The sequence below is a fragment of the Flavobacterium sp. ALJ2 genome (assembly GCF_015594725.1).
Taxonomy (GTDB): Bacteria; Bacteroidota; Bacteroidia; order Flavobacteriales; family Flavobacteriaceae; genus Flavobacterium.
This window is the reverse complement of sequence record NZ_JADNRC010000001.1, coordinates 1-57,671: the sequence shown is the minus strand read 5'-3', so window position 1 is coordinate 57,671 and position 57,671 is coordinate 1. Positions and strand designations below refer to the sequence as shown.

General features: G+C 30.8%; 61 protein-coding genes, 4 tRNA genes and 1 pseudogene (1 of these 66 running past the window's edge). 35 read left to right on the top strand and 31 right to left on the bottom strand.

Annotated features, from left to right (window positions below; all coding sequences use genetic code 11):
- The 16 genes from rplL to IUY40_RS00255 all read right to left on the bottom strand — a co-directional run.
- On the bottom strand, positions 1 to 93 hold the 5' portion of the coding sequence (gene rplL, locus IUY40_RS00330; RefSeq protein ID WP_035619173.1) for a 50S ribosomal protein L7/L12. It extends 279 nt beyond the left edge of the window; the window shows 93 of its 372 coding nt (coding positions 1-93); its start codon is at positions 91 to 93; its stop codon lies off the left edge, out of view.
- A gap of 90 nt (positions 94 to 183) precedes the next feature.
- On the bottom strand, positions 184 to 687 hold the full coding sequence (rplJ, locus tag IUY40_RS00325; RefSeq protein WP_195734904.1) for a 50S ribosomal protein L10: 504 nt from the start codon (positions 685 to 687) through the stop codon (positions 184 to 186).
- A gap of 22 nt (positions 688 to 709) precedes the next feature.
- Positions 710 to 1,399 (bottom strand): 50S ribosomal protein L1, encoded by a 690-nt coding sequence (gene rplA / locus IUY40_RS00320; RefSeq protein ID WP_039111376.1) that lies wholly within the window; start codon positions 1,397 to 1,399, stop codon positions 710 to 712.
- A gap of 13 nt (positions 1,400 to 1,412) precedes the next feature.
- A complete protein-coding gene (gene rplK / locus IUY40_RS00315) occupies positions 1,413 to 1,850 on the bottom strand; it encodes a 50S ribosomal protein L11 (RefSeq protein ID WP_035619182.1) in 438 nt (145 codons plus the stop codon).
- A gap of 67 nt (positions 1,851 to 1,917) precedes the next feature.
- The gene (gene nusG / locus IUY40_RS00310; RefSeq protein WP_195734903.1) at positions 1,918 to 2,469 is read right to left on the bottom strand and encodes a transcription termination/antitermination protein NusG; all 552 of its coding nucleotides are present in this window, start codon (positions 2,467 to 2,469) and stop codon (positions 1,918 to 1,920) included.
- Positions 2,470 to 2,479: 10 nt separating this feature from the next.
- On the bottom strand, positions 2,480 to 2,677 hold the full coding sequence (gene secE, locus IUY40_RS00305; protein ID WP_035619188.1) for a preprotein translocase subunit SecE: 198 nt from the start codon (positions 2,675 to 2,677) through the stop codon (positions 2,480 to 2,482).
- A gap of 18 nt (positions 2,678 to 2,695) precedes the next feature.
- A tRNA-Trp gene (locus IUY40_RS00300) sits at positions 2,696 to 2,766 on the bottom strand.
- A gap of 62 nt (positions 2,767 to 2,828) precedes the next feature.
- Positions 2,829 to 4,016: an elongation factor Tu gene (tuf, locus tag IUY40_RS00295; RefSeq protein WP_195734902.1), complete on the bottom strand. Its 1,188-nt coding sequence runs from the start codon at positions 4,014 to 4,016 to the stop codon at positions 2,829 to 2,831.
- A 55-nt stretch (positions 4,017 to 4,071) separates the two neighbouring features.
- Positions 4,072 to 4,143, bottom strand: a tRNA-Thr gene (locus IUY40_RS00290).
- A 63-nt stretch (positions 4,144 to 4,206) separates the two neighbouring features.
- Positions 4,207 to 4,287: transfer RNA gene (locus IUY40_RS00285), tRNA-Tyr, on the bottom strand.
- A 54-nt stretch (positions 4,288 to 4,341) separates the two neighbouring features.
- Positions 4,342 to 4,415: transfer RNA gene (locus tag IUY40_RS00280), tRNA-Thr, on the bottom strand.
- Between the two features lie 90 nt (positions 4,416 to 4,505).
- Entirely contained in the window at positions 4,506 to 4,808 is a 303-nt protein-coding gene (gene raiA / locus IUY40_RS00275; protein ID WP_195734901.1) for a ribosome-associated translation inhibitor RaiA, read from the bottom strand.
- A 31-nt stretch (positions 4,809 to 4,839) separates the two neighbouring features.
- The gene (locus IUY40_RS00270; protein ID WP_195734900.1) at positions 4,840 to 5,736 is read right to left on the bottom strand and encodes a tyrosine-type recombinase/integrase; all 897 of its coding nucleotides are present in this window, start codon (positions 5,734 to 5,736) and stop codon (positions 4,840 to 4,842) included.
- Between the two features lie 157 nt (positions 5,737 to 5,893).
- Positions 5,894 to 6,088, bottom strand: coding sequence for a 30S ribosomal protein S21 (gene rpsU / locus IUY40_RS00265; RefSeq protein WP_195734899.1), 195 nt, complete (start codon positions 6,086 to 6,088; stop codon positions 5,894 to 5,896).
- A gap of 294 nt (positions 6,089 to 6,382) precedes the next feature.
- Entirely contained in the window at positions 6,383 to 7,525 is a 1,143-nt protein-coding gene (locus IUY40_RS00260; RefSeq protein ID WP_195734898.1) for an acyl-CoA dehydrogenase family protein, read from the bottom strand.
- Between the two features lie 10 nt (positions 7,526 to 7,535).
- Positions 7,536 to 8,423 (bottom strand): helix-hairpin-helix domain-containing protein, encoded by an 888-nt coding sequence (locus tag IUY40_RS00255; protein ID WP_195734897.1) that lies wholly within the window; start codon positions 8,421 to 8,423, stop codon positions 7,536 to 7,538.
- Between the two features lie 238 nt (positions 8,424 to 8,661).
- Here IUY40_RS00255 and IUY40_RS00250 point away from each other — a divergent pair, with 238 nt between their 5' ends.
- Positions 8,662 to 10,113, top strand: a complete 1,452-nt coding sequence (locus IUY40_RS00250) for an amino acid permease (RefSeq protein WP_195734896.1) — start codon at positions 8,662 to 8,664, stop codon at positions 10,111 to 10,113.
- A 74-nt stretch (positions 10,114 to 10,187) separates the two neighbouring features.
- Here IUY40_RS00250 and IUY40_RS00245 read toward each other — a convergent pair whose 3' ends face one another.
- The 12 genes from IUY40_RS00245 to IUY40_RS00190 all read right to left on the bottom strand — a co-directional run bounded on the left by IUY40_RS00245 (position 10,188) and on the right by IUY40_RS00190 (position 35,001).
- Positions 10,188 to 10,415 (bottom strand): PspC domain-containing protein, encoded by a 228-nt coding sequence (locus IUY40_RS00245; RefSeq protein WP_129537458.1) that lies wholly within the window; start codon positions 10,413 to 10,415, stop codon positions 10,188 to 10,190.
- 343 nt (positions 10,416 to 10,758) lie between these two features.
- Entirely contained in the window at positions 10,759 to 11,898 is a 1,140-nt protein-coding gene (locus tag IUY40_RS00240) for a DUF2851 family protein (protein WP_317190883.1), read from the bottom strand.
- A 59-nt stretch (positions 11,899 to 11,957) separates the two neighbouring features.
- Entirely contained in the window at positions 11,958 to 12,440 is a 483-nt protein-coding gene (locus IUY40_RS00235; RefSeq protein ID WP_195734895.1) for a 3'-5' exonuclease, read from the bottom strand.
- 90 nt (positions 12,441 to 12,530) lie between these two features.
- Positions 12,531 to 13,892: a pyridoxal-phosphate dependent enzyme gene (locus IUY40_RS00230; RefSeq protein WP_195734894.1), complete on the bottom strand. Its 1,362-nt coding sequence runs from the start codon at positions 13,890 to 13,892 to the stop codon at positions 12,531 to 12,533.
- A 52-nt stretch (positions 13,893 to 13,944) separates the two neighbouring features.
- A complete protein-coding gene (locus IUY40_RS00225) occupies positions 13,945 to 15,909 on the bottom strand; it encodes a putative porin (RefSeq protein ID WP_195734893.1) in 1,965 nt (654 codons plus the stop codon).
- Positions 15,910 to 16,065: 156 nt separating this feature from the next.
- Positions 16,066 to 17,547: a RagB/SusD family nutrient uptake outer membrane protein gene (locus IUY40_RS00220; protein WP_195734892.1), complete on the bottom strand. Its 1,482-nt coding sequence runs from the start codon at positions 17,545 to 17,547 to the stop codon at positions 16,066 to 16,068.
- 15 nt (positions 17,548 to 17,562) lie between these two features.
- Positions 17,563 to 20,685, bottom strand: coding sequence for a TonB-dependent receptor (locus tag IUY40_RS00215; protein WP_195734891.1), 3,123 nt, complete (start codon positions 20,683 to 20,685; stop codon positions 17,563 to 17,565).
- Positions 20,686 to 22,110: 1,425 nt separating this feature from the next.
- Complete coding sequence (locus IUY40_RS00210; protein WP_195734890.1) at positions 22,111 to 23,547, bottom strand: SusD/RagB family nutrient-binding outer membrane lipoprotein; 1,437 nt, start codon at positions 23,545 to 23,547, stop codon at positions 22,111 to 22,113.
- A gap of 13 nt (positions 23,548 to 23,560) precedes the next feature.
- Positions 23,561 to 26,746: a SusC/RagA family TonB-linked outer membrane protein gene (locus tag IUY40_RS00205; RefSeq protein ID WP_195734889.1), complete on the bottom strand. Its 3,186-nt coding sequence runs from the start codon at positions 26,744 to 26,746 to the stop codon at positions 23,561 to 23,563.
- Positions 26,747 to 27,172: 426 nt separating this feature from the next.
- Positions 27,173 to 28,573 (bottom strand): RagB/SusD family nutrient uptake outer membrane protein, encoded by a 1,401-nt coding sequence (locus IUY40_RS00200; RefSeq protein WP_195734888.1) that lies wholly within the window; start codon positions 28,571 to 28,573, stop codon positions 27,173 to 27,175.
- A 4-nt stretch (positions 28,574 to 28,577) separates the two neighbouring features.
- The gene (locus IUY40_RS00195; RefSeq protein ID WP_195734887.1) at positions 28,578 to 31,709 is read right to left on the bottom strand and encodes a SusC/RagA family TonB-linked outer membrane protein; all 3,132 of its coding nucleotides are present in this window, start codon (positions 31,707 to 31,709) and stop codon (positions 28,578 to 28,580) included.
- A gap of 526 nt (positions 31,710 to 32,235) precedes the next feature.
- Positions 32,236 to 35,001 (bottom strand): prolyl oligopeptidase family serine peptidase, encoded by a 2,766-nt coding sequence (locus IUY40_RS00190; RefSeq protein ID WP_195734886.1) that lies wholly within the window; start codon positions 34,999 to 35,001, stop codon positions 32,236 to 32,238.
- A 213-nt stretch (positions 35,002 to 35,214) separates the two neighbouring features.
- On the opposite strand from IUY40_RS00190, the gene IUY40_RS00185 reads away from it, so the two are divergent.
- The 8 genes from IUY40_RS00185 (at position 35,215) to IUY40_RS00150 (ending at position 41,788) form a co-directional block, all read left to right on the top strand.
- Positions 35,215 to 36,045: a hypothetical protein gene (locus IUY40_RS00185; protein WP_195734885.1), complete on the top strand. Its 831-nt coding sequence runs from the start codon at positions 35,215 to 35,217 to the stop codon at positions 36,043 to 36,045.
- A gap of 343 nt (positions 36,046 to 36,388) precedes the next feature.
- Positions 36,389 to 37,690, top strand: coding sequence for an endonuclease V (locus IUY40_RS00180; RefSeq protein ID WP_195734884.1), 1,302 nt, complete (start codon positions 36,389 to 36,391; stop codon positions 37,688 to 37,690).
- A 74-nt stretch (positions 37,691 to 37,764) separates the two neighbouring features.
- Positions 37,765 to 37,962 (top strand): hypothetical protein, encoded by a 198-nt coding sequence (locus IUY40_RS00175; protein WP_195734883.1) that lies wholly within the window; start codon positions 37,765 to 37,767, stop codon positions 37,960 to 37,962.
- Between the two features lie 369 nt (positions 37,963 to 38,331).
- Positions 38,332 to 39,429: a PQQ-binding-like beta-propeller repeat protein gene (locus IUY40_RS00170; protein ID WP_195734882.1), complete on the top strand. Its 1,098-nt coding sequence runs from the start codon at positions 38,332 to 38,334 to the stop codon at positions 39,427 to 39,429.
- A 249-nt stretch (positions 39,430 to 39,678) separates the two neighbouring features.
- Positions 39,679 to 40,098 carry a hypothetical protein gene (locus IUY40_RS00165; protein WP_195734881.1) on the top strand — a complete coding sequence of 140 codons (420 nt, stop codon included), beginning with the start codon at positions 39,679 to 39,681 and terminating at the stop codon, positions 40,096 to 40,098.
- A gap of 2 nt (positions 40,099 to 40,100) precedes the next feature.
- Positions 40,101 to 40,643, top strand: coding sequence for a hypothetical protein (locus IUY40_RS00160; RefSeq protein ID WP_195734880.1), 543 nt, complete (start codon positions 40,101 to 40,103; stop codon positions 40,641 to 40,643).
- Positions 40,644 to 41,121: 478 nt separating this feature from the next.
- Positions 41,122 to 41,325, top strand: a complete 204-nt coding sequence (locus IUY40_RS00155) for a hypothetical protein (RefSeq protein ID WP_195734879.1) — start codon at positions 41,122 to 41,124, stop codon at positions 41,323 to 41,325.
- Positions 41,326 to 41,344: 19 nt separating this feature from the next.
- On the top strand, positions 41,345 to 41,788 hold the full coding sequence (locus tag IUY40_RS00150; RefSeq protein ID WP_195734878.1) for a hypothetical protein: 444 nt from the start codon (positions 41,345 to 41,347) through the stop codon (positions 41,786 to 41,788).
- Here IUY40_RS00150 and IUY40_RS00145 read toward each other — a convergent pair.
- Positions 41,780 to 42,196: a hypothetical protein gene (locus tag IUY40_RS00145; RefSeq protein ID WP_195734877.1), complete on the bottom strand. Its 417-nt coding sequence runs from the start codon at positions 42,194 to 42,196 to the stop codon at positions 41,780 to 41,782. The genes IUY40_RS00150 and IUY40_RS00145 overlap by 9 nt on opposite strands.
- 678 nt (positions 42,197 to 42,874) lie before the next feature.
- Here IUY40_RS00145 and IUY40_RS00140 point away from each other — a divergent pair.
- Both IUY40_RS00140 and nfi read left to right on the top strand, forming a co-directional pair.
- Positions 42,875 to 44,182 (top strand): endonuclease V, encoded by a 1,308-nt coding sequence (locus tag IUY40_RS00140; RefSeq protein WP_195734876.1) that lies wholly within the window; start codon positions 42,875 to 42,877, stop codon positions 44,180 to 44,182.
- A gap of 1 nt (position 44,183) precedes the next feature.
- Positions 44,184 to 44,864, top strand: coding sequence for a deoxyribonuclease V (gene nfi, locus IUY40_RS00135; protein ID WP_195734875.1), 681 nt, complete (start codon positions 44,184 to 44,186; stop codon positions 44,862 to 44,864).
- 98 nt (positions 44,865 to 44,962) lie between these two features.
- Here nfi and IUY40_RS00130 read toward each other — a convergent pair.
- A pseudogene (locus tag IUY40_RS00130) lies at positions 44,963 to 45,085 on the bottom strand (cystathionine beta-synthase); the annotation flags it as partial.
- 80 nt (positions 45,086 to 45,165) lie between these two features.
- Between IUY40_RS00130 and IUY40_RS00125 the strand changes: the two are divergent.
- The 19 genes from IUY40_RS00125 to IUY40_RS00035 all read left to right on the top strand — a co-directional run bounded on the left by IUY40_RS00125 (position 45,166) and on the right by IUY40_RS00035 (position 54,800).
- Positions 45,166 to 45,363 carry a hypothetical protein gene (locus IUY40_RS00125; RefSeq protein WP_195734874.1) on the top strand — a complete coding sequence of 66 codons (198 nt, stop codon included), beginning with the start codon at positions 45,166 to 45,168 and terminating at the stop codon, positions 45,361 to 45,363.
- Between the two features lie 101 nt (positions 45,364 to 45,464).
- Positions 45,465 to 45,848, top strand: a complete 384-nt coding sequence (locus tag IUY40_RS00120; protein ID WP_195734873.1) for a hypothetical protein — start codon at positions 45,465 to 45,467, stop codon at positions 45,846 to 45,848.
- Positions 45,849 to 45,852: 4 nt separating this feature from the next.
- Positions 45,853 to 46,281: a hypothetical protein gene (locus tag IUY40_RS00115; RefSeq protein WP_195734872.1), complete on the top strand. Its 429-nt coding sequence runs from the start codon at positions 45,853 to 45,855 to the stop codon at positions 46,279 to 46,281.
- Positions 46,282 to 46,465: 184 nt separating this feature from the next.
- Positions 46,466 to 46,678, top strand: coding sequence for a hypothetical protein (locus IUY40_RS00110; RefSeq protein ID WP_195734871.1), 213 nt, complete (start codon positions 46,466 to 46,468; stop codon positions 46,676 to 46,678).
- A gap of 20 nt (positions 46,679 to 46,698) precedes the next feature.
- Positions 46,699 to 47,085 (top strand): hypothetical protein, encoded by a 387-nt coding sequence (locus IUY40_RS00105; RefSeq protein ID WP_195734870.1) that lies wholly within the window; start codon positions 46,699 to 46,701, stop codon positions 47,083 to 47,085.
- Positions 47,086 to 47,150: 65 nt separating this feature from the next.
- Positions 47,151 to 47,942: a hypothetical protein gene (locus IUY40_RS00100; RefSeq protein ID WP_195734869.1), complete on the top strand. Its 792-nt coding sequence runs from the start codon at positions 47,151 to 47,153 to the stop codon at positions 47,940 to 47,942.
- A gap of 148 nt (positions 47,943 to 48,090) precedes the next feature.
- Positions 48,091 to 48,639, top strand: a complete 549-nt coding sequence (locus IUY40_RS00095) for a hypothetical protein (protein ID WP_195734868.1) — start codon at positions 48,091 to 48,093, stop codon at positions 48,637 to 48,639.
- A complete protein-coding gene (locus tag IUY40_RS00090) occupies positions 48,563 to 49,222 on the top strand; it encodes a hypothetical protein (protein ID WP_195734867.1) in 660 nt (219 codons plus the stop codon). The genes IUY40_RS00095 and IUY40_RS00090 overlap by 77 nt, the downstream gene beginning before the upstream one ends.
- A complete protein-coding gene (locus IUY40_RS00085) occupies positions 49,219 to 49,413 on the top strand; it encodes a hypothetical protein (RefSeq protein ID WP_195734866.1) in 195 nt (64 codons plus the stop codon). Before IUY40_RS00090 ends, IUY40_RS00085 begins: the two co-directional genes overlap by 4 nt.
- Before the next feature lie 11 nt (positions 49,414 to 49,424).
- The gene (locus tag IUY40_RS00080) at positions 49,425 to 50,036 is read left to right on the top strand and encodes a hypothetical protein (protein ID WP_195734865.1); all 612 of its coding nucleotides are present in this window, start codon (positions 49,425 to 49,427) and stop codon (positions 50,034 to 50,036) included.
- A gap of 186 nt (positions 50,037 to 50,222) precedes the next feature.
- Positions 50,223 to 50,975 (top strand): hypothetical protein, encoded by a 753-nt coding sequence (locus tag IUY40_RS00075; protein WP_229335181.1) that lies wholly within the window; start codon positions 50,223 to 50,225, stop codon positions 50,973 to 50,975.
- A gap of 1 nt (position 50,976) precedes the next feature.
- Positions 50,977 to 51,435: a SitI3 family protein gene (locus tag IUY40_RS00070; RefSeq protein WP_195734864.1), complete on the top strand. Its 459-nt coding sequence runs from the start codon at positions 50,977 to 50,979 to the stop codon at positions 51,433 to 51,435.
- Positions 51,436 to 51,533: 98 nt separating this feature from the next.
- Positions 51,534 to 52,049 carry a transposase gene (locus IUY40_RS00065; protein ID WP_195734863.1) on the top strand — a complete coding sequence of 172 codons (516 nt, stop codon included), beginning with the start codon at positions 51,534 to 51,536 and terminating at the stop codon, positions 52,047 to 52,049.
- Between the two features lie 186 nt (positions 52,050 to 52,235).
- Positions 52,236 to 52,520 (top strand): hypothetical protein, encoded by a 285-nt coding sequence (locus IUY40_RS00060; RefSeq protein WP_195734862.1) that lies wholly within the window; start codon positions 52,236 to 52,238, stop codon positions 52,518 to 52,520.
- Positions 52,521 to 52,526: 6 nt separating this feature from the next.
- Positions 52,527 to 52,949 carry a hypothetical protein gene (locus IUY40_RS00055; RefSeq protein ID WP_195734861.1) on the top strand — a complete coding sequence of 141 codons (423 nt, stop codon included), beginning with the start codon at positions 52,527 to 52,529 and terminating at the stop codon, positions 52,947 to 52,949.
- A gap of 7 nt (positions 52,950 to 52,956) precedes the next feature.
- Positions 52,957 to 53,262, top strand: coding sequence for a hypothetical protein (locus IUY40_RS00050; RefSeq protein WP_195734860.1), 306 nt, complete (start codon positions 52,957 to 52,959; stop codon positions 53,260 to 53,262).
- Positions 53,240 to 53,755, top strand: coding sequence for a hypothetical protein (locus IUY40_RS00045; protein ID WP_195734859.1), 516 nt, complete (start codon positions 53,240 to 53,242; stop codon positions 53,753 to 53,755). Before IUY40_RS00050 ends, IUY40_RS00045 begins: the two co-directional genes overlap by 23 nt.
- 306 nt (positions 53,756 to 54,061) lie before the next feature.
- Positions 54,062 to 54,577 (top strand): deaminase domain-containing protein, encoded by a 516-nt coding sequence (locus IUY40_RS19375; RefSeq protein ID WP_229335173.1) that lies wholly within the window; start codon positions 54,062 to 54,064, stop codon positions 54,575 to 54,577.
- Positions 54,578 to 54,581: 4 nt separating this feature from the next.
- Complete coding sequence (locus IUY40_RS00035) at positions 54,582 to 54,800, top strand: hypothetical protein (RefSeq protein WP_195734858.1); 219 nt, start codon at positions 54,582 to 54,584, stop codon at positions 54,798 to 54,800.
- On the opposite strand, the gene IUY40_RS00030 is transcribed toward IUY40_RS00035, so the two are convergent.
- Entirely contained in the window at positions 54,795 to 55,022 is a 228-nt protein-coding gene (locus IUY40_RS00030) for a hypothetical protein (RefSeq protein WP_195734857.1), read from the bottom strand. The two genes, IUY40_RS00035 and IUY40_RS00030, sit on opposite strands and share 6 nt — an antisense overlap.
- A gap of 252 nt (positions 55,023 to 55,274) precedes the next feature.
- Between IUY40_RS00030 and IUY40_RS00025 the strand changes: the two genes are divergently transcribed.
- From IUY40_RS00025 to IUY40_RS00005, 5 genes are all read left to right on the top strand, one after another.
- A complete protein-coding gene (locus IUY40_RS00025) occupies positions 55,275 to 55,472 on the top strand; it encodes a hypothetical protein (RefSeq protein WP_195734856.1) in 198 nt (65 codons plus the stop codon).
- Positions 55,462 to 56,229 (top strand): YwqJ-related putative deaminase, encoded by a 768-nt coding sequence (locus IUY40_RS00020; RefSeq protein WP_195734855.1) that lies wholly within the window; start codon positions 55,462 to 55,464, stop codon positions 56,227 to 56,229. The genes IUY40_RS00025 and IUY40_RS00020 overlap by 11 nt, the downstream gene beginning before the upstream one ends.
- Entirely contained in the window at positions 56,189 to 56,344 is a 156-nt protein-coding gene (locus tag IUY40_RS00015; RefSeq protein WP_195734854.1) for a hypothetical protein, read from the top strand. Before IUY40_RS00020 ends, IUY40_RS00015 begins: the two co-directional genes overlap by 41 nt.
- Positions 56,345 to 56,929 (top strand): SUKH-3 domain-containing protein, encoded by a 585-nt coding sequence (locus IUY40_RS00010; RefSeq protein ID WP_195734853.1) that lies wholly within the window; start codon positions 56,345 to 56,347, stop codon positions 56,927 to 56,929.
- A gap of 191 nt (positions 56,930 to 57,120) precedes the next feature.
- The gene (locus IUY40_RS00005; protein WP_195734852.1) at positions 57,121 to 57,648 is read left to right on the top strand and encodes a transposase; all 528 of its coding nucleotides are present in this window, start codon (positions 57,121 to 57,123) and stop codon (positions 57,646 to 57,648) included.
- The last annotated feature ends 23 nt before the right edge of the window (positions 57,649 to 57,671 follow it).

Here is a 57,671-nt window from a genome sequence, read left to right as displayed (position 1 = left end):
ACCGTACTCGTCTTTTAATATTGTTGCTAATTCGTTAACTTCTTTAACTGTTAGGTTAACTAATTGTTCTGCGAATTGTTTCAAATCTGCCATTTTTTCTATCGTTTAAAATGATTTGTAAAATATAATTATTTATTGTGCGCTAATTAAGCAGCAAGGAAATAAAATTCCCCGCATTTGTTATTATGCTTCTGTTTCTTCTTCGCTGTTTGCGAATTTGTTTTGTAAAGCAGAGATAACTCTTTGAGCCGGAGATTGAAGTAATCCAATAAGTTCTCCAAGAAGCTCTTCTTTAGATTTGATAGTTGCTAATGCCTCTAATTGATCATCTCCAATGTAAACTTCTGAATTAATATATGCCCCTTTTAAAACTGGTTTATCAGATTTCTTACGGAAATCTTTGATAATTTTTCCAGGTGCATTTGCAATATCTGAAATAAATATAGCACTATTACCTGTCAATACTGATGGTAAATCTCCATAGTCATTAGCAGAAGCTTCCATTGCTTTTGCAAGCAAAGTATTTTTAACAACCTCTAATTTAACACCTGCTTTAAAGCAAGCTCTTCTCAAGTTTGAAGTTGTTTCTGCGTTTAATCCAGAAATATCAGATACATAAATAATATTTGTACCAGCTAACTGTGCAGTTAAATCTTCAATCGCGATTGATTTTTCTTCTCTAGTCATACTAAAAATTATTAACTACCAATTATACTGCTTTTGGGTCCAATGCAATTGCAGGACTCATAGTGCTTGTAAGGTGAATACCTTTAATATAGGTACCTTTAGCAGCAGTTGGTTTAAGTTTGATTAATGTTTGAATAATTTCGTGTGCGTTATCATAAATTTGTTCAGCTCCAAAAGAAACTTTTCCAATTCCTGCGTGCACAATACCAGTTTTATCAACTTTAAAGTCAATTTTACCAGCTTTAACCTCTTGAACAGCTTTTGCAACATCCATAGTTACAGTACCTGTTTTAGGGTTTGGCATTAAACCTCTAGGTCCTAAAATACGACCTAATGGACCTAATTTACCCATTACAGCTGGCATAGTGATGATAACATCTACATCCGTCCAACCGTCTTTTATTTTTTGTAAATAATCATCAAGACCTACATAGTCTGCTCCTGCTGCTAAAGCTTCCGCTTCTTTGTCTGGAGTAACTAATGCTAATACTTTTACATCTTTTCCTGTTCCGTGTGGTAATGTTACTACACCTCTAACCATTTGATTCGCTTTTCTTGGATCTACACCCAAACGCACTGCGATATCAACAGACTCATCAAATTTTGCAGAAGCTATAACTTTGATTAATGCAGCTGCATCTTTCAAAGAGTATAGTTTGTTCTTTTCAATTTTTGAAGCAGCCTCTTTTTGCTTTTTTGTCAATTTTGCCATGTCTTTCTCTTAATTAAAAAGGAGAATCTCCTGATACAGTTATACCCATAGATCTAGCTGTTCCAGCGACCATACTCATTGCAGACTCCATAGTGAATGCATTTAAGTCTGGCATCTTGTCTTCAGCAATAGCTCTAATTTGTTCCCAAGTAACACTAGCTACTTTTTTACGATTAGGCTCTCCTGAACCAGATTTTAGCTTTGCAGCTTCCATTAACTGAACTGCTGCTGGAGGAGTTTTTACAACAAAATCAAATGATTTGTCTTTATACACAGTAATTTGTACTGGGCATATTTTGCCAGGTTTATCTTGTGTTCTAGCATTAAATTGCTTACAGAACTCCATGATATTAACCCCAGCAGCTCCTAAAGCAGGTCCAACCGGTGGCGACGGATTCGCAGCACCTCCCTTAACTTGTAGTTTAACTACCTTACTAATTTCTTTAGCCATTTTTTAAAAAATTTAACACTGCAATTATTGGAAGCAATTGTAGTGGTTATTATAGATGTAACAAAAATTATACTTTTTCTACTTGCATAAAACTTAACTCTAATGGTGTTTTTCTTCCAAAAATCTTAACCATTACTTCTAGTTTACGCTTTTCGTCATTGATTTTTTCAACCGTTCCATTGAATCCGTTGAAAGGTCCATCAATTACCTTAATAGTTTCTCCTAAGTTAAAAGGAATAGAACGTGTATCTGTATTTACAGCCAGTTCATCAACCTTACCTAACATTCTATTTACCTCAGATAATCTAAGCGGAACAGGCTCACCACCTTTAATTTCGCCTAAAAAACCAATTACACTAGTTATCGATTTAATAATATGAGGTATTTCACCAACTAAATTGGCTTCGATCATAACATACCCAGGGAAATATACTTTATCCTTAGCTATTTTTTTACCCTCTTTCACCGTTACCACTTTTTCTGTAGGAACTAAAACTTGGGAAACATAATCACCCATACCTAATCTGGCAATTTCAGTTTCGATGTAAGCTTTTACTTTATTCTCTTGTCCACTTACTGCTCGAACTACATACCACTTTTTCACATTATTATCTGCCATTACAAAAAAATTACGCTTTTATCCAATTAAAAAATCCAGCCAATGCTTTTGCAAAAAATTCATCTACTCCCCAAGTTGCCAAAGCGAATAATACTGAAAATACAGCTACTACAATTGTCAATCGTTGCACTTCTGCCCATGCTGGCCAAGTTACATTTGACTTCAATTCCTCGAATGCTTCTGATATGTAATTAACAACTTTTGTCATGAGATATATTTATTATTGCACGGGCGGAGGGATTCGAACCCCCATCAACGGTTTTGGAGACCGCTATTCTACCCTTGAACTACGCCCGTAATTAAAGCCAGTGACCTCAGTTAAGAAAGTCAACTGGCTTTTATAGTTTTATTTTATAGGATTATCCTACGATTTCAGTTACCTGACCTGCTCCAACTGTTCTACCACCTTCACGGATAGCGAAACGTAAACCTACGCTCATTGCGATTGGGCTTAATAAAGAAACATTAATAGTCAAGTTATCTCCTGGCATTACCATCTCTACTCCTTCTGGTAAAGTAATAACTCCTGTTACGTCAGTTGTACGTACGTAGAACTGTGGACGGTAGTTATTATGGAATGGAGTATGACGTCCACCTTCTTCTTTTTTCAAGATATAAACCTCTGCTTTAAAAGTAGCGTGTGGTTTTACTGATCCTGGCTTAATGATAACCATTCCTCTTTTGATAGATTCTTTATCAACACCTCTTAACAATAAACCTACGTTATCTCCAGCTTCTCCTCTATCAAGGATTTTACGGAACATCTCAACTCCTGTAATAGTAGAAGTTAATTTATCAGCTCCCATACCAATGATTTCAACAGCATCTCCTGTATTAGCAATACCAGTTTCGATACGACCTGTAGCAACAGTTCCACGTCCTGTAATTGTAAATACATCTTCAACTGGCATCAAGAATGGTTTAGCAACGTCACGTACTGGCTCTTCAATCCAAGCATCAACAGCTTCCATTAATTCAAGAATTTTAGGAACCCAAACAGGATCATTATTCAATCCTCCTAAAGCTGAACCTTGAATAACAGGACCATTATCTCCATCATATTCGTAGAAAGATAATAAATCTCTAATTTCCATTTCAACAAGCTCTAACAACTCAGCATCATCAACCATATCCACTTTGTTCATAAAAACAACGATTCTTGGAATACCAACCTGACGTCCTAAAAGGATATGCTCACGTGTTTGTGGCATTGGACCATCTGTAGCAGCAACTACTAAGATAGCTCCATCCATTTGAGCTGCTCCAGTAACCATGTTCTTTACGTAATCCGCGTGACCTGGACAGTCAACGTGAGCGTAATGACGATTAGCTGTTTCATACTCTACGTGTGAAGTATTAATTGTAATACCTCTTTCTTTCTCCTCTGGAGCGTTATCGATTTGATCAAACGATCTAGCTTGACAGTAACCTGCATCAGACAATACTTTAGTAATTGCTGCAGTTAATGTAGTTTTTCCGTGATCCACGTGTCCAATTGTACCTATGTTTAAGTGCGGTTTGGAACGATTAAAATTCTCCTTTGCCATTTTACTTAATTTTTAATCTTAGTTATATATTAATTTTCAATTTTCTACTTACTTGAGCCAATGTCGGGAATTGAACCCGAGACCTCTTCCTTACCAAGGAAGCACTCTACCCCTGAGCTACATCGGCAGAGAATTCTAAATTTCAGATTTTAAAAATCCAAAAAACATAATCTTAACTTCTTCTTTTTTGTGGGGAGAGCAGGATTCGAACCTGCGAAGTTCACACAGCAGATTTACAGTCTGCCCTCGTTGGCCGCTTGAGTATCTCCCCCTTTTTTTATCAATAATTACATGAACAATTTCAAATCGCATTTGAACTATCTTGAGCCGGCGGAGGGACTCGAACCCACGACCTGCTGATTACAAATCAGCTGCTCTAGCCAACTGAGCTACGCTGGCAATTTCAATAAAAAAAGTCCGCTATTTCTAACGGACTGCAAATGTAGCTATTTTATCTTTGAATCAAAACATTTTTTAAAAAAAATTACATTAAATATGCGTTCTTATCTTTTCTTTCCTCTTAACTAACAATCTCTCTATGGATTCTGCCGAAAGCTCAACAGCCTCTTCAAAGGTTTTGCACTGCTTTTTTACCAAGAAATCATCACCCGGGACGTTAATTTTTATCTCGGCAATTTTATTCTCCTTGTCACTAGTTTTTTCTACTTTCAAAAAAACATCTACCGATACCACCCTGTCATAATACTTTTCCAACTTATCCATTCTCTCTTGAACGAAATCTACCAATTTTCTGTCAACAGCAAAGTTAACTGCATTAATACTTACCTTCATAATAGTTATTTTAGAATTAAACATTTTAGAATTACTTTTTATTTCTAGGATGGGCATCAGCATACACTTTTTTAAGAGCCGCTAAACTACTATGCGTATATACCTGTGTAGATGCCAAACTTGAATGTCCTAATAATTCCTTTACTGAATTTAAATCAGCCCCGTTATTTAATAAATGAGTCGCAAATGTATGCCGGAGAACATGAGGACTTTTTTTTACCTTTTCAGAGACTTTACTAAAGTATGAATTTATTAATCGATACACAAAGGTTTCATTCAATTTTAACCCTTTTTTAGTAATAAAAAAATACTCCTTATCAACTATACCCTCAACACTTTCACGTTCTTTCATGTACAACGAAAACTGCTTAACAATAACTGGCAGAACAGGAATAATACGTTCTTTATTACGCTTCCCTAACACCTTAATCGTATTAGCAGACGAATCAACATTAATCCGAAGCAATCCTATCAATTCTGCCCTTCGAATTCCTGTTGTATAAAACAAATCAATTATCAATTTATCCCGAATTCCCTCAAATCCCTCTGAATCTCCTATCCGATCCATCAAATCTATCAATTCCTTTTCAGAAAACGGGATCTGCACTACCTTGGGGGTTTTTAACGCCCTATGCTTCTGCATCGGACTAACCTCTATTTGTTTAGTCTTTAATAAAAACCTATAAAATGCCTTTAAAGATGCCATTTTACGATTAACCGAAACGTTAGATATATTAGCATCCACTAGCGAAACCACCCATGATCTAATTTGGCTATAATTCACCTGATCAATATTTTCCTGATCAAAATGCAATTTGTTAAATGACTCAAAAGAAACAATGTCATTCATATAAGCACCCAGAGTATGCGAAGAATACTTTTTCTCCAACTGAAGATATTCCTGAAATGCCTGCTTATTTGTTTTCACTTTTACCCTCTATTTATTTCACTAAAGAACACCACCTCATCCCTTCTTTACGGTTCTACATCCCAAATCGTTTCGATTTTATAAAATAAAAAAACCGTTAGCATCAAAGTTATAAAATTTTGATGACTAACGGCATTTATTTGAATATAGATTTTATCTAACCCTCCAAGTTGTCTTTCATGTTTTGAATGTAAGCAGCTTTTTGAATTTTGATTCTATTTTTTACAGATGGCTTAATAAAAGCAGTACGTGCTCTTAACTGACGAACAGTTCCTGTTTTATCAAATTTTCTTTTATAGCGCTTTAATGCTCTATCGATATTTTCTCCGTCTTTAATTGGTATAATTAACATAATATTGACACCCCCTTTCGTTAAGTGTGCAAAAGTAAACATTTATTCCAATCACACACCATAAACTACAGATTATTTTTTCATTACACTTATGATAAGAATTCAATACCGGTGTCCTTAAGTCAATTCACTCATTAATACTTAAAGACTGCGTGAGGGATTGAAGCGAAAATCCTTATTGTTCTTTCTTTAAGAACAATAAGATTATAGCAGAAAGCCCGTCCACAAAAAAAGCAGCCACTCAACGCAAAACCTAGTGGCTGCTTTTTTTGTGGGCACGCCCTTATTATGCAACTAGTCTTTTAAGATGTTTCTTGAGATAACCACTTTCTGAATTTCTGTAGTTCCCTCACCTATAGTACACAACTTAGAATCTCGGTAGAACTTCTCTACCGGAAAATCTTTTGTATATCCGTATCCTCCATGAATTTGAACTGCTTCATTTGCTACTTTCACACATACCTCTGAGGCATACATTTTTGCCATTGCTCCCATTGTAGTTACTGGCTTATGCTGTTGCTTTAAAAATGCTGCCTTATGTAATAATAATTCCGAAGCCTCAATTTCTGTTGCCATATCTGCCAACTTAAACGAAATTCCTTGAAAACTACTAATTGGCTGTCCGAATTGATATCTTTCTTTTGAGTATTTTAATGCTGCTTCATAAGCTCCTTTAGCAATCCCAAGAGACAGCGCTCCTATTGAGATTCTCCCTCCGTCTAATATTTTCATAGATTGAATAAAACCCTCTCCTACATTTCCTAAACGATTTGCATCGGGAATTCGGCAGTTATCAAAAACCAATTCAGCTGTTTCACTCGCACGCATTCCTAATTTATTCTCTTTTTTCCCAGATGTAAATCCCGGCATTCCTTTTTCGAATACAAAAGCTGTCATCCCTCGTGAGTCTCCTTTTTCTCCTGTGCGTACAATTACCACAGCAATATCACCAGATTTAGCATGTGTAATAAAATTCTTCGCTCCATTTACAACCCAATGGTCTCCATCTTTTACTGCTGTTGTATTCATTCCTCCCGCATCGGATCCTGTATTATGTTCCGTTAACCCCCATGCACCAATATGCTCTGCTGTTGCTAGTTTAGGTAGCCATTTTTTCTTTTGCTCCTCGTTACCAAAAGTCAAAATATGATTTGTACATAATGAATTATGAGCAGCAACTGACAGCCCAATTGAAGGGTCAACTTTTGAAATTTCTTCAATAATTGTTATATATTCATGATAACCTAGTCCCGACCCCCCATATTCTTCTGGAACCAAAACCCCCATAAACCCCATTGCTCCTAATTCTTTGAATAACGGAATTGGAAATGTTTGTGCTTCATCCCACTCCATTATATAGGGACGGATATTTTTTTCAGCAAATTCTCTTATGGACTGAGCAATCATTGATTGCGTTTCGTTATAATCAAAATTCATTAGTATCTTTTTAGAACTCCAAATATAAACCAATTATTTTTGCTTTTTCAACAGGAAAGCCCTTAATTTTTATCAAATCCTCAATATTATTTATATTTCCGTTCATACTTCGATAGGTGACGATCTGTTTTGCCAATGTATGTCGAAAATACGGAAAGCTTGAAAGCTCTTTTAAAGAAGCATCATTTATAGCTATTTTTTTAAAAGAAGTAAGTTCTGAAATTTTAAAATGATTATTTAAGTTCAAAATAACTTCAGGCGAAAGCCCCCAAACATCTTTAAGTTGCTCCATCGAAACAAAATACCCTAAACGTTCTTTCTGCTTTAAAATCCGTAGAGAAAGAGCTTCCCCTATTCCCGAAACTTTAATTAAATCCTCTTGAGTGGCTTGATTGATATCGATTAATATATTTTTCTCTTTTTTAACGAATATCTTCTGATTTGAATAATTTTTATATTCCTTTTTATCTTTCTTATTAGCTGTCCAGTCAGGAAATTTAAAATACGGAGCAATACTACCTAACAAGGAGTCTGAAATCTTTGTTACTTCCTGAAACTCCTTCGGAGAGTTGACATATTTATTCTCTTTTCTAAAAACTAACAATCTATCAATTTCCTCTACTGTCATACCCAACTTATACCCTTTGTAATCTGTAATAAAATTAGGATTGAATAAATATTTTTTCTCTTCTTTACTATCGCTACCATTTTTAATTGAATCTATCTCGCTCTGTAAAGACATCCATCTTTCTTTGTCTGGAAAAAATTGTGATGACGAACTAAAATCAGCAAAAAAATAAACCAACTGTAAAACAATAATTATTATAAAAAGAAAAAAAATACCAATTCTTTGTTCTCTACTAAATTTAAAATAAGGAGCTATTTTTCTAAAATCCATCTTTGACTAAAACTTAATTTAATTTGAAATTGTAAATTAAGTCAAAAAAATGCAGTTTTAATAGGTTTTTACTTAAAAAAAACAATAAAAACAACTACTATTATCAAGTAAAAAAGCAAGACAAACCAATAATTATCCATAAAATTAATTATTTCACAACATAAAATGCACTAATTGTTTTTATTTTTTGTAAAAAACAATACATTTGGAGCTTAATAACAATTAACCAAAATAGTATATGTCAATTTGGAAAACTAAACCACTATCGGTATTGCTTAATGAAGCTTCCGAATCTGAAAGAGGCTTAAAAAGAACTTTATCTTCCCGCTCTTTAGTAGCTCTAGGAGTAGGCGCAATTATTGGAGCCGGATTATTTTCATTAACTGGAATTGCAGCAGCCGAGCATGCTGGACCAGCAGTTACATTGTCCTTTATTCTAGCTGCTATAGGGTGTGCTTTTGCGGGTCTTTGCTATGCAGAATTCGCTTCTATGATACCTGTAGCTGGTAGTGCTTATACATACTCCTATGCTACAATGGGTGAATTTATGGCTTGGATAATTGGATGGGATTTAGTTTTAGAATATGCATTAGGAGCCGCAACAGTAGGCGTAAGTTGGTCCCGTTATTTACTTGAATTGCTTAATAAATACAATATTCACCTTCCTCATAATTTAATTTGTTCTCCCTGGGAGACATTAAAATTAAGTGACGGAACTGTAATTGAAGGTGGTATTATCAACCTTCCAGCTATTATCATCGTTTCTTTACTTTCTTTATTATTAATAAGAGGAACTAGGGAATCTGCATCTATAAATAATTTTTTAGTTGTTCTAAAAGTTGCTGTTGTAATTGTTTTTATCGTATTAGGATGGGGCTTTATTGACACAGCAAACTATACTCCATACATTCCTAAAAACACAGGTGTTTTTGGCGAATTTGGCTGGTCTGGTATTGCTGCTGGAGCTGGAACTGTATTTTTTGCCTTCATTGGTTTTGATGCTGTTTCTACCGCTGCACAAGAAGCAAAAAACCCTCAAAAGGGAATGCCTATTGGAATTTTAGGTTCTTTGATAATCTGTACTATATTATACGTTTTATTTGCTCACGTAATGACTGGTCTTGTACCATATTATGAATTTGCTGGCGATGCTAAACCTGCTGCAACTGCCTTTGCCAAAACTGGATATACATTTTTACAAACTGGTTTAATTATAGCTATTCTAGCTGGGTACACATCTGTAATGCTAGTAATGCTAATGGGACAAAGCCGTGTATTTTATACTATGAGTAAAGACGGATTATTACCTAAATTTTTTAGCGAAATTCATTCTAAGTTTCGTACTCCTTGGAAAACTAATATTTTCTTTTTAGTTTTTGTGAGTCTATTTGCAGGGTTTGTTCCTGTAAGTGATTTAGGCCATATGGTTAGTATTGGTACCTTATTAGCGTTTGTATTAGTATGTATTGGTGTTATGGTAATGCGTAAAAAAATGCCAGATGCTCCAAGATCTTTCAGAACTCCATTAGTTCCTTTTGTTCCTATTGCTGGAATTATAATTTGCCTTGCATTAATGTACTCTCTACCAAATGAAAGCTGGATAAGATTAGTTATTTGGATGGCACTAGGTGTTGTTATTTACTTTACTTATGGAAAGAAAAATAGCAAATTAAACAATCCTGAAAAATAACATATCACAATATTAAGAAGGGATTATAAAGTATTAGTTACTTTATAATCCCTTTTTTTATGGAATGAAATGAGTTATAAATCAAAAACAGAAGTTCTTTTAGCACGAACTAAATCTTTTAGTCTAATCCAGAATGCCAATGTCAGATATACCCCAAACCATAGTCCAGCTGTAACAAAAGATATATATATAAAAAACAAACGAACACTTGTAACTCTCATTCCTAACCTATCGGCTAATCTGGAAGAAACATGAAAGCCGTATTTTTCAAAAAAGAATTTAAGTTTAATAATTGCTGACATACATTTAAGATGATAGATGATATGCAAAAATACAAAATTAACTAAGTAAGTCTAAAGTTTAAAAGTTATAAAGCCAAAAGAATTAGCAATAGCTAAAAATTAACATATTCTTCCTTGCTATCTAATTCCAATAGCTATTAGGATAAAATATGATGCTATACTGAACTGAGATTATTATTTAATTACTCCATTTTATAATTCTTGATTTCTCTATTAACTCTTTAGCAATTCCATTCCAACAACACAATCAAGACATCTATTTTTATTACAATATTCATTCTTTAGCTGTAATAAAGATTGCGTCTCTAATGCATTTTTCGCATTAATTTTGAACATCTTAAACTTATCGATAATAGAGTTTTTTTTCTGGTTTAATTTGATTTAAAAGTATTATTAAATCCTCTGAAATAGAATATCCTTGCTTTTTAGCATAGGCAAACTTTATTGGAATAATTGTATTTATGATAAGTAAATCAACAAAAGAATGAACTGTTTTCTTAGATTTAAAAGGACTTTCTTTGTCAAACTGGTAGTGATTTTGCCAATATGGAGCTACCGAAACCAATAGCAAATCATAAATTTCATGGACTGCCTTTAAATCTATTATCTTAGAAAACAAATTTTGATATTTATGATATAAATTAGCCAATTGAGAAAGACGAATTGTTGGGAAATTATCCGGCCGATGTTTAAAAAACTGCATTGGCTCTACATATGCTCTTTCTAATTGATATTTATTCAAAAGATAAAAATACCTAATTTTTAAATCTTTAAAGTAATTATCTTCTTTGTCTACATCTAATAGTCCTGCATTTCCAAAGAGTAATGCTTCAAGATTCTCAACTTCAAAACTTTCCTTCCTAATTATACTAAACGGGATGGATTGTGCTAATTGAAAAAAAGAATTTCCATTTGTATTTAAACCAAAATTTTTAGCTAGGAAACTAAATAAAACTGCTTCCCAATCGTTATTTGTCATTTCTAACAAATCATAAATAGGTTGTGATTTACGCTCAAATCGTTCAAAAAAAAGTCGTTCCTGCCAATTTATGAATAAAAACGGATCAACATCTTTGATTTCTTTTTCACAAAAAATCCAAGACTTAGGAGTAATTAAGGTTTTATAATTTTCAATAATTTCTTCTGAAACATAATCTTTTAAAATCAAAACAGGCACCTCTGAGTTATTTTGACTAAAAATTTCACAATCATGTTCCCAAACAACATGCAAAACTACACTCTCATAAGCTTTATCGTTTTCATGATTATGCAAATACCAATCTGAAGATTTTAAATGAATCTCTATGTTTCCAGCCCATTTTTGATTTCCGATTATTATTTGAGCATTAAAAAAATCTGGCCCTGCCAATTCTAAATACTGGCCTACGTTGATAATTATAAGCTCCTCATTATTAAAAGTTTTTAAATTTAAAGTATCAAACTTTTTATATTTCCATAGGTAATGCAAAAAATCTTCTTTCATTATTTAGTCATTTAAGAGATCACCTAAGGTAATTCAAAAAACTTATAAATGAAAGAAAATTACTTCAATAAGTACAATTTAGCACATGCCCTCGCATCTGATAATGCTTCGTGATGATTGAGCTGAATTCTCATTTCACGACAGCAATCACTTAATTTAGTAGGCTTTAAGCCTCTTGCTTTATATATCTTAACAGTACATTCCCAACGCAAAGCAATGTTTAAATCATCATAATTTAAACCATGTAGCGCCATCGATTTCATCAAAACATTGCGATCAAAACTCTCATTATGAGCAACAACGGTTCTGTTTTCTAGACGTTTTTTTATCTCTGGATATACTTGAGCAAAGGTTTTGGCATTTATCGTATCGCGGGGATAAATACCATGTACTCTAATTGTAAACGGTGAGTATTCATTATTAGGTGGCTTGATTAAAGTAACAAACTCATCTACAATTACACCATTCTCTACTGTAACAATACCTACTGAACATGGGTGGTGCCCTATGGCAGTTTCAAAATCTATAGCAGTAAAAGTCATTATCGATGTTTTTTACAAGCTAAAAATGCCACAAATTCAGCGAGAATTCTCGTTAGATTTGTGGCTATTTAAATTGTGTGAATTATTATTTTATTTTATCGAACCAATAATATCATATTTTGTTATTATATGATGGTTTCCATTTCCTAAATCTACTAAAACTGCATCATTTTCTTTTGTAAAAAGTTTTGAAACTTCCTCTATTGGTGTCCCTAATTTTACAATAGGAAAAGGCTTCCCCATTACTTCTTTAATTGGTTTTTCGGCTACATTCTTGTCTGCTACGTAACTTCTAAACAAATCTGTTTCATCAACTGAACCTACAAATCCAGTAATATCGACTACTGGAATTTGTGAGATCTTATATTTACGCATTCTTTCAATTGCATGCGAAACCAATTCTTCTGTTCGCACAACGATCAATTTTTTATCGATATGATCTTTTATAACATCTTCTGCTTTAGTGATGTTTTCTTCCAGAAAACCACGTTCACGCATCCAATCATCATTAAACATCTTACCTACGTAACGACTGCCTGAATCATGAAACAACACAACTACTACATCGTCTTTTGTGAAATGTTCTTTTAACTGCAATAATCCTTTTATACAAGCTCCTGCTGAGTTCCCTACAAAAATCCCTTCCTCGAGTGCAATTTTTCTGGTATAAACTGCAGCATCTTTATCTGTTACTTTTGTAAATCCATTTATCAGTGAGAAATCAACATTTTTTGGTAAAATATCTTCTCCAATTCCCTCAGTGATATAGGAGTAAATTTCATTTTCATCAAAAATACCTGTTTCATGGTATTTTTTAAAAACCGACCCATAGGTATCTATTCCCCAAATTTTAATATTCGGATTTTTTTCTTTTAAGTATTTTGCAACTCCTGATATAGTTCCTCCTGTACCTACCCCAACGACAAAGTGTGTTATTTTACCTTCTGTTTGTTCCCAAATTTCTGGCCCTGTTTGCTCATAATGCGCCAATGCATTTGATGGATTATCGTATTGGTTTACGTACCATGAATTTGGAGTCTCCTCAGCCAATCGTTTCGAAACTGAATAATAGGAACGAGGGTCTGTTGGCTCCACATCTGTTGGACAAACGACTACCTTTGCACCTACTGCGCGTAAGATATCCATTTTCTCCTTTGATTGCTTATCCGAAATTACACAAATAAGTTTGTATCCTTTTATAATAGCAACCAATGCTAATCCCATTCCGGTGTTTCCAGATGTCCCTTCGATAATAGTTCCTCCAGGCTTTAAACGCCCATCTGCTTCAGCATCTTCTACCATTTTTACTGCCATTCTATCCTTAACAGAATTTCCTGGATTAAATGTTTCAACTTTTGCCAAAACTAATGCGTCAATTTCGGCAACGATTTTGTTAAGTTTAACTAAAGGTGTATTGCCAATTGTTTCTAAAATATTTTTTGAGTACTTCATTGTATTAAGTTTGGAAATTATAAGGTCTGATTTCCATTATTATTAATTAATTTTATTGGAAGAAATTCCAAGTTAAGCCAAATCGAATGACAAAATCACGATAGGGATTGTTCGGTGCTGAATAGTAATTACTACCTGAAAACGACGAATTAAAATGCTCTGCTTTTAAAAATATTTTTGTTTGTCTGATTCTTGCATTTATAAAAAAATCAAAGTTCGGATAGTTTCCTATTTCTTTCTTATTTTGAACAAAAAACTCTCCAATTACGGGATTATAATCATTCCCATAATAACTAGTAAAATAATTAAATACAATTCCGGTTTGTAAAAAAAGTGCTTTTTTAAAGAAATAATTTGTGTAATACAATGTATTTCTTGTTACGATTTCTGGCACATTTAATACCGCATTTGCCTGATCTACTTTTTGATATAAAACTGTATTATCCAATGCAAAACGTCCAAACTTAAACTCCTTACTAGCTTTTACTTCTAAGTAGTTGATTGTACCATCGTATTGTGCTGGTTTTATAATTTGGGTACCTGCATTAGCTTGCGTAGTTGTTGATTGATCTTCAAAATACATATGATCATTCAATACAGAATACTGAAATGACATATTAACCCAAGGTGTCGTTGCGTTAGCGCTTAAAGAATTAATTTTTTCGTTCTTAAATTTATTCGACCAATTGTACTCTATATAACTACTCTGATATAAATTATAGTTATTATTTGGCAACTTATTTATGTTTTGATACTCAAATGAAAGTTTAATTTTATCACTAAAATCATGCTTAAGCTTTGCTTCTAAATTGGAAAGTGATTGATTTGTGATTGATCTTGAATATAAAAATCTACCGTTCCATTTGTTTTTTTGATATTCGTATTGTCCTCCAAAACTATTAATATTCTGACTTAATGAGCTAGGAATAATCACCCCATCATCAAAAATCAAAACTCTTCCATAGTATGAATTACTTCTAAAATCATCTATAAAAAATTGAAATTTTCCTAGCAATATATTTTCATAAGCTATTCCTGCCTTATTATACATTTTGTTATAATGCGACTGGTCATTAATATTATTTGTTACATATGAATCTCCAAATCGAAGAACATTTTTCGTGCCAACGGTGGATAAAACTGTTGGCTGATAGTATTCGAAAAATTTGTTTTCGTAATTAAATTGATGGGTTACATACAAATTATTATTTCCATGCGTTTCATTTATCCTATAAGCATGATCAAAAAACAATCGTTTTCCTTTTAAGAATGATTTTGCATCAGTAAGATACACTTCTAACCTTTGTCGGTTTTTGAAATCTGCATCTCCACTTTCGAAATCTCCTGGTGTAGTAATACCTCCGTTTTCTTCGTTAGAAATATCTTGATAGGTATAATGCGCATTAAGATAGTACTGCCCTTTTTTTGTACTATAACTTGCTGTTAATTTAAAATTTCCTGTACTCGACAATTGATTTATATAATTCCCCTCTGAACGCAATCCTTTATATTCTGCCGAAACATTAAATCTTTCAGTCATATTCAAAGTTATAAACGAATTTAGTGTTTGCCCTTTATTGATTGTTGATTTAAAATACAATTCAGTTAATGGAGTTGCAACAGAATAATACTGAATCTGATTGGCTTCTAGAAAATTAAAATGCTTTGCTTTAAAACCCATTTCAGGATATGGAGTAAAATCGGTTAAGCTATATTGAAGTGTATTGTATGTTTGTCCAATATTAGAAAAAGGCAATAGTCCAAAATTATCCTTTCGCAAGTAATTATGGCTGTATTCTTTTTGAATTGTAAGTGATGTATCCAGATAAGTTGTATCACGCTCAAGTGTTATATATCTATATTGATCTATCCTTGCTACTTTCTTTTTGGCTTTAATAGTATCATTAAGCCCATGATGCGCACCACTCATGTCTAAATTACTTTTATTATTTGCTTTTGCCTGAGAAAACAATAGTGTGGGTAGTACTAAAAGATAAATTAAAAAGAGAATTCTCATTTGAAAGGGTTATATATATTTAGATATTATTTTCGACAATTTAGGATGACGCAAAGGTAAATGAAAAAAGTTTTTAAAAATAAAAAACCCGCTTATAAAAAGCGGGTTTTAAAAAAGCGGATTTTAGCAATCTACTTTGATATTATTATGCTGAAATTATTTTCCGTTATTAACAGTATTGTCAATAAATGGATTTGCATCAATTTCAGACTGAGGAACTTTAAGCATAAATCTTAAATCATGAGCCTGTAAATCATAAGTTACTCCTGCATTAGGTCCTTTTAAACGTTGATTACCATCTCTAGGCATTCCTTTTCCTAAACGTTTTGCATCAAACCATTCCACTCCATTTTCTAGGAATAACTCTTTACGTCTTTCAACTAAAATTTCATCAATAAGAGCTTGTCCTGTATTTGAACTTTGTACCGCATTTGCATCTCTATTTTTTTGTAATGCAAACAATACAGTTTTTGCACCACCATTATTTCCTTGTCTTGCTTTTGCTTCTGCATCAACTAATATCATCTCAGCATATCTGATGATTGGAGAATGAGAACTAAATGTAAACGAAAACTTGTTCGAAACATAGTATCTATAATCAGTAGATGGAAGTGTTGCTGATTTTTTATTAAATAATTTAGTTGGCCCTACTCCTCCTCTAACATCTGTAGCAGAGAATAAACTAACAAATGTTGAATTTACATATGCAGAATAATAACCAGGAGATCTATGATCAGAAAAAGCGTGAGGTGCTAAATAATAGTAATTACTTTGATCAGGTCTTTGAGGAGATCCCCATAACCATTCTACACTAGCATTGTCTTTAAAACCTGAACCATAACCACCAGCATCTAAAACCGAAGTGACATTTCCACCATACGCTTCTACAGCAGCAGCTTCTGCCAAATCCCATTTACCCATTACCTGATAAACTTGTGCTAATATAGCATTTGCAACTTCCTTATTCACAAAAGATTTTCCTAAGCGGTCTTCAGACAATAAAGGGATAGCTGTAGTCAAATCATCAACCATAAAATCATAAACTTCCTTTACAGTAGACATCCCTTTAGGCTCTACAGTAGGCTCTTTATAGATAGGTGGTGCTGGATAATTTTGATCCTCATTATATGATTTTGAAAACTCCAAAACTAATTGGTGGTAAAAGAAAGCACGTAATGCATACGCCTGTCCCAACAATTCATTTTTATCATCCTCTACTATTTTTGTACTAGCATTAACCTGTTTAATAAAGTTATTAACCTGATTAATCATAAAAAAAGGATAATTCCAAGTAAAAGTAGGTCTACGATATGTAGGCTCTCTATTATTGTTCTCGTAATCAGTTCCATACCAACTAGTTGTAGATATCACGTCATTACCTTTAACCGATCTTGCATAAAAAATTGAATTTAACCCACCTACATCTGTAGTAGCAACACCTGCTGCATTTTCAAATTGCCCTCTGAAACGTCTCAATATCCCGGCCATAGCCCCTTCAGCAGTGGCTCTGCTTTCATAAATACTTTCAATAGGAACTCCTGTAGTAGGTTTTACTTCATCTAAAAATTCCTGACTACAACTACCTAAGCAAATTACACTTACTAAGGCAGCTGTTATATTTCTAACTATATTTTTCATATACTAAATTTATTATTAAAAATCAATCGAAAACCCTAAAGAAGCCAATCTTTGGTTGTATGTTCTACTATCTGTTGTACCAGAAAAACTTTGTTCTGGATCAATTCCTTTATGAGATTGGAAAGTCAACAAATTATCTCCCTGCAAGTAAATTCTAATATTATTTACTCCAATAGAATTCATTACATCTTTTGGAAAGTTATAACCGATATTCAATGCTTTCAAACGGATATAATTATTTTTGAATAAAAATCTTGTAGATTGAGAAGCATAATCCTGAGTTGATTGATACAATCTTGGAACATCTGTAATATCTCCTGGTTGTTGCCAACGGTTTTCTAAATCTGCAGATCCTGGACGTCCTGGATCTTTTAATCCTGTCATTAATGATGCATATGATGAATCATAAACGTAAGCTCCATAACTAAAGTTGAACAAGATATTCATATCAAAATTCTTGTATTTGAAGTAATTTGAAAGTCCTCCAACCACATCTGGCAATGATGATTTCCCTACATAGTTACGAGAAGCTTCTGAATAATTAAATGTAGTATTTCTATTTCCATTAGTATCTACACCATCTTTATACCATTGTCCTTTACCTGTAGCCGAATCAACTCCAGCCCATTCCTGAATCCAGAAATCATAAATAGATTTACCTACTTCCCAACGCTTACTACCATTAATAATATAATCTTGTGTTAAAGATGTAACTTCATTTCTATCAAAAGAGAAGTTCAAATCAGTAGTCCAAGTAAAGTTAGTATTCTTAACATTCACAGAACTTAAATAAACCTCTAAACCGTAGTTTTTCAAAGAACCTGCATTTGTTAAATAAGTTGTATTACCTGTTGAACCTGCAACTGGAATTGCATAAATTAAATCAATTGATTTTTTTTGATACCAGTCTGCTCCTGCTTTAAATCTATCATTAAAGAATCCTAATTCAATACCAATATTCGATGAAGCTGTTTTTTCCCAAGTTAAACTCTTATCAGCTGGCGCTCCCAATGAAACTCCTGGGTAATCCATTTCACTCCATCCTAAATTATATAATTGTTGGTAAGGAAAATAAGAATCTGTACCATCAGCATTCAATGCTCTATTATTTCCTAATTCTCCATAAGATCCTTTAAGTTTTAAAGTACTAATAACTTTACTATCTACTAAGAAACTTTCATCTTTAATACTCCAAGCACCACCTACAGAAAAGAAATTACCCCAACGTGAATCTCTTGCAAAACGAGATGAACCATCTGTACGGTAAGAACCTTCAAGGAAATATCTATTAGCATAATTATATGTAGCACGACCTAAATAACTATTAAGACGCTCTTCTGTAACAGTTCCACCAACTCCTGTTGGGTTAGTTGCTCCATCATTAACTTCTACTCCTGGCAAAAATCCTTCCCCTTGAGCATACATTCTATCTAACTTAAACTTATAAGCCTCTTGAATTCCATCAACACCAATAGTATGATTTCCAAATTGCTTTTTATAGCTTAACACATTCGTAATATTTATAGAAGTTGTAATATCTCTATTTTGTGTTATTCTACCATTAACTCCAGCAGCATTACCATATAGAGAAGAACTATAGTTAAAATTATCAAGCATATATCTTTGGTATCCAATTGTAGTTTTGAAAGATAAATCTTTTGTAATTTTATAACCTGCATACCCATTGATAGTAATATCATCTCTATTATTTCTAACAGTATAATTATACAATGCTCCTAAAGCATTTTCATTCCCCATCATTGGACGCACTGCATTTAACGCTCCATCACCTGCTCCATAATCATAAATCTTTCTTCCTAAATTATCAAACATTTCATTCCCTTGATCATCATGTTGATATAATGGATAAATTGAAGAAACATTATAAATCCATTGTATTGGACTTTGATATGAATTTCCTGATTGCGTTGGGTAATTTTGAGTTGATGTAGTATAACCTACACTTAAACCAGCGGTTAGTGATTCATTAATTTTGGTATCTGCGCTAACTCTAACCGAAGTTCTCTTAAAATTTGAATTAACTAAAGCCCCTTCTTGGTTCAAATTATTAGCAGAAAATGAAAATGCAGCATTTTCACCACCACCACTAATTGCGATAGAATTTTCTTTTCTTATAGCCGAATTATTAATCAAAGCCTTTTCCCAATCTGTATCCCAATATTTATCTGTTGTAACTAATTTTCCGTTAGCATCAACAGGAACTGTTGCTTTATAAGGATTGTACCCCAAAGCTGACACTAATGAATTAGATGCATTTTGACCTGCTAATGCAGGAGCTTGTCCTCTACCATATTGATTTACATTACGTACTGCTTCCCAACTTAACTCCGTAAGACGATCTGTTGACAATAATTTATGTAATTTAACTGCATTGCTACCAACACCTACTACAGAGTTTAAGTGTACCGTTGTAGGCGTATTAAATTTACCTCTTTTAGTAGTAATGATAATTACACCATTTGCTCCTCTAGAACCATATAAAGCAGTAGAAGAAGCATCTTTTAACACACTCATGCTTTCTATCTGATCCGCACTAATTGAGTTAATATTCCCTGAAAAAGGTGCACCATCTAAAATAATCAAAGGCTCTGCAGAAGAACTGATAGACCCAATACCACGAATACGTATGGTTGGACTTTCACCTGGTTGACCTCCTGCTGAGATAATGTTAACCCCAGCAACACTACCTTGAATTGCTGTTAAAACATTCGTAGCTTGTTGCTTTTCTAAAATGTCTTTACCTACTGTTGCTACTGAACCTACAATAGATTTTGTTTTTTGCTTACCGTAAGCAACTACTACAACTTCATCAAGTGATTGAGAAGCTGATGTCAATTTTGCATTTACACTATTAGATGCTCCAACAGTTACAGAAGCGTCGTTCATTCCCATAAAAGAGAATTGCAAAACATCTCCCGCTTTTGCCTGAATAGAATAAACACCATTAAAGTCTGTTTGTGTACTTACTTTTGTCCCTTTTACCACAACATTCACTCCAGGAATTGGTCCAGAATCATCTGTAACCACACCCTTAATGTTTTTCTCCTGAGCAAAAGAAAACTGCATAGATAACGCTAACATTAGTAGTGTAAAAATCCATTTAAATTTTAATCTCATATTAATATATTTTGAATTAGTAATTCTGCAAACATCTTAATAAAAAGTTAATTAACCAAAAGTTAATCATAATATATTTTTTTTAACAAGAAAAACACTTTTTATCAATAAAAACATCAAAAAGAACACATTTCTTACATTTTAATCAAAATGTGCTTAAAAATAAAATTGTTCAAAATAAATACAGGAATAAAAAGCAAAACACAAAAACCTTATTACAAAGAACTTAATAACCACTTTACCATACTATATCTTAATACACTCTAAAAATTAAACACAACAACAACCCAACAAAAGAAAGAAAAAAGCTTAAAAAAATAATTAAAAAAAATTGCATTTTTTTTTAAATTCCATGTATCAAGAATGCGCTAAAACTGTTAAAACAAACACTCTTAATGCATGAATAACAAAGAATATAAGACTGAATCCTATAATTAAATCTAATTACAGACCTTATTCTTAATTGACGTGAAAATTTGAATAAAGTACAAAAACCAAACGTGGTAAATAATTACTAATAAAAAACACAATTACTTAAGCCTTTCCTCGATCATATTATTACAAATCACAACCCTTATTCATGTATATAAAAACCCTGTCTTAGCTGAAATCTATACATTATAAAAAACAAAAAAAGGAGCAAAATCATAGATAGATTCCTCTCCTTTTTTAAAATACATTTCAGTACTTTCCTCAATACTTTACAGAATGTTGTTTTACGTAAATACTATTAAACTGCACTATTACAATCTAATTAATTATTCTTATTTATTTTTGATTATCTACAATAAGCTGCTATCAGTAACTGGTTACTTTCTCCCGATACGCAAGTATTGATATGTGATCTGCTAGAATCATCTTCCTTTCCTATATCCAGAGACAAACCTGTATCAGTTCTATTACTAGCAGCACTCCTACCAGGGTTCACATTATTCGGTATTGCATTTATAACAAAATTACCATCTTTATCGGTACATTTTATAATGGTATTATTTACTTCTTGATATATTTCTTTTATTACATCATTAGCATCATAATCTACACCATTATAAGAGGCATCTTCTAAAAATCATAAAAAAGGACAAAAAACCAGTAAATAAATTATTGCTTTTATTTTGGTTAATCTTTTTCACAATCTCATATACATTACCAACAATAAAACGTTGATTTTTATCTAGTTATGCAGTATTATTGCAAATCTCCTAATCAACTATATTTTTCATAAAACAACAACTTATGGTATTACATTAAAAAAAACTACAAAAAAAACAGCAACAAGATTGTTACTGCTAATTACATATTAAAATACGAAAAAGGAGTAGAAAAATTTATCTTCCACTCCTTTTTATTAAAAACATATTTTAAAAAAAGTGTCCTCTGATAAATGAGTGCACTTTTTCTAAATTATTTCAGTACTAAAAAAAACTATCTTGTTCCTCCAGCCCACCAAACATTTTCTGAGTATACATATGACCCATCTCCAAATGCTTCTTTAATATTTAAGTTAGCAGAAACATCAGATTGACCATAACCGAATCTTTGTGGAAAAAATGCAGGCTTTGGGTTTACCATAGGTATGAAATCCCCATTACCCATAGCTTTTAAACGTCTAATATCATTATAACATTCTATGCCTTCATTTTCGTAAAAAGAAATATATTTTTCTACCATTATTTTTTTCAATAATGCATTACCTGTTAAAATTCCTATAGAAGCTATATAAGTATCTGCTTGGGCAGCAGTAAAAGTTACCACTTGTTTTTTAGTAAAAGCAGCTTTTATAGCATCATTCATAGTTGTTTGAGCAGTAGTTAAACCTAATCTCGCTTCAGCTTCAGCTTTTAAGAATAATAATTCATGATAGCTTAACAAGTAAATTGGGTTTTTTTCACTAATAATAGCAGAGATAGAATAGATACCCTGCCCTTCTATAGTGGCTAATGATGCATTGTCAAAAGGTTTAACTACACCATCTATTTTTGAGAAAAATGCGTTAGTACGAGCATCCGTTGCTCCGTTTGCTATCATAATATCATAGAAACTTTTTGCTACAGATATTGCACCTACATTAACTTGGAATCTAGCATAAGGATTTGGAATTGCATCATTTGCAAGTTTGAATTCTTCATCTACACCAGAAAATGAAGCATTTACATAATTAATTACAGCTTGGTAATCAGCTTTTCTAAGAGATAATCTCATAGTATATCTTGCTAATAATCCGTTTGCTGCTTTTTTCCATTTTTTTGAATCTCCTTTGTAGATTAAATCTTGATTTCCTAAACCTGCATAAGTTGTAGTTTTATCTAGATTTGAAATACCTTCATTTAATCTTTGAAAAATAGCTTCATAAATAGCTTCTTGTTTGTCTATTTTAGGTTGAAAGATTGTATTTGGCTGTAAAGCTTCAGAATAAGGAACATCTCCAAAAAGATCTGTCAATATAGCCAAATTATATGCGAATAAAATTTGAGCAACACCTAAAGTTTGGTAGTTTCCTTTTTCTTTCCCTGTAGTACACTTTTCAATAATAATTTTTAGCGATCTTAGTTGCGAGTAAATTTCAACCCAGCTATTGTTGTAAGTTGTTGCAAGTTGAGGTTCTCCACGTCTAATTTGTGCATTATACATTTGGTTATGATTTCCTGCATTTAACTCTGAGTATACCCCAGCGTAAAATGAATTATCAGCACCAGTTGTAGAAAAACCAGAAGAAATCATTACATCCGTGATAGCCAAACTAGTAGGCACATCTGTTGGATTGTTTTTATTCTCATTTATTTCATCCATCTTGTCCTCAGAGCAAGATTGGAATAAAAATAAAGCCATTAATACTGTTATAGTTACTTTTATATTCTTCATTTGATTTTTTTAATTAAAATGTAAAGTTTAGACCAAAACCAATACTTTTAGCTTGTGGCATTGACCATTGCTCAAATCCACCTGACATATTATTGTTTCCTTGTGATGCTTCAGGGTCAAGATTAGGTATTTTAGACCATAATAAAATATTTCTTGCAAAAACAGATGCTCTAAGATCTAATGTGTTATTCATCAATTTAGGGAATTGATACACCAAAGAGACTTCTCTAAGTTTTACAAAACTAGCATCAAAAACAGCAGATTCTGTAATATCACTCAATGCTGATTGTAAATCTTGATGCCCGTTTGGATTTGTAGCTCCTCCTAAAGCAACATCATTTGGAGTTCCATCTTGCTTAACACCTGGGTAAATGTACTCAGATGCTCTGTCTCCTGTTCTTGCATCTACACCATAAAAGCTCATCAAACTATTTGATCCGCTGTATATCTTTCCTCCATTTTTCCAATCAACTGTAGCAGCCAACGAAACTCGCTTATAGGTGAATTGAGTAGAACCTCCTAAATTAAACTTAGGAGCAACCTCTCCTATCGCTTTTGAATCTCCAATTAAAGGAAGACCATCTGAATCTACCACTATGTTGTTGTTATCATCTCTTACAAAACTTGTCCCATAAATAACAGGGAAACGATCACCAACACTAGCTCTAATCTGTGGCGACACAAATCCTCCTAAACTGATGTTATCGACACCTGGAGCTAATTCCTTTACATAAGAATCAATTTGAGAGAAATTTATATTAAATATCCAATTGAAATCTGCTGTACGGATAGGATTTGTAGTGAATACAAATTCGTGTACATCAGTTTCCATTTTCCCTCCATTTGTTACTAGAAAACTAGCTCCTGTTGATCCTCCTAATGGAACATTAAAAATTTGATCTGTCACATTTTGTTTAGAGTAACTATACTCAATTCCAATTCTGTTGTTAAAGAACTTAAAGTCAGCCCCAACTTCATATGATTTTGTGTTTTGTGGCTTTAAATTCGGATCGTATAATATTGAATTAGGACCAAATGAACTAACACCCGCTAAAGGATATTGTATTGGACTTCCAACCCAAAAACCACCCGCATAAGAAGGCACAGAGTAGAAATCTTTATAATATGTTCCTGCTTGTCCAACTTCAGCTATCGATCCTCTAAGTTTAGCATAGGAAAGTACAGAACTACCTTTTAATCCTTCTATTTCTGTTAAAATAAAACCTAAGGATACTGATGGGTAGATGAAATCTCTATTTCCTCTTGGCATAGCAGAAGCAATATCTTTACGAATCGTTGCACCTAGAAAAATCATATTTTTATAAGAAAACTCAGTGTTTCCAAAAAAACCTACTGTACGTGTTTGTCTACGAGTTTCTTCTGCAGTAACAATTCTAGCATTAGCAATTGTAGACCAGCCACCAAAGTTTAGTGCAGTTCCAAGGTCATCATAAGCCTTCATATTTGTGTGATTATACTCATTTCCAACTAAGACATTTAAATTTAAATCATCAGTAATATTTAAGTTATAATTTACAGTTAGTAAAGAATTAATTACATCATTTGTTGTGCCATAAAGATTCACACTACTACTGTTTCCTGATAAATCAAGTTTATTTCCAAATTCAAAAATATCTCTGTAATTAGATGTATACGAATCAACACCTGCTTGATATTTAACCGTTAATTTTTGATTTCCCTCTACACTTAAAATAGGGGAATATTGAATATAACCATTTCCATAAACACGATTTGTTTTTTCGCTAAATTCATTATTCTCAGCTGCCCAATAAGGATTATTAAAAACACTTGGTCTAAAATAAATTTGATCATAAGGATTTGTCGGATTAGAGAAACCATTTCCTTTTAAATCATAACTTCTTGGAGCTGCAAAAACACCAGCTATAGCTGCATCATTTGCAGCTGTACTTTTGTCTATTTTAGTTTGTACGTAATTTACTGAGAAACCTGTTTTCCATTCATTATTTAGCCTTGTATCTACAACTGCTTTAACAGTATGCCTATTCATTCCTGTTCCAGGTAACATGCCTTCTTGATTTGATGACCCTATTCCGAATGAATAATTAGTATTTTCTGTCGCTTGAGCAATATTTAAAGAATTATTAATAGTATACCCAATCTTAAAAAAATCATTAATATTAGAATGTGCTTTAGGTATTACCCATGGATCTAGTCCAGCTTTCTCTCTCTGTGGCACAAAATATTTACCAGGTCTTAATATTCCTCCATTATTTACATTGGCAACATTTCCCCCGTATGTAGGATCATTTGGTAGTTCAGAAATTTTTGGCCCCCAACTTTGTGAAGAAGTTGGATTAAAAAGTCCACCAGAACCCTGTGCATATTCATTTTGAGTATCTGGCTTTTTTGAAATTGTTTCAAAACTTGTAGAAGTATTGAAAGTAATAACAGGCTTACCACTTTTAGCTAAATTTCTTCCACTTTTAGTAGTAATTAAGATTACACCATTAGATGCTCTTAGTCCGTACAACGCTGATGCAGCCTGACCTTTTAAAATAGATATTGATTCAATTTCATTTGGATCAATGTCTACAGCTCTATTCGCTATATCAGACCCAGTTACACTATTTCCTGTACTAAAATCTGATGTTGACGATACAGGCATCCCATCAATAACGTACAAAGGAGTGTTATTTCCTGTGAAAGAACGAGCGCCACGAATTATAATCTGTGATGAAGCTCCAGGAGCACCACTAGAAGGCGTGATTTGTACACCTGCTAATTTACCTTGTAAAGCACCAGATAGACTGTTGTTACTTGCTTTTGTTAGGTCAGCTGCTTTTACTTCTTGTACAGCATATCCAACTGCACGAGCACTTTTCTTAACTCCTAATGCTGTAACAACTACACCTTCTAGTTCTACTGAGTCATCTTTTAGTTTAGCATTAACAATCGTACTATTAGCTACAATCTCTTGGGTCTTCATCCCAATGTAACTAAATATAAGAGTTTGACTTGATTGCGCTTTGATGGAATATTTTCCATCAAAATCAGTTTGTGTTCCCATTTTTGTCCCCTTAACCAATATACTTACACCTGGTAAAGGCAAACCTAAATTATCAGTTACAACACCCGAAACAGCTCTTTCTTGTGCAAAAGAAAACTGCATGGTCAATGCCGCTAATAATGTTAAGACCCATGTAAATTTCACTTTCATGTTAAATTTTTTATAATTAATACCCAACAAAACAAATGAAAATTTCTTACATTAACAATTAAATAATAACAATTAAGAAAAAATTCCTACTTTAAAAAATAAACAAAAAGGTAAATGAACTACAAAACACAGATAGATAGCACATTACTTATGATTATGGCTAAAAAACTACAAGAACTCTGCTTTATGTATTTAACAAGAAACAAAATGTTAATTTTTTAACATTATCCAGTTAAAAGAAATTAGCTCTTATGGTAATAGCATTTTACAGTTATAAAATGCTGTTTTTATCTATTTTCAGGAAACTCATACTATTTATTTCATAAAAACTGCCCAAAAATTTTGGACAGTTTTTATGATTTATTAAAGCTAAAGTTTTGCAATAATCTTAAAATTTAATTTCTAGCTTAACTATTAGCGCTAGAATCAATAACCATTATTTTGAACTGTATTAGAATTAGCATTCATTTCTTTTAACGGAATAGGAAAAGCATATCTAGAACTACCATAAGTAATTCCTTCCAAACCTAAATCATCATAAGTTTGCTTAACAGGATCTACAACTGGCATATTCATCTTAGTTCTTGCGATATCATCAAATCTAAATCCTTCAAAACATAATTCTTTTCTACGCTCTAAAAGAATATTATCTATTGACACCGATACGTAAGGTGTAGCATTACGATTTGTGGCTACTAAATTTAAATTTGTCAATGCTAGAGGATCTGCTGCATTAAGTCTAAAAGAAGATTCTGCATTTATTAACAACATTTCCTCAAATCGAAACAGAACAACATTTATATCGGCTTTTACAAACTTACCAGTATTTCTCAAACGCAATCTTTCTTGCATAGTAATCATATTCCCTCTAACATCTGCAGAAGAAAATTGATTCTTTAAATCTTCTAAAACTACAATATCTCCATAAGCTGTATTATTATAGATGTTAAACAAACTATCATTACCACGGTTATCTTCTGAAGTAAACACTAACTCAAAAATAGAATTAGGCTGAAGATTTGCTTTAAACGATTCTGCATATTCTACAGCAGTAAGTATTCTTGCCCCACTATTATTAATAACTTCCTGTGAAGCAGCTTTAGCCATATCCCAATCTCCGAAATATAATGCAACTCTAGCTTTAATCGCATAAACCATAGTTGTTCTAACGGCTTTTTTATTTCCTTTATCAAGGGATTTATCCATCATTGTTAAAGCTTGATCCAAATCCGCATAAATAAACGATTTCACTTCTCCTACAGTACTCCTTTTAGGCTTCATTTCATCTAAATCTAAAAAATGCTTAACATAAGCTACTCCCAAAGAATTTAAATCACCGCCAGCAACATGTTGTTGTCCATAAATACGCACTAAATCATAATGAACCAAGGCACGCAAAGCCAAAGCTTGTCCTTTTACATGATTAATTTCAGCTTCATTTCCTATAATGTTTGGGTCAACAACTATATTTGAATCTATAATAATGTTACAATTTGCAATTACAGCATACATCCGTAAAAAAGCATCATTTGCATCAGAATCAGCATTTGTCATATTCATTGCTGCTGAAGTTCTAAACCGTCCCGAATTACCATTTGCATAAGCATTATCAGAACGAACATCTCCAAAAACCATTACATTTCGTCCATAATAAGCAAATGTGGTCATTATATCATAAGCACCCCCAAGTACAACTTTTAAATCTCCAACTGTTTTTATCTCAGTGTTAGGTTTATTTATACTTAGTTTAGGATCTAAATCTCCATCTGTACATGAACTCAAAATGAGTCCTAAAAGAACTAAATATGTGTATATTAATTTTCTCATTTTCTTATAATTTTATGTTTACTGCAAATACTACCGATTTTACTGGAGGACTTACTAGACTCGTTAAACCATCTGCGCTTACCTCTGGGTCATATTTCATCTTACTGTCTTTTACAAAAGTCAATAAATTAGTTCCTCTCACTGATAAATCTAATCCGGCAAGACCCATAAATTTAACCGTTTCTGGACCAAACCTATATCCTAAAACCAAGTCTTTCATTCTTATATAATCACCATCATACAAAAACCTTGTTGATGTACTTGCAGCATTTCGCCCTGCTCCAAGCTCCATCTTAGGAGTTGAGGCTACATCTCCAGGTTTTTTCCACCTGTCCATCAAATTTTCTGTACCATTAAATGACACAAAAGTATTATCTCCCGTACTTTGAGTATAACTAGCCCAATCTTCATACACTTTATGTCCTCCTGCGAAATAGAAAGAAACATCTAAATAAACTCCTTTATAATCAAAATGAGTCCCAAATCCACCAGAATAAACTGGAGCTGACTTCCCTTGCATTGCCACTTTTGCATTATTGTAAACTGATGTCGTTTCTCCATCTACACCATTAATATACCACAATGGTAATCCATTTGCAGAATCTACACCAGCCCATTTACGCATATTCCAAGTCCCAATTGATTCTCCTACTTTAGTAACTTTAGTTCCTGTAGTAATATCTATATCTTTTCCTGCTGGATCTTTTGCTAATTTTTTAACTTCATTATCATTATGCGAATAATTACCTGAAACAGACCAATTAAAACCTTTTCCTTTCAAAATATCCACAATCAATTCTAATTCAATTCCTTGATTCAAAACTGCACCTGCATTCATTAATTGCACTACACTAGTTCCTGTAGGAACTCCTTGCGTTAATGAAACTGGTACATTCTGCAATAAATCATACGTATCTCTATTATAATATGATATACTTCCCGAAACTCTATTTTTAAACAATCCGAATTCTAAACCTACATCAACTGTTTTGTTTTTTTCCCAAGTCAACAGCTCATTACCTATAGTAGATGGATAAGCTACTGGCTCTGCATCATAACTAGCATCAAATGCAATTAATCTTTGATATGAATTTTCGTTTATACCACTATTTCCTGAAGTCCCATAAGAAGTTCTAAGTTTTAAATTATTAAAAACAGAACCTTGCATAAATACTTCATTACTAATATTCCATGCAGCACCTACAGACCAGAAATCACCAAAACGATGCTTTGGGGCAAATTTAGATGACCCTTCTTTTCTATATGTAGCATCAAGTACATATTTATTATCATAGCTATAATTAAACAACCCTAAATAAGAAACATTTAGCCAATCTGAAAAATTTCCCTCAGTAGATTTATTTTTAGAAACAACATCTAAATAAATCAAGTCATCCGAACCAATATTCTGACCATAACCTCCAATAAAATCATTTTTATTTTTTTGGTGCTCAAATAGAGCGGTTGCATCAAAACTATGCTTATCTAATTTCAAAGTATAATTAATCGAATTTTGTGATACCAGATTTGTGTTCCTTCTAATACTCTGCTCTATAGTACCATTGTAATTCATACCATCCCCATGAATTCTATTATTATAATTATGATAAGTATTCATATTATAATCTACTGCAAATACTGATTTATACTTAAAATTATTTGATATTCTCCAGTCTAAAGTATTATTGGATCTAATCCCTAATAAATCATTAGTTTTAACATTATTGGCTAAAGTATAAAAAGTATTATGCAGAGAAGTCCAATATCCAATATCTGAAACATTAGCCCCAGTACCAATATTATAACTACCATCACTATTGTAAGGATTGACCCAAGGATTCATAAAATATTTTGTCAAGTTAGGATTACTAAAAGTTCCTGTTCCTTCTAAAATACCATTCTGCTTAGCTTCAGAAAAAAAGTTTGCTGTACTAAACTTAAGCGTTTCACTTAATTTTCTTGTAACCCCTAGCGTAGCAGTAAATCGTTTAAAATCAGCTCCTCTAACAGTAGCTTCTGTCTTATTATATCCAAGAGAAGCATTAAAGGTTGTCTTCTCATCACCTGCTGAAACAGAAAAATCTGTATTTTGAACTAATGCATCTTTATTCTTTAGTAATTCTCCCCAGTTATGACTTATTCCGTCCCAATCTTTTAAACTTGCTTTGCTAGCATCAACTTCTAATCCTTCAGGAGTTTTCAAAAGCCAATTTTCAGCTGTTGTTCTATCGAAGCCTTTTGAAGCTCCATAAGTATTATAAACCGCATCTAAATACAATTCTTTTCTTTGATCTCCAGTAAGTGGTCTTCTTCCTATTACTGCATTATTCTGAAAACCAATAGAATTACTAAAGTTATAAGACGGTTTCCCTACTTTTCCTCTTTTTGTTGTAATTACAATTACGCCATTAGATCCCCTCGCTCCATAAGCTGCTGTTGCTGATGCATCTTTCAAAACTGTTACACTCTCTATATCATGACTATTTAAAGTCGATAAAACTGACATTGACGAGGTCGAACTCTTTGTTGTCTGAACTGCTTTATTATCATTACCTCCCGAAAGATCTCCACTTATTACAGGTACACCATCTATAACATACAGAGGTTGGTTATTTGCTGAAATTGAGCCTGCTCCTCTGATACGAATATCCTGAACAGAACCTGGGGTCCCAGAAGAACTTGACACCTGCAAACCAACTACTTTTCCTTGTAAAGCCTGATCAACTGAAACTGTTGGAATACCACTTAAAACATTTCCAGAAAGCTGTTTAGAACTACCAGTCATATTGCTTTTAGCTTTAGTAACATATCCCATTACCACAACTTCATCCAACGCATTTCCATCTTCCTTCATGACTATATTAACTACTGAAGAAGAAGCAACTGTAGTCACCATGTCTTGCATTCCCATATAAGAAAACACAAGCACATCCCCTTGTTTTGCCTTAACAGAATATTTACCATCAAAATCTGTTTGGACGCCAATATGTGTTCCCTTAACATTTACGTTTACGCCGGGAATCGGCCCTGTTATTGCATCTGAAACAACTCCAGAAATAGTCTTCTCTTGTGCAAAAGAAAACTGCATGGTCAATACCGTTAGCAATGTTAAAACCCATGTAAATTTTACTTTCATGTTAAATATTTTATAATTAATACACAACAAAACAAATGAAAATTTCTTATACTAACAATTAAATAATAATAATTTTAAAAAAAATCTTACTATAAATAATGAATAAAAAGGTAAATAAGCTACAAAAAACAGATAGACAGCATATTGCCTATAATTACAACTAAAGAACTCAACTTTACGGATTAAACAAGAAACGAAATGTTAATTTTCTAACATTATCCAGTTAAAAGGAATTAACTCTTATGGTAATAGCATTTTACAGTTATAGAATGCTATTTTTATCTATTTTCAGGAAACTGATACTATTTATTTCAAAAAAAACTGCCCAAAAATTTTGGACAGTTTTTATGGTTTATTAAGTACCTAAAATTACAACTAATTATTTTTTTCAGTACTAACTTTGAAGTTCTACAATATCTATTTAAATTTCCGAATAATTCATTCCTATTATTATACAAATTATGTGAATGTCACCAATATAAATAATAAGAAAAACAACTCTAATAAATTATATTTTTCTTCTTTTTTAGTATGCTTTATTACTTTCTTTTTCAAGATTTAATCGTCCTTTGATCATCCATTCTGGAGTTTTTTCACCTTTCAGATAGTGATCAAAAAATTGTTTCATTCTCGTTGACAAATCTTTTCTGTTGCCCCAACTATCGGCCTTAAGATTGTGCGGTTCTCCATTATAATTTAACATCCATACTGGCTTATCTAAACGACGTAAGGCTACAAAATATTCAATTCCCTGATACCATGGCACTGCTCCGTCGTTATCATTATGCATCATTAGTAAAGGTGTTTGTACTTTATCGGCATAAAACAAAGGAGAGTTTTTTATGTAGGCATCTAAATTACCCCAAATAGTTTCGCCTATTCTGCTTTGCGTATGTTCATACTGAAACATTCTACTTATACCTGTCTCCCATCGGATACCTCCGTAAGCACTGGTCATATTACTAACTGGAGCTCCTGCCATAGCGGCTGCAAACATATTTGTTTGCGTTATAAGATATGCTGTTTGATATCCTCCCCAGCTTTGTCCCTGAAGCGCTATATGTTTTGCATCGATTGATGGATATTGTTTTATCATATTCTCCACACCACTCACAATACAGTTGTAGGCACTCTCTCCTGGAAGCCCCTTTTTATAGACGATATCTGGAACAAAAACAAAATAATCATTACTAGTGTACAACGTTCTGTTAATTGTAGATCTACTAGGCTGAGGAGCATAATGACGGTGATACGTATCTGAATTAAGTTCATAAAAATATACTACCGTTGGGTATTTTTTGTTAGGATCGAAATTCTCTGGCTTGTACAATAATCCCTGTAAAGTAATTGTATCATTATTTTTCCACTCTACCAAACTTACTGATCCCCACTTATAATTTTGTTGTTGTAGATTTGCTTTTGTTACTTGCTCAGGAGATTCAAAATCGGATGTGGCAACCCAAATATCAGGATATTGCTGATAATTTTGTCTGGTATAAAAAATCGTTTTACTATTTTTTGATTTCTTAGGTGTTGTAAAAAAATAATCTCCATCTATTATGACAACAGGTGTTTTTTCTTTGTTAAAATCTGAATATACATATCCTGCTTTTTTAGTACTTTCTTCAAAAACTGATAACAAAACCTGTTTTTTAGTATCTATAAATTTCTCCTCATTATCTATCTGAAGGTATCGATATACTTTTTTAGTTTCTCTTCCATTTTTAGTTATTCTTTTTGGTTGTGTTTTTGATTCTGGGTCAAATTTCCATATATCATAACGGTCATAAATGTAAACCGATTTATCTCCTTCATCCCAGCCAGCAATACCGTATGGAGAAGGCTCATTAGGCTGATCATTTCGCTCGTCATACCAAGTCACATTTATTCCTTTGGTTAATGGTTTCTGCTGATTCGTTTTTAAATTAATAGCATAATAAATACTGTCCTTCCTATTGTAGTAAACGGCATGTTTTTGGGAACCTCCAAACCATATCTGATCTTGTTCTTTAATTATTACGTTTTGTTCTCCTGTATTAAGATCAATTTTATAAAAATCTTTTACAAATAAAGCATTCCATGAAGAAGCTCTTTTATAAGATTCATCATCTTCTCCTAAAACAAAATTTCCATCTCCATTATTTAATACTGTAACATCGGGAATAGCCTTATTTGCTAACTGTACCGCTTTGTCTGAACTAAAATCATATACAGCCTGATACGTTCGATTTTGTTCTTTTTTACTTTTTACAATCTGTTCTGGTTGTAATTCTTTGTCTGTCCATGCCCATATATCTACTATTGCACGTTCTTTATTTAACAAAGTATCTTTACGCTTTTCTCCTTCAAATAAAGCATTTCCAAAGAACAATCTTTTTCCATTTGCTGAAAAAAACAAATCTCCTTTATCTGAATAATTCCAATTCTCAGGAAGATTCTTAACCCTATTTGCTTTTAACTCTGTCAATTGTGATTTTGTTCCTTTATACAACTGATATTTTTTAATTTTAGTTGTATCGGATGAAAATAGAAACCCTAAATTTTCTCCTTTATCTTCTATCGCGATCTTTGTTATTGTTCCTTTTGAATTAAAAATCGTATCGGTTTTTTTTGCTCCTGCATCAAAATACAATAAGGCTGATGTAGTTAAAGAATCTTTCTTTTTTTCTGAATGAAGCAATAATTTATCTGCTTTTTTAGACCAGCTAAAGCTTTTTATATTCAAAAATGATACACTATCTTTATTTATAGGATTATAAACCACTACAAGCGTATCGCTTTTTGCTTTTGATTTTTTATCTGCTTCTGTTACATCTTTTGCCTTTACTGTTTTCAGGATTGTTTTATAAGCCAGCCACTCCCCTCCTTCTAGAGGCTGACTGAAATTTTTTAGATTTGGATATTTTTTTATTTCTCTGGTTTTAAATACATAGATTCCCAAAGAATCAACTGGCAGTTTTTCTTTTTTTAGCTTCTTTGTTTCTGCCTTTCTTCTAACTGCTATTTCTGGCTTTATTTTAAATGATACAAACGTACTTTTCCCATTAATTTGGGCATCATAGCCTCTCGAAATTGTATCTGATGCTTTCGTTTTAATATTCACTACAACAAGCTTACCATCACCATTTCCAGGATTATATTCATATACCAAATAAGCACCGTTTTCAGACAACTGCGCTTTTTCTATTTGTTTCCAATTATCAAAATCATCTATAGTAAGTGATTTTTTTTGTGCAAATGATGCAATTGCAACAAAAAATAAAGAAATAAGCAAATACATTTTAAATTTCATAATTCTATTTTATTAGGGATAATTCTAGCTCAATAATTCAACTATTGCTCGTAAAACTACATAAATAATGTACATTCCACAAACCCTTCCCTACAGAAATAGTTCAACCTTAAATTACAACAAAATAAAAGCTATAACTACACAGCAAAAGACTTACAAGCAAACAAAACGATAGCAAATTTCAGTAAACAAGAAGTTGATACAATTTTTGACATGATAGCTAATAAAACCCCACAGCTAGCTGAAGATTTAAACAATGCCGCATTTATAAGCATCAAAAATGCTCCAGATGCTATTGCCCAAGAAGGTAAAATGGCGTTAGCAAATATTAATAATGATAGTTTTATTATAGTAACGCAAATAAACAATCAGGTTATCTATAATGTTTTTAATTTAACTGGAGCAACACCTCATTTTTATCAATCAACCAAAAATAGCAGCTCTGAACAAAATCCAAAATGTGATTATTGCCCTGAAGTAAATACTTTAGACTCTGAATTATGTAAAAGGCTAACAGTATTAGGGAAAAATACAAATAATAAACTCGCTGTTGAAAAATTATGCAAAAAAGGAATATCTTTAGCCGTTTTAAATAAAGTTTTAGATTATAGTACTGCCATACAAAAAACATTTATTGATGATTTTTCTGAAATTTCTACTGTAGGTATGCAAATAATGAATAAAGATCTTAATTTAGTTACTTATTGGAAAGAAAATGGAGATCATTATAAAACAAGAAAATATCATGATGGCAAGCATACTAATTGGGCTGATAATGTAGCTACTCTTAGAGCTTCTGACAAACGTCTTGTAGATGCTATTGATCATCAAATTAGAGAAGGAATACAAGTTAGAGATACTGTTAATAAAAAAGTATATAAAGATTTACCTAATGGAACTTTTGATGCTGCAATTATGGAGTCTGGTTATTCTAATAGTGGGAAAGTTTATCTTACGTACAATAGAGAAAAGTACATTGGAGATAAAGATTTTAAATTTGATGATGTATCTTATAGTAGCTTTATGCTAACTGAAGACCCTTAATTCAAAGCAAAGCGAAGTACTTAGATTTTATTCGTACTGATCTAGATTCAGGGAAAGGTGGTATTTATAAAAAACTTTACGGAGGATCTGTTGAAGCACAGAAATTAATAGCAGCAAATAGGCCTGGTATTCATTCTGAAGTTTTAATTTTAAATGAAATAATTAAAGGCAAGAATGTTAAATCGGTAGATGATGTTAAAAGCTTAAACATAAAAATAATTGTAAAACAAAAATTGAAAGCCAGCGAAACATTAAATCAAGTTGATTCAAATTATAATCATATGCGTACATGCCCAAATTGTTTCTACTTAACTGAAGGTGTAAATTTTATTTTAAATAAATAATGAGCGAGAAATCAATAAAATACTATCCTAATAAAAGTAAATTAGTTTTTATAGACAGATTATCTATCTCAGATGACAAATCTTTTACAGGAATTCGAGAAACCATTACTGCTGAAAAATATACAAGAGAAACTTTTGTAAATCGTAGATTACATGGGATAAAACTTTGGGTAAGCGAAAATTCCTTCTCAATTTTTATTTACATTTTTGACGAAAACAGATATAATTTTGACATAGATAAAGACAATTCTCTAAACTCAATAGATAGAATTCATACTATTTATGACTTACAAACATTTGATTCAATCGTAGATTACAAAGTCATAAATAAAGTAGGAAAAAGAGAACATCATCAAGGATATAATTTTACTCGTGAAGATTTAGATTATGATAAAAAAATAAAAGAAAATTATGATGTAATAAAAAATTACGAAGATACTAAAGATATTTTTACACGTTTAGATTTATTTGTTTATGGATATTGGGAAGATCCATTCAATCTTACACGAGAATTAAACCAGGAAAGAGCAGGAAAAACACTCTATGGATATCTAGTACAGGAAAGCATGAAAGAAACATTAGGATATACAGTTCCAGACGATTTTATGGAAAAATATGTTCTTCAAAATGAACTCGCTGAAAAGATTGTTGAACAAGATGATATTCCGGATTCTATAAAATACATTGGAGGTATTTGTGTAGCATACAACGACATAGATCAGAAAATGGTCTCAGCAATTGTAGTAATGAATATTGAAACACAAGAAATTGTTGATCAGGCATTTTATGAGTCAGAAGATGTTACACTGCATATCCCTGATTTATTTGCTTATAACGAAGTTCCTGTAGTATTGAAAGCTTTTGAAAAACTAAATATAAAACCCCATTTAATTTTTTGTGATGGACATGGTATTGAACATCCTAAAAATATGGGATTAGCTACTCATTTAGGAATTGAGCTAAATATTCCTACTATTGGCTGCCCTAAAAAAAGATTAGTAGGTTATTATGACAAAGCAACTTTAGGAAATTCAAGAGGAGATACACAAGAACTATTATTTGATGACAAAATAGTAGGTAAAGCACTGAGAACCTTAGAAAATAATAACCCTCTTTATGTATCTATTGGGCACAAAATAAGTTTAGAAACAGCAGTTAATTGGGTTTTAAAAATGACAATCAATACTCGAGTTCCTTTTATAGTGCAAGAAGCAATAAATATAACTGAACAACTCATGCCAAAAAGAATTAGATATGATTTCTTAGATGATGAGGAAAACCAATATGGAATTATAATATAAAATGAACACCCCCCCTACCGCACGAATCCTTTCGTGTGATATGCTAATTAAAGTTAAACATTCTATGATTTATTATGAACACTTACTATTTTAAAATTAAACTTTGGAGCAATAAAGCCATCCAACAAAAAATAGATTATGTACACAACAATCCTGTAGAGGAAGGATTAGTTTATAAAGCAGAAGATTATGTATATAGTAGTGGAATAGATTATTCAGGGCAAAAAGGATTAGTTGATGAGGTAATTGTTTTTAGGAATTTTTATATTTAAATAGAACCACCACACGAAAGGATTCGTGCGGTAGCGGGGGCCTGGCTCAATAAGTAATTTTTTAAAAATCGGAGGTAGTTCATACAAACAATTTAGTACTTATATTGGAAAAATAAATTCTTTAGATGAACTTCGCTATTATTTTGATATAAATAAACTATCTGATATTAATATTATTAGAAATAGATTTCGAAGTATTTTTGAAGTAAATGCACAAGATATATTTAATAAAAACACAAAAAAATTTAACACAATCAATATAACACCAACTAGTAAAATAGATTCTTGGCAAAAATTAGAAGCTGTTGCTAAAGATAAAGAATTATTTAATTCTTTAATTGCTAACAAAATAGTAAAATTAGAATAATTATGTATTCATATAAAAAGAAGGTTATTACCAGTTGTAAAGATTCATCATGTTTTACAACCTATGATAATAAACACTCCTATATAGCTAATCAAAAAATAATAGTTGAAGAAAATGGAATTTCAGTTTTTGAACTTCCTTTTTCTTCATTAAATTCCATTAAATTAAGTAAAAATAAGTTATTAATATTTGATGACAATAATAATTTAATAATATACAATACGATAGATTATTCCTTTATTGATTTAGAACTTGACATAAATCTTAAAATAAAAAATTGGCAAGACTTCAATCAAAATTTTTGGATTCTTTTAAAAGAAAAATCAATATTTGAAAATATTTTAGGTATCCTAAATTTAAACGATAATACTTGGTTTATAAAAGATCAATTTTACCCTGATATTGTTCTTAATAATAAGTTTATTTTTGGAGGAACTTATTTTAAACAAATTTGCAGATATTCTATCGAAAATGGGGATTTGGTTTGGCAAACTGACATTTCAAAAATAGGAAAACATATTCCTTTTTTAGAAAAAGAAGAAGAACTAGGGGAAGTCAAACAGTTTTTAGGCATTTGGAATAACCAACTCATTGTACTACTTACAGGTGGCAAATTTATCTCCATTGATACAGAAAGCGGTGCTGTATTATGGGAACAAAACCAAGTTCAGTTAAACAAAACTTTTCAAATAATAGATTATGCTTTTAGCGATCCATACAATTGTTTTTTGGATGAAGAAAAAGGATTAGTATATATTTTACAAGGTGAAGTATTCATAATTTTAGATTTAAAAAATCAACAAGCAAGCTATGAATGGAATATAAAAGATAAACCAATTGATAAATATTTATTTATTCGCCAAAGTAGGATATTTAAAAATCAAATTTATTTTACTGCTTTTAGGAAAGAAAATGAAGGCAATGACGATACTATAGGAGTTTTTGATATTGATAAAAAAGAAATTATTTGGCAATATACAATAGAATTTGAGAAAGCTAATTTTATTCCAAATACCCAAGATAATTTACAAGTAAATGAAACAAATTTATATGTGTTAGATTCAATAGGATCACTACATATTTTTGGCAAAAACAGCTAGTAAGACCCCGCTACCGCACGAATCCTTTCGTGTGGTATGCTGATTAAAACTAAACATTCTATGATTTATTATGAACACTTACCTATTTAAAATTGAACTTTTGAGCAATAAGGTCATTCAACAAAAAATAGATTATGTATATAGTATGAACTTTTAAAAAATGGTTTACATATTCGAAAATATGCTAACTATAATGTCACAATTGCAGAAGAAGCTGTTCTTAAATTATATATTCAAGATAATTACTACATGAATTTTAACAATGCTTTATCTGGTCAAATTCCTATGACTTCGGAATATATTGCAATGAAAGAATTAATGATTTTTGCATGTTCGAAGCTACCAAAACAAATTGGTATTAATGCTTTTAGAGGAGCAGGTTTAACAGAGTCTAATTTTGCAAAAACATTAATAAAAGGGCAAAAATTTAACTTTGGAGAACGCTTTATATCTAGTTCACTAGATGATTACACTGCAGATATATTTAGAAGAGGTCATAAAGGAGATGTTATTTGGCAAATAGAATCTAAGACAGGTATTGACTTGAAATTAATAAATGGCTCAGAATCTGAAATATTATTTAAACCATTTACACAATATGAACTTATAGATATAATTCCAAGTACTGAAAATCAAAAGTTTTTCATATACAAAATCAAAGAACTATAAATATGTGCCATTGGAATAAAATAAAAAGAGAGTATATTGCTTATGGAAAAGTTAACCATAGCCTTAGTGATGAATTTCAATTGCTAGAAAAAAATTATTCAATTAATCAATTTGATATAGACGAAAACTGGAATAATTTAACAGATAATGAGAAACAAATTAAACGCTTATTATGGTCAAAGTTGGCAAAAAAAACTGAGGACTATAATAATGGATTTTATAGATACGAAGAAAGTGTAATTGATTTATACGAATCAATTACATCTTGTTTGGATAAATTGAGCTATAGTAAGGTAAAAAATGTACAATCAGTTAGACTAAAGGCTTTTTTATGTTTAATTAAAAAAGATATAAATAGATATAAAGATACAAGGAAAATAAAATATTTCTATTTTGAAAGTTTTAAGTCAATTATATATGAATGCCTCAATTGTGATTTAGAAAAGCATTTTATTAGAAATATAAATATTTTATACCTAGAAAGTAAGTTAGAAATTTTGCAGTGTATATTAAGCGACAAAGAAGATTTAAACAGAAATATATAGAATTATCTTTTTGCCTTTAACCCAATTTATAGACTATAAATAGTTTAATAAAAGAGTATTATTAAAGTCATGTAGTTTTTGTGTTCTTATAAAAAAATGGATTGTCCAAAGTGTAAAAGTTCAAATTATAGTAAAAGGTAAATCTATTTGTAAATTAACAAGAGGAGAAAGTCTTGAAATAATTGATAAAATAACTTTATATGGTAGTAATAAAATTGTTTTATTAACAAACAAAACTACTACAATTACTGGTATCCTTGATGATGTAAATGCAGTTGCGAAGAGAGGTGTAAGTAATAGTAAATTAAATGGAATTACTGAAGCAGGTAAGGTTAATGTTGGAGGAAATAATATTTTACGTGCACCTGAATGGGGACAAATTAAAGCGAAATATACAACAATTAGCATCACGGGAGAAAAAACTTATGATTGGACTAAAATTTCAAATGAATTTTGGGAAACTATTAATAAACCTTGGTTGGATGAAGCAATTTTAAGAGGAGATAATTTTAGATTTGTCTCAAATCCTAATAATCCAATAGCTATCTATGTGACAGGTGAAAGTGGAAACTTTGTTTTAGATACATCTGGAAAACAAATTCAATCAATTTTTGGAAGGGAAATAGAATATTTTAAATCTAAAGGATATAAAATTCTTAATAATGGAACAGCAGTAAAATAATAATAAACTAATATATTATATGAATCAGTTTTTTTCAATAGATATTCTAAAACAAGTTTTGAATCAATATGATTGGCCTGCAGAATATGAATTACAAGAGGTCATTTCAGGAAACATCAGAGTACAATTTCCCAATTGTACTCTGATAATTTCTGAAAGTTATGAAAGTAGTATATTAGCATATTTTTTAAATAGTGAAATAGGGCGTTCTGATAAACAACATACTTTGACAATATTTGATGCAGTAAGAACTATTTCAATCACTAAAGAAGTAAATTCTGATTTTCAAAAAAACATTAAATTTAATGAATATATTGAACCAGAAGCTTCTCTAGGAAAAGTAATGAAGGGATTGCAAAATATCTGTATTCTATTACAAACCTATTTACTACCTTGTATTGGAGGTGACTTTAGTTGGTTGGAAGAATACTACAAAAATAATACTTGGGATGTTTCAGAATAATAAAATACTTATTTTATGTTTGTTTAAACAGTCTTCGATATTAGCTTGCGTACCACTTTTTCTTTTTTTATTTGTGTTCAAATCACAAGCAAGAAAATGAGTACACATATTTATTGCGACATTATCTCGTTCTTTATCTGATTGAAAACCTCCAATTATATGCCATTTACTTACTTCTGTTTTATACTTGTCGGGGATGTAACGCGGTTTTTCCCCTATATGTAAAACAGTTACGTTAGCTGTTATACATTTAAGCAATTCCATTGTTAATGTGTCAACTCCTTTAAAATCACAGACAATAAAATTTTTATTTTTAAGCAATAATTGCATTATGGGCCTTTCGTAATAGACTTTGAAACTTTCAAAACTTAAATTTCCATTTCCAAATACATATATTATTTCTTCCATTGTAATATTTTATTATAGTTTATATTGAAGGATAAAATGATTACATTATTTTAGTAGAATCTATTTTATTGGCAAATATAAAAAAGTTTACAAACAGTTTGTTATTTCACCAAATGCCATTTTTAATCAATTAAATTAGTAATTAAAAATCCTCCGCTGGCAAGAGCATCTGCTCTTGAATACAAATTGATTAAAATTAAAAAAATGAAGAGAACGAAAAAAATCTAATAAAAAATAAGAGCTTATTTATAAGCCTGACAATCATCAACAGATTGAATTATAATTTTTAGAAATATTACTAATTTATAATGTGTCCAAGAGCAAGATGCTCGCACCAGCAGGTGAGGGAAATACTTAGACTTTATTCGTACAGATTTAAATTCTGGTAAAGGTAATATTTATAAAAAACTTTATGGTGGATCTGTAGAAGGATTTAAGTTAAGAGCAGCAAATAGACCTGGAATTCACTCTGAAGTTTTAATCTTAAATGAAATAATTAAAGGCAAGAATGTTAAATTGGCAAATGATGTTAAAAACTTAAACATAAAAATAATTGTAAAACAGAAATTAAAAGCTAGCTCAAGCAATAAAGATGATTTAAATTATAATCATATGGCTACATGTCCAAATTGTTTCTATATAACTGAAGGTGTTAATTTTATTTTAAATAAGTAATGAATGAAAAAAAAATATTATCCTAATAAAAGCAAACAAGTTTTTGTAGATAGTTTATCTACTTCAGATTATGGTATATATAATGGTGAACCATTTACAGGGATCAAAAAAACTATCTCTCCAGAAGAATATATCAAAGAAACTTTTGTAAACCGAAAATTACATGGAGTAGTATTTAATATAAGTGAAGAATTTTTCTCGATTATTATTTATATTTATAATCAAAGTAGATACACTTTTCATATATATAAAAATAGTTCCAAAACTTTTCCAGATAAACTTTATACTGTCTACGATCTGGATACACTGGATCTAATAATGGATTATAAAATACTAGATGATACAAACAAAAGACTACATCATGAAGGATATGGTTTTACTCGTGAAGATTTAGATTATGATAAAAAAATAAAAGATAATTTTGATGTAATAAAAAACTACGAAGATACTAAAGACGTTTTTACTCGTTTAGACTTATTCGTCCATACTTATTGGGACAATCCTTTTAATCTTACAAAGGAATTAAACCGAGAAAGAGCAGGAAAAACACTTTATGGATATTTGGTACAGGAAAGCATGAAAGAAACATTAGGACATACAGTTCCTGACGATTTCATGGAAAAATATGTTCTTCAAAATGAACTCGCTGAAAAGATTGTTGAACAAGATGATATTCCGGATTCTATAAAATACATTGGAGGTGTTAGTGTAGCATACAACGACATAGATCAGAAAATGGTCTCAGCAATTGTAGTAATAAATATTGAAACACAAGAAATTGTTGATCAGACATTTTATGAGTCAGAAGATATTACACTGCATATCCCTGATTTATTTGCTTATAATGAAGTACCTGTAGTATTGAAAGCTTTTGAAAAACTAAATATAAAACCCCATTTAATTTTTTGTGATGGACACGGTATTGAACATCCTAAGAATGTAGGGTTAGCTACTCATTTAGGAATTGAGCTAAACATCCCTACTATAGGCTGCCCTAAAAAAAGATTAGTAGGTTATTATGACAAAGCAACTTTAGGAAATTCAAAAGGAGATACACAAGAACTATTATTTGATGACAAAATAGTAGGTAAAGCACTTAGGACTCAAGAAAATAACAATCCTCTTTATGTATCTATTGGGCACAAAATAAGTTTAGAAACAGCAGTTGATTGGGTTTTAAAAATGACAATCAATACTCGAGTTCCTTTTATAGTACAAGAAGCAATAAATATGACTGAACAACTTATGCCAGAAAGAATTAGATATGATTTCTTAGATGATGAGGAAAACCAATATGGAATTATAATATAAAATGAACAACGAATTATTTAACGAAGAACAAAAATTTAAACAATATTACGATTTACAAAATAATCTGCGTGATAAAGTAATTAAACAAGACCAATTACCGGAAATAATTAAATATATTGCTGGAGTAGATGTTGCATACAATGATGGCTCAGATAAAATGATTGGCGCCATAGTAGTTTTAAATGCACAGACTCACGAAGTAGTTGAACAGGCTTTCCATGAAATGGAAATTACTTTTCCTTATATTCCCGGTTTATTTTCCTTTAGAGAAATTCCTCCCCTAATAGAAGCCTTTAAAAAGCTTACAATAAAACCAGATTTGATTGTTTGTGATGCTCAAGGAATAGCTCATCCAAAAGGAATAGGTATGGCAACCCATCTAGGAATAGAATTAGATATACCAACAATCGGATGTGCTAAAAAAAGATTGGTTGGCAGTTATGATAAAGCTATGTTAGGATTAAAAAGAGGAGATACACAAGAGTTAATTTATAACAATGTGCTAGTTGGTAAAACACTTCGAACTCAGGATAACACAAATCCAATGTACGTCTCAATTGGTCATAAAATTTCTTTAGAAACTGCTATCGATTGGGTATTAAAATTAACTCCTGATTACAGACTTCCAGAAACAACTCGACAAGCAGATCACTTGGTAAATTCTCTTTTAAAGAACAAATAACAAACTCTTTGGACAGTGTCGAAACAAGGATTCTTAAAACACAAAAAACTCCAGATATCTCTGGAGTTTTTCTATATATAAATAATGTTTTATCTACTTTACAAATTCAATTTTTGAACTTCTTCTTCATTGACAATGTCAAAGAATCCTTGTTCATTCATCCAATCATCACTAAATACTTTACCCATATAACGTGATCCGTGATTAGGAAATATTGCTATCTTTAGTACCCCCCCCCCCGCTACCGCACGAATCCTTTCGTGTGGCATCCTGATTAAAGCTAAACATTCTATGATTTATTATGAACACTTACCTATTTAAAATTGAACTTTTGAGCAATAAGGTTATTCAACAAAAAATAGATTATGTACACAACAATTCTGTAGAAGAAGGATTAGTTTATAAAGCAGAAGATTACGTATATAGTAGTGCAATAGATTATTCAGGGCAAAAAAAATTAGTTGGTGAGGTTATTGTTTTTAGGGATTTTTATATTTAAATAGAACTACCACACGAAAGGATTCGTGCGGTAGTGAGGGAAACGTAAAAATAATTAAAAACGATGAAGTTATAATATACTTTAATCCTAAAATATAAAACATGAAGTTTTTTTATATATTAAATAAAAACAATAAACTTATTGAATTTGGAAAAATATCATCCGAGAGATTTATCTTACTGGAATCAATAATTGGAAAAATATCATATAATTCTTCATTACAACTTACATCGTTTTTTATAGAAATAAACAAAGTTGAAAAAGAAATAAATAATTTATTAAGAGAGAGAAATTTGAATTTAATAGATACTCCTGATTATGAAGGTCGCTTTTTAGAAAATGAAATTTTTGAAATAAAACAATTTAAAGATGAAAAATTAAAACTTTGCAATACTGGTTTCGATAATAAAATAATTTTCTTAATTAATATATATAATAATCTTTTAGAAAATGAAAACCATTTTTTTTTTATTATTCACAAATAATCATATGGAATTTAATAATTGGCAAAACAACAATATAAAAATCCCTTCTTTTATCTTTTTTGACGGTTTAAAAACACATAATATAACCAATCAATACAACAATTGGTTAAGTTCCTCAGATTTTTCTATTTGGAGTAATTCGTATATAGAGATAGAAAATAAAATAATTTACATTATAAAAGAAAATGTAAAAACATTATCTACTTTCAGATATTTTGGCAAGAAAGAACTTGAGATCATAGCTGAAAAATATGACTTAAAAATTAAAGAAGAAAATGATGCTTATTATGCCTATACTGACAATCATAATTCAAGGCAATTAGAAATTTCTGAAAATGATGAATTAATTGTTATTTATTCGATTGAAGGAAGTAGGACTCCAGAAAGTATTTATATTTATGGAGTTTTTGAAAAGAAAACTAATGACTCTTAATAATGCCAAACCATTTCAACACTAAGGATAATTAAAAATAAAAAAGCTATATTATCAATTACCGCACGAATAAATCCCAAGCTTTGTATCCTCTTCATTAAAAAAAGAAGTAGCTGAAGGTTTTATTGAATTAACTGCTAAACATGTAGGTGAAGGGGAAAAGATAGCTATAATTCAACGAATTATGACAAAAAATGGAGTTTATATAGATGATTTATCTGATTGGGGGATAAACTTAGGTAATAACAGACACTCTGATTTCCCCAAAGCAGTACAAGTTCAATACGAAGTTTTAATGAATCCTGGTAAATTCAAACAACTAGCAGAACCTATTCCAATAAAAGATGCTCAAGGAGAACAAATAAAAATTGGTGGTTATCAGGCGCATACTATTTAGATTTAATCGAACTATAAACAATGAAAAGATATATTAAACCTGAAGATCTTCCCGATATACTCGATGAGAAAACAATTAACATTTTGGCGAAAATGGCAAATGAAATTCCTCAATCAAAGGAATGGCATGTAATATTTGACTTATTATCGTACGAAAATATTCGTAAAGTGATGGATAAAAGAATAGAAATACAAACTTTAGACGCAGAACAGCGTAAATTACAAATGACCGAAGAGGAAAATCTTGATGACGAAAAAAAAAAACAAGCATTTCTTAAAAAGTTAGAAGAAGACCCTCATTATTTTTATGGCAATATGAGTCAACCAGATACCCCAGAAGAATTCAGGTCAAAATTTGGAGTCTGGCCTGATGGGACTAATGGAAAAACCTACAACCCTAAGAAATAATTGTTCCATAGGTGCGAGAACCGCTCTCTGAAGTCTACCGACTTCGGAGCAACAGTAACCAAAAGATGAAATATAAATTTGAAAAATATAATTATCTCGACGAAAGAGATAATATTAATAAATCAACTTCAATAATATTAATTGAAAATGAAGAAAATTACGGTGAGCATTTTTCTACAGAAATTAAAAATATAAAACTTGATTATTTAAATAAAATAGTCATTTCCTTGGAACAAGTTCTATCGGGCGAGTTGGAGCATTACGCTTTTGGATATGAAATTTATTCCATTGAGTGTAAAAAGGAAATTTCATTAGTAGTTGATACTTATAATGATTGGAAATGTATTTCAGAGATTATAACACAAGAAATCTATGAGTTTATAAGAGATTGGAGAAATTATCTAATTGAAGATGCGAGTACATTAATAAATAATGAAGATCTTAATAATGATTTATATCTAGTTTCAGCTCATTATACATTTTTCGACGGTTTAAAAATACATAAAGTAACTAATCAATATTATGATTGGCTAAGTTCATCAGATTTTTCTATTTGGAGTAATTCGTATATAGAGATAGAAAATAAAATAATTTACATTATAAAAGAAAATGTAAAAACATTATCTACTTTCAGATATTTTGGCAAGAAAGAACTTGAGATCATAGCTGAAAAATATGACTTAAAAATTAAAGAAGAAAATGATGTTTATTATGCCTATACTGACAATCATAATTCAAGGCAATTAGAAATTTCTGAAAATGATGAATTAATTGTTATTTATTCGATTGAAGAAAGTAGGACTCCAGAAAGTATCTATATTTATGGAGTTTTTGAAAAGAAAACTAATGACTCTTAATAATGCCAAACTATTTCAACACTAAGGATAATTAAAAATAAAAAAGCTATATTTTCAATTACCGCACGAATAAATCCCAAGCTTTGTATCCTCTTCATTAAAAAAAGAAGTAGCTGAAGGTTTTATTGTATTCAAACCGATAAACACGGTGATTTCTGAAAAAGTTATAGCAGAAGGATTAACTCAAATTAAACAAGAGTTAATTCGACCTTCGATACGATTTATAAATTCACATGGAGATATCATATCATCCGAAAACAGGGTCGTTTACATAAAACGATTGATTGCAAATCCCTATGTACAAACAAATGAATATTTTAATAAGGAAGAATTATTTTTCCTCTCAAAAACATACCAATTTGACATCCAAGAAAGCCCTGAATGCGAGGGATATTTTACTAGCATAATAAAAAGCAACCCTCTATACAAAAGATCAGCAAATATAATTTTGATTGAAGTAGATAAAAAAGAATACTTAATAATTGAATTCAATAGGTGTAAATTAGAAAATCAACCCCGCTCAGCAGGAGAAGATCAACTAGGAGAAGATGTCACTTATATATTTGGGATATGGGAAAATCCTCTTCTAACAGATGGGATAATTGCAAAAATAAAAAATAATGAAAAACAAGATAAAATTATATTTAACTTTATGGATCATATTGTTTACATTTTTAAGTGTAAATGCACAATGTGAAACTGTCATGAAGTTTTTCAAGGATGATATATATACATCTAAGGAACTCGTAGCTTTTGTAGAAAATGACCCGCAAAAAGCATTTGATTCTTGGAAGTTATTATATAATGAAAAAACTGGTCTAGCAAAAAGTATAGATGAACTCAATCTGGTTTCAAAAAACTTAGATGAAATTAATAAGGCTGGAGGGTATTTGAAGTGGAAAAGTTTAAGTAAAACAGAAATAAACCTAACCTTCAGCACGTTAACAAAGTCTAATTTAAATAAATTAGATGTTAGTGATGATATTAACAAGTATGTACTAGCACCTAATTCAAAGGGAGGTGCTTATATTTTGCCAGGTATCAGTGTAGAGGCTAAAGAAATTGCTTTGGCAGATGAAGTATTTGCATTGACAAATCAAAAATGTATCTTCCCAAAAAACAATTTAGAAGCGATAGAAGGTTTCTTTGAAGATGGTACAGGATTCACAATGAAAGAATTAGAAAGTAATTTCCAACAATTTTATCGTAGAATAAATGAAATGTCTTCAAAAATAAAAAAAGATAAAATTCTCAATGGATTGGTACAGAAGGTTATTTGAAAATTCCATTTAGTAATTTTACTAAAGGTGATGGCAGTATACAGGCAGCAACAAGAGAGTATGTAGAACAACAATTTAATGCTGGTATTGGTAGAGGAGGTTTCACAATTAAAAATGATGGCACTCTGAAAAGCATAACCGTAATCTTAAATGATGGTACTAATTTAAAACTTGATTTATCAAGATTATAACCTTAACTCAAATGAAAAATTTAAAAGTGCCTAAAGATTGGCTTACTTCGTTTCACAACGAGACAATCGAATTAATTACTACAATTGATAATAGAGAACTTTTTATTCAAACGATAAAAGGAAGTTTTCCTAATACTCAATTGAACTATGAAACCGTATTTAGATTAATCGAAGCTTTTATATCTTCATACGACTTTCTTGAAATTGAAGAAATTAGATTAATATGGTCAGAAGGATTAAAAAAAACAAATTTGCAATTTTATAGAAACATTAATGATTTTTCAGTCTGGAAGGAAACAGTAATTAAAAATAACTTCGAAATAGACAGTTCTTCTTTCGGAGATATTGAAGACTCTTCAGATATATTCTATAATTATTATCTTAATGTAGAGGGTGAGGACATACTTCTATATAATTATGCTCAAAATGATAGAACAGGAATTTATTTGTGGTACAATCCAAAAACTAATACAACTAATTATTCCTTTGTCATAGAGTTTAGAAAGAGTTTATTTATGATTGATAAGCTTTTTGAAATAAATTTACCTGAAGATTATCTTGAATTCAATAATAATTTGAAAGCAACTGCAGAAATAAAAATGTTGAAAAAACTTAACGAATAATTTTCCCCGCTACCGCACGAATCCTTTCGTGTGTATGTGGTATGCTGATTAAAGTTAAACATTCTATGATTTATTATAAACCCCGCTCAGCAGGAGAAGATCAACTAGGAGAAGATGTTACTTATATATTTGGGATATGGGAAAATCCTCTTCTAACAGATGGGATAATTGCAAAAATAAAAAATAATGAAAAACAAGATAAAATTATATTTAACTTTATGGATCATATTGTTTACATTTTTAAGTGTAAATGCACAATGTGAAACTGTCATGAAGTTTTTCAAGGATGATATATATACATCTAAGGAACTCGTAGCTTTTGCAGAAAATGACCCGCAAAAAGCATTTGATTCTTGGAAGTTATTATATAATAAAAAAACTGGTCTAACCAAAAATGTAGAAGATCTCAACCTTGTTTCCAAAAATATTGATGAAATTAATAAGGCTGGAGGGTATTTAAAATGGAAAGGACTTCTAAAAAACAATATTACTAAAACTTTACCAAGTAAAACTCCTAATTTAAAAGCTTTCCCTAAAGGAAAAAAAACTAAGATTTCTGATTTAGATGATATAGAAACAAGAACCTCTCTTACTAGGGAAAATGAGGGAGCAGATATTTTGGCAAAGAGGGGCTATGATATAGAACAGAATCCAACAATAACTAATACAACTAGGAATCCAGATTACAAAATTGAAGGTGAAATTTTTGATTGCTATTCACCTTATAATCCTAATAAATCTGTTAGTGGTATATGGGATGAAATTTCACAAAAAGTAATTATCAAGAAACAAACAGAAAGAATATTTCTACATCTTAAAAATTGGGAAGGCAAAATTGATGATTTACAAAAACAGTTTGATAATTATCCTGTTGAAGGATTAAAAGAAGTTATGATCCTTGATAAAAATAATGAAATAATATTTCTAACATTAAAATAAAATGGCATTAGAATATGATTTAAATATAAAAAGCAAAAAGATCTTTTCTCAAAAACTTGGCAAATACTTAATTTCTAAAGAATATATATATGAAAAAAAACATGAAGAAAAATTAGTAATTTTTGATTTATATAAACCATTAGGCTTTATCATTTCCTTGTTTGTGATAGAAAACAAATACTTTGATTACATAAGTAACGAAAATCAATGTATAGAAAAAGAATGGCATTATTCTAGTCTAATTTCTTTTAGATTAGACAAAGATTATGACTATTTAAATGTTCGAATAAATATGCTAGATATTATAATTTTTATTCTTAATCAAACAAAAGATGATCTACTATTATTATTCAATGGAGATATTCTAATTTTAGAAAGAACAAATGGTAAGATCATTCTGAATAAAAATGCAGGATTTTGGAATTCAGATAAGTTAATAAAAAAAATTACTATATTATAATCTGATGAACTCCCCGCTACCACACGAATCCTTTCGTATGGTATGCTGATTAAAGTTAAACATTCTATGATTTATTATAAACGCATAATACTTTAAAAATGAGTAGAAATTATAAATTTCATAATCCTGAACGTTTGTATTTTATAAGCTTTGCTGTTGTAGGTTGGATAGATGTATTTACTAGGAATGAGTATAAAGATCAATTTTTGGAAAGTTTAGAATATTGTCAAAAAAACAAAGGTTTAGAAATTCATGCATGGTGTATTATGAGTAATCATATACATCTAGTCTTTAGAAGTATAAAAGGTCAAAATCCTGAATTATTGATAGGCGATCTAAAGAGGTTTACAAGTCAATCTATTGTAAAAAGCATACCAGAAAACCCAAGAGAAAGTAGAGAAGAATTCCTAATGGATTTCTTTAAAAAAGAAGCGGAAAAAAGTTCTAATGTAAAGCATTATCAATTTTGGCGACACGACAACAAACCAATTGAACTTTGGAGTAATAAAGTCATCCAACAAAAGATAGATTATGTATATAGTAGTGCAATAGATTATTCAGGGCAAAAAGGATTAGTTGATGAAGTAATTGTTTTTAGGAATTTTTATATTTAAATAGAACCACCACACGAAAGGATTCGTGCGGTAGCGGGGGGAAGAATTAAAAGCACCAATCCCATTTACTTCGTATGAAATAGATATTGTAAGTGCTAAATTTGAAGTTTCCGCCGGTTTAGAAGGTTCAATCAGTATTGTTAAAGAAAGCAAATAGAAACAAATTAAGTGAATTATAAAAACAGTATGGTTACTGGAGGCGGATATATCACACCATCCTTAGTAGCTTCTCTTATTGGTGTGAAAGTCGATATTTCACTTAAAGCAGGTGTGAGGTTTGAATATCCATTTGAAGGGAATAATTCTATAGTAGGGATTGTTTTTTATTCTGATGATTGCATAGGTAAAATATCAGTATCTAAAGACGTTAGCATATTTGTTACTCGCGATTTTAGCTATGAACTTTTTATACTATATACTTCTATGAAGAAAAATGTAGGTACTATAAATATTAATGATTTATTAAAGTAAAAAATTATGAAAGTGAAAATAATGTTTCATGGTTTCGTATTAATAATATTCTTATTATTAATAAAACGAATTGTTATTAATATCCTCTATACTACCGAAAACAATCTTGCTAAAGGCGTTATCTACGATATTAATTACTTTTCAGGAAATCATAATTCAGCTACTACTTTTATTTATTCAATTACAGATAATAAAGGCATTAAGTATCAAGATAGCGGAGATAATGATACAGATGTATATGGTTTCTCGGTTGGAGATACTGTTATATTTAGAAAACTTCACGATGGTAATTCAAATTCTATACGAATGATTAAACGTAATGGAAAACAAGTTAGAAATTATTATGGATTCATAGATTATGCAAGTCCAATTTGTGTAATAATTATAATTCTCTGTTACATATATATACCTAAACTCTTAAAAAAATAAATTTAAAATGAAAAAAATTACAATAATTATTGTATTGATATTATCTATAAAAGCATTTAGTCAAACTAAATATTCAAAAAGCATAACTTCTTTTGGTTTACCAATCAATAATGATTCAATGATATATACTACATATCCTGATAATTTCCTTATCGGAATTGAAAGTAGTTCTTATGAAAATTGTAAAAATGAATTTCCAGAACAAACATTAATGTCAATCATTTCTGCTAGCAATTATGAATGGGATAAAAAAAATTATAATTATGACATAACAAATAAAGTAACTCTTTATGAAATCGAAAAACAGTTCTAATCCAACTATAATAGCGTTAATAATAATTTCTTTAATATCTGTCTCGACGTTCATGATGTTCATGTTTATATTTGAGTTTTCAAATAATTATAAAATTATTAAACTTCAAAATCAATTTAAAAAGATTAAAGTTAAAATAGATTCTTCAGAAGTATCATATACTAGAAGTGCAAAAAGTTCATCATCAACAACAACATATTATTATTATTTTAATAACGAATGCACAATGGGAATTCAAGACGCAAAAGGAATTCTTTTTAGCCATAAAAATCTAAATCCTGATATAAATGAATATATGTCTAACCATATGGACTCATTAAATGTATGGTATCTAAATAAAAATACTGTTAAATATGCATATGAAAATCAAAAAAAAATTGATGTTTCAGAAGAAGTAGAAAATAATAAAAGAGTTATATTTTATTTTCTTATATATATCATTTCGTTATTATTAACAATTAAATTTAAATCTAAGATATCATGGACAAACTAATATTTTTTATATTAATTATATTCTCCCCGCTACCGCACGAATCCTTTCGTGTGTATATGGTATGCTGATTAAAGTTAAACATTCTATGATTTATTATAAACCCCGCTCAGCAGGAGAAGATCAACTAGGAGAAGATGTCACTTATATATTTGGGATATGGGAAAATCCTCTTCTAACAGATGGGATAATTGCAAAAATAAAAAATAATGAAAAACAAGATAAAATTATATTTAACTTTATGGATCATATTGTTTACATTTTTAAGTGTAAATGCACAATGTGAAACTGTAATGAAGTTTTTCAAGGATGATATATACATCTAAGGAACTCGTAGCTTTTGTAGAAAATGACCCGCAAAAAGCATTTGATTCTTGGAGGTTATTATATAACGAAAAAACTGGTCTAACAAAAAATGTAGAAGATCTCAACCTTGTTTCCAAAAATTTTGATGAAATTAATAAGGCTGGAGGGTATTTAAAATGGAAGCTTATACAACAAATGGGGAAGGTACATGCAACTTCTGGTGAAGAGTTGCTCCAGCTAATACCCCAGAAATTTTTAATGCTAAATACGTCAATAGTCAAAATCAAACCAAGCGATATAGAAGGAGCTTATTTGCGCACTGGAGACTCAGAATTTCAAATGTTGACAAATGTAGCAGAGAAATTTAACTTAGAAAATGGTAAAGTTTATACGCAGTACACTGGGACAATCAGAGTAGTTTCAGAATTACCTTATTGTGCATCTTGTTCAGGAGTGATTCATCAGTTTAGCAATATGATACCAAACGTTAAAATCATTATAGTAAATGGAGCAAAATAATATTTTGGAAATAGATTGCACTCTTGAAAATGTTCCTACATTGATAGAGTCTACGGAAAAATTCAAACGAATCCATAGAGTTGAATTTGCTACTCATTTTGATGCGAGTAACAATTTATTTATTCTGAACTTGGAAGGAGTGTCAGTTAATAATACATTCCTCATAGGCTACTATTATGGAGCATTATGGTTTATTGGCAAAAGTAAGTTCAAAGAGTTATAACATACCTTTTGCTCTGAAGTCTTCTACCATAATACCATAGTTTTTTCCAAGGTAGAAGGCATCCTCTTTGCTTAATTTATCACACTCTATAGTAGCAAAAAAAGTTCCGTCACGATTCTCAAAAGCAACAATCTTAATATCAAGGTTATTACTTTTATTATAAGCATCTATTAAATTTTGTAAATCTTCAGGATCATCCCAAGTGGCTATATCTATTTTCATCTACTAAATTACTTTAAGTTTCAAATTATTAATCATGGTATAGAGGGATATAAAAAATAAGTTTTGAAAAAAAATATCGTTCTTACTTATATTCATACCTATAAAACTATGTTTAAACAAAGATAGTATAGTTATTTGTATTATAAAAATCATCAAGATTTAGTTGTTTAAATCGAAAAAACTACTTTTTATACCAAACACACGTATTAAATAGTCCAAATTTCATCTAAAAACACATAGCTATATCCGCAGATGCTCATTACCCCCGCTACCGCACGAATCCTTTCGTGTGGTATGCTGATTAAAGTTAAACATTCTATGATTTATTATAAACCCTGCTCAGCAGGAGAAGATCAACTAGGAGGAGATATCTCTTATATATTTGGGATATGGGAAAATCCTCTTCTAACAGATGCGATAATTGCAAAAATAAAAAACAATGAAAAATAAGATAAAATTATATTTAACTTTATGGATTATATTGTTTGCATTTTTAAGTGTAAATGCACAATATGAAACTGTAATGAAGTTTTTCAAGGATGATATATATACATCTAAGGAACTCGTAGATTTTGTAGAAAATGACCCGCAAAAAGCATTTGATTCTTGGAAGTTATTATATAATAAAAAAACTGGTCTAACCAAAAATGTAGAAGAACTTAGTCTGATTGCAAAAAATATTGATGGAATTAATAAGGCTGGAGGGTATTTGAAGTGGAAAAGTTTAAGGAATACTCAAGAAACAGGAATAAAATTACTTGGCGAAGCTAAAATTAAATACATATCAGGATTAACTACTACCGAAAATTCTATAATCTACACTGAAGGTAATAAAATAATTGATAAAGTAGCAGTAATGTCAAAAAGTAAACAATCTGGTGCAGGAAGTATTTTAGTCAGAGATTCTAAGTTTACCTCCGCAGTAAGTAATAAAAACCATTTAGGGTTAGGTGATTTACCAGAAGACCTTCATCCATTAGTAAAAGATTGGTTTAAAAATCCTAATGTTAATGCAGAAGAATTAACAATAAGATTCACTCATGGTAAATGTGCAGAACCAGAAGCAGTATCAAAATGGTTGTATGAATATGAACAGGAAACTAATATTAAAATAACAGCTATTGATGATGCAAGAGATGCTTTAAAAGGAACCAAATCTATTGCATTTGAAAACAACTACAAAGTTTACCGCAGAAAATGCAAATAAAATAATTACTGCTGAAATTGGTGACGTTAAATTAGCTTGTGATAGTTGCAATCCTTTTTTAGGCTATTTTGGAGTTGATGAAATAAAAGTAAGTATTAATATCAAAATTGAATAAATGAATTTACCTAGTAAACAAAATGAAATAATAGATATCTTAAAAAAAGTGGGCTGGAAAGAAACGCGAGATATATCATCTCAAATAAGAAATATTCCTTTATATGAATTGTTACCTCAACCAGTAAATGATTTTATTTCTAATTTTGGAGGACTAAAAATAACTAAAGATGTCTTTGAAGAAATAAACATTATTGGAATAGATTTTTTTAATAATTCAATAGCTTCAGAATATTATGAACAAAATACTTTTCATCCCTCTAAAGATATAGACATAGCTAATAAAAATGATGAATATTATTATTCCGTATTAATTGGAAGGCAAATTTATTTTATCGCAAAATTGAAAGAAGGCAATAGCTTAATGATTGATGAGGATGGTAGATTCTATTTACATACTTTTATTCCTGATTTTTTCTGGATTTCTAATAATGCAATACAGGCATTTGAAAAAATTTTATTTGGCTCTGATGATGTGTTAATACTAGATGAAGAAAATTTGAAATGGATACCACCAAGTGGAAAAGAAATACTTTACCAACCTCCTCTAAATAATAAATTGACGAAAAACCCATGGAGCCATTGATTTTAGCAATTAAATAAATAAAGATTTAGGATTTTGAAATTTAGATGAATTAATAAAAAATTCTACATCAAAAACTTAAATACATATTTTAAAGAAATTATACTCCCCGCTACCGCACGAATCCTTTCGTGTGGTATGCTGATTAAAGTTAAACATTCTATGATTTATTATAAACGCATAATACTTTAAAAATGAGTAGAAATTATAAATTTCATAATCCTGAAGGTTTGTATTTTATAAGCTTTGCTGTTGTAGGTTGGTTAGATGTATTTACTAGGAATGAGTATAAAGATCTATTTTTAGAAAGTTTAGAATATTGTCAAAAAAACAAAGGTTTAGAAATTCATGCATGGTGTATTATGAGTAATCATATACATCTAGTCTTTAGAAGTATAAAAGGTCAAAATCCTGAATTATTGATAGGACATCTAAAGAGGTTTACAAGTCAATCTATTGTAAAAAACATACAAGAAAACCCAAGAGAGAGTAGAAAAGAATTCCTAGTGGATTTCTTTAAAAAAGAAGCGGAAAAAAGTTCTAATGTAAAGCATTATCAATTCTGGCGACACGACAACAAACCAATTGAACTTTGGAGTAATAAAGTCATCCAACAAAAGATAGATTATGTACACAACGATCCTGCAGAAGAAGGATTAGTTTATAAAGCAAAAGATTATGTATATAGTAGTGCAATAGATTATTCAGGACAAAAAAATTAGTTGATGAGGTAATTGTTTTTAGG

What these genes read in the sequence shown, in the direction of transcription:
- rplJ (WP_195734904.1), bottom strand. Translation starts at nt 687, where the DNA reads ATGACTAGAGAAGAAAAATCAATCGCGATTGAAGATTTAACTGCACAG.
- rplA (WP_039111376.1), bottom strand. Translation starts at nt 1,399, where the DNA reads ATGGCAAAATTGACAAAAAAGCAAAAAGAGGCTGCTTCAAAAATTGAA.
- rplK (WP_035619182.1), bottom strand. Translation starts at nt 1,850, where the DNA reads ATGGCTAAAGAAATTAGTAAGGTAGTTAAACTACAAGTTAAGGGAGGT.
- nusG (WP_195734903.1), bottom strand. Translation starts at nt 2,469, where the DNA reads ATGGCAGATAATAATGTGAAAAAGTGGTATGTAGTTCGAGCAGTAAGT.
- secE (WP_035619188.1), bottom strand. Translation starts at nt 2,677, where the DNA reads ATGACAAAAGTTGTTAATTACATATCAGAAGCATTCGAGGAATTGAAG.
- tuf (WP_195734902.1), bottom strand. Translation starts at nt 4,016, where the DNA reads ATGGCAAAGGAGAATTTTAATCGTTCCAAACCGCACTTAAACATAGGT.
- raiA (WP_195734901.1), bottom strand. Translation starts at nt 4,808, where the DNA reads ATGAAGGTAAGTATTAATGCAGTTAACTTTGCTGTTGACAGAAAATTG.
- rpsU (WP_195734899.1), bottom strand. Translation starts at nt 6,088, where the DNA reads ATGTTAATTATACCAATTAAAGACGGAGAAAATATCGATAGAGCATTA.
- IUY40_RS00260 (WP_195734898.1), bottom strand. Translation starts at nt 7,525, where the DNA reads ATGAATTTTGATTATAACGAAACGCAATCAATGATTGCTCAGTCCATA.
- IUY40_RS00255 (WP_195734897.1), bottom strand. Translation starts at nt 8,423, where the DNA reads ATGGATTTTAGAAAAATAGCTCCTTATTTTAAATTTAGTAGAGAACAA.
- IUY40_RS00250 (WP_195734896.1), top strand. Translation starts at nt 8,662, where the DNA reads ATGTCAATTTGGAAAACTAAACCACTATCGGTATTGCTTAATGAAGCT.
- IUY40_RS00245 (WP_129537458.1), bottom strand. Translation starts at nt 10,415, where the DNA reads ATGTCAGCAATTATTAAACTTAAATTCTTTTTTGAAAAATACGGCTTT.
- IUY40_RS00240 (WP_317190883.1), bottom strand. Translation starts at nt 11,898, where the DNA reads ATGAAAGAAGATTTTTTGCATTACCTATGGAAATATAAAAAGTTTGAT.
- IUY40_RS00235 (WP_195734895.1), bottom strand. Translation starts at nt 12,440, where the DNA reads ATGACTTTTACTGCTATAGATTTTGAAACTGCCATAGGGCACCACCCA.
- IUY40_RS00230 (WP_195734894.1), bottom strand. Translation starts at nt 13,892, where the DNA reads ATGAAGTACTCAAAAAATATTTTAGAAACAATTGGCAATACACCTTTA.
- IUY40_RS00225 (WP_195734893.1), bottom strand. Translation starts at nt 15,909, where the DNA reads ATGAGAATTCTCTTTTTAATTTATCTTTTAGTACTACCCACACTATTG.
- IUY40_RS00220 (WP_195734892.1), bottom strand. Translation starts at nt 17,547, where the DNA reads ATGAAAAATATAGTTAGAAATATAACAGCTGCCTTAGTAAGTGTAATT.
- IUY40_RS00215 (WP_195734891.1), bottom strand. Translation starts at nt 20,685, where the DNA reads ATGAGATTAAAATTTAAATGGATTTTTACACTACTAATGTTAGCGTTA.
- IUY40_RS00210 (WP_195734890.1), bottom strand. Translation starts at nt 23,547, where the DNA reads ATGAAGAATATAAAAGTAACTATAACAGTATTAATGGCTTTATTTTTA.
- IUY40_RS00205 (WP_195734889.1), bottom strand. Translation starts at nt 26,746, where the DNA reads ATGAAAGTGAAATTTACATGGGTCTTAACATTATTAGCGGCATTGACC.
- IUY40_RS00200 (WP_195734888.1), bottom strand. Translation starts at nt 28,573, where the DNA reads ATGAGAAAATTAATATACACATATTTAGTTCTTTTAGGACTCATTTTG.
- IUY40_RS00195 (WP_195734887.1), bottom strand. Translation starts at nt 31,709, where the DNA reads ATGAAAGTAAAATTTACATGGGTTTTAACATTGCTAACGGTATTGACC.
- IUY40_RS00190 (WP_195734886.1), bottom strand. Translation starts at nt 35,001, where the DNA reads ATGAAATTTAAAATGTATTTGCTTATTTCTTTATTTTTTGTTGCAATT.
- IUY40_RS00185 (WP_195734885.1), top strand. Translation starts at nt 35,215, where the DNA reads ATGATAGCTAATAAAACCCCACAGCTAGCTGAAGATTTAAACAATGCC.
- IUY40_RS00180 (WP_195734884.1), top strand. Translation starts at nt 36,389, where the DNA reads ATGAGCGAGAAATCAATAAAATACTATCCTAATAAAAGTAAATTAGTT.
- IUY40_RS00175 (WP_195734883.1), top strand. Translation starts at nt 37,765, where the DNA reads ATGAACACTTACTATTTTAAAATTAAACTTTGGAGCAATAAAGCCATC.
- IUY40_RS00170 (WP_195734882.1), top strand. Translation starts at nt 38,332, where the DNA reads ATGTATTCATATAAAAAGAAGGTTATTACCAGTTGTAAAGATTCATCA.
- IUY40_RS00165 (WP_195734881.1), top strand. Translation starts at nt 39,679, where the DNA reads ATGAATTTTAACAATGCTTTATCTGGTCAAATTCCTATGACTTCGGAA.
- IUY40_RS00160 (WP_195734880.1), top strand. Translation starts at nt 40,101, where the DNA reads ATGTGCCATTGGAATAAAATAAAAAGAGAGTATATTGCTTATGGAAAA.
- IUY40_RS00150 (WP_195734878.1), top strand. Translation starts at nt 41,345, where the DNA reads ATGAATCAGTTTTTTTCAATAGATATTCTAAAACAAGTTTTGAATCAA.
- IUY40_RS00145 (WP_195734877.1), bottom strand. Translation starts at nt 42,196, where the DNA reads ATGGAAGAAATAATATATGTATTTGGAAATGGAAATTTAAGTTTTGAA.
- IUY40_RS00140 (WP_195734876.1), top strand. Translation starts at nt 42,875, where the DNA reads ATGAAAAAAAAATATTATCCTAATAAAAGCAAACAAGTTTTTGTAGAT.
- nfi (WP_195734875.1), top strand. Translation starts at nt 44,184, where the DNA reads ATGAACAACGAATTATTTAACGAAGAACAAAAATTTAAACAATATTAC.
- IUY40_RS00125 (WP_195734874.1), top strand. Translation starts at nt 45,166, where the DNA reads ATGAACACTTACCTATTTAAAATTGAACTTTTGAGCAATAAGGTTATT.
- IUY40_RS00120 (WP_195734873.1), top strand. Translation starts at nt 45,465, where the DNA reads ATGAAGTTTTTTTATATATTAAATAAAAACAATAAACTTATTGAATTT.
- IUY40_RS00115 (WP_195734872.1), top strand. Translation starts at nt 45,853, where the DNA reads ATGGAATTTAATAATTGGCAAAACAACAATATAAAAATCCCTTCTTTT.
- IUY40_RS00110 (WP_195734871.1), top strand. Translation starts at nt 46,466, where the DNA reads ATGACAAAAAATGGAGTTTATATAGATGATTTATCTGATTGGGGGATA.
- IUY40_RS00105 (WP_195734870.1), top strand. Translation starts at nt 46,699, where the DNA reads ATGAAAAGATATATTAAACCTGAAGATCTTCCCGATATACTCGATGAG.
- IUY40_RS00100 (WP_195734869.1), top strand. Translation starts at nt 47,151, where the DNA reads ATGAAATATAAATTTGAAAAATATAATTATCTCGACGAAAGAGATAAT.
- IUY40_RS00090 (WP_195734867.1), top strand. Translation starts at nt 48,563, where the DNA reads ATGAAAAACAAGATAAAATTATATTTAACTTTATGGATCATATTGTTT.
- IUY40_RS00080 (WP_195734865.1), top strand. Translation starts at nt 49,425, where the DNA reads ATGAAAAATTTAAAAGTGCCTAAAGATTGGCTTACTTCGTTTCACAAC.
- IUY40_RS00075 (WP_229335181.1), top strand. Translation starts at nt 50,223, where the DNA reads ATGAAAAACAAGATAAAATTATATTTAACTTTATGGATCATATTGTTT.
- IUY40_RS00070 (WP_195734864.1), top strand. Translation starts at nt 50,977, where the DNA reads ATGGCATTAGAATATGATTTAAATATAAAAAGCAAAAAGATCTTTTCT.
- IUY40_RS00065 (WP_195734863.1), top strand. Translation starts at nt 51,534, where the DNA reads ATGAGTAGAAATTATAAATTTCATAATCCTGAACGTTTGTATTTTATA.
- IUY40_RS00060 (WP_195734862.1), top strand. Translation starts at nt 52,236, where the DNA reads ATGGTTACTGGAGGCGGATATATCACACCATCCTTAGTAGCTTCTCTT.
- IUY40_RS00055 (WP_195734861.1), top strand. Translation starts at nt 52,527, where the DNA reads ATGAAAGTGAAAATAATGTTTCATGGTTTCGTATTAATAATATTCTTA.
- IUY40_RS00050 (WP_195734860.1), top strand. Translation starts at nt 52,957, where the DNA reads ATGAAAAAAATTACAATAATTATTGTATTGATATTATCTATAAAAGCA.
- IUY40_RS00045 (WP_195734859.1), top strand. Translation starts at nt 53,240, where the DNA reads ATGAAATCGAAAAACAGTTCTAATCCAACTATAATAGCGTTAATAATA.
- IUY40_RS19375 (WP_229335173.1), top strand. Translation starts at nt 54,062, where the DNA reads ATGATATATACATCTAAGGAACTCGTAGCTTTTGTAGAAAATGACCCG.
- IUY40_RS00030 (WP_195734857.1), bottom strand. Translation starts at nt 55,022, where the DNA reads ATGAAAATAGATATAGCCACTTGGGATGATCCTGAAGATTTACAAAAT.
- IUY40_RS00025 (WP_195734856.1), top strand. Translation starts at nt 55,275, where the DNA reads ATGCTCATTACCCCCGCTACCGCACGAATCCTTTCGTGTGGTATGCTG.
- IUY40_RS00020 (WP_195734855.1), top strand. Translation starts at nt 55,462, where the DNA reads ATGAAAAATAAGATAAAATTATATTTAACTTTATGGATTATATTGTTT.
- IUY40_RS00010 (WP_195734853.1), top strand. Translation starts at nt 56,345, where the DNA reads ATGAATTTACCTAGTAAACAAAATGAAATAATAGATATCTTAAAAAAA.
- IUY40_RS00005 (WP_195734852.1), top strand. Translation starts at nt 57,121, where the DNA reads ATGAGTAGAAATTATAAATTTCATAATCCTGAAGGTTTGTATTTTATA.